General features: G+C 46.4%; 56 protein-coding genes, 6 tRNA genes and 2 riboswitches (2 of these 64 cut by a window edge). Of the genes, 41 read left to right on the forward strand and 21 right to left on the reverse strand.

The window, feature by feature from the left end:
- Positions 1-1,207 carry the 3' portion of a prolyl oligopeptidase family serine peptidase gene (locus AOU00_RS19055; RefSeq protein ID WP_069291356.1) on the forward strand. 122 nt of this gene lie to the left of the window's left edge, so only the last 1,207 of its 1,329 coding nucleotides appear in the window; its start codon lies beyond the left edge, outside the window; the stop codon is at positions 1,205-1,207.
- Between the two features lie 203 nt (positions 1,208-1,410).
- Here the strand turns inward: AOU00_RS19055 and AOU00_RS19060 are convergent, their stop codons facing one another.
- Positions 1,411-2,199, reverse strand: a complete 789-nt coding sequence (locus tag AOU00_RS19060) for a polysaccharide deacetylase family protein (protein WP_069291357.1) — start codon at positions 2,197-2,199, stop codon at positions 1,411-1,413.
- Between the two features lie 371 nt (positions 2,200-2,570).
- Between AOU00_RS19060 and AOU00_RS19065 the strand changes: the two genes are divergently transcribed.
- A complete protein-coding gene (locus AOU00_RS19065) occupies positions 2,571-2,945 on the forward strand; it encodes a PH domain-containing protein (protein WP_069291358.1) in 375 nt (124 codons plus the stop codon).
- A gap of 111 nt (positions 2,946-3,056) precedes the next feature.
- Here the strand turns inward: AOU00_RS19065 and AOU00_RS19070 are convergent, their stop codons facing one another.
- Complete coding sequence (locus AOU00_RS19070; RefSeq protein ID WP_069291359.1) at positions 3,057-3,377, reverse strand: hypothetical protein; 321 nt, start codon at positions 3,375-3,377, stop codon at positions 3,057-3,059.
- Between the two features lie 192 nt (positions 3,378-3,569).
- Between AOU00_RS19070 and AOU00_RS19075 the strand changes: the two genes are divergently transcribed.
- The 6 genes from AOU00_RS19075 to AOU00_RS19100 all read left to right on the forward strand — a co-directional run bounded on the left by AOU00_RS19075 (position 3,570) and on the right by AOU00_RS19100 (position 10,297).
- Positions 3,570-4,535, forward strand: a complete 966-nt coding sequence (locus tag AOU00_RS19075; RefSeq protein WP_069291360.1) for a carbohydrate ABC transporter permease — start codon at positions 3,570-3,572, stop codon at positions 4,533-4,535.
- Complete coding sequence (locus AOU00_RS19080) at positions 4,532-5,353, forward strand: carbohydrate ABC transporter permease (protein ID WP_061829595.1); 822 nt, start codon at positions 4,532-4,534, stop codon at positions 5,351-5,353. Before AOU00_RS19075 ends, AOU00_RS19080 begins: the two co-directional genes overlap by 4 nt.
- A gap of 124 nt (positions 5,354-5,477) precedes the next feature.
- Positions 5,478-6,842, forward strand: a complete 1,365-nt coding sequence (locus AOU00_RS19085) for an ABC transporter substrate-binding protein (protein WP_069291361.1) — start codon at positions 5,478-5,480, stop codon at positions 6,840-6,842.
- A 257-nt stretch (positions 6,843-7,099) separates the two neighbouring features.
- Positions 7,100-7,684 carry a TetR/AcrR family transcriptional regulator gene (locus AOU00_RS19090; RefSeq protein WP_025721531.1) on the forward strand — a complete coding sequence of 195 codons (585 nt, stop codon included), beginning with the start codon at positions 7,100-7,102 and terminating at the stop codon, positions 7,682-7,684.
- Between the two features lie 23 nt (positions 7,685-7,707).
- Positions 7,708-9,072: an HlyD family secretion protein gene (locus AOU00_RS19095; protein WP_061829593.1), complete on the forward strand. Its 1,365-nt coding sequence runs from the start codon at positions 7,708-7,710 to the stop codon at positions 9,070-9,072.
- Between the two features lies 1 nt (position 9,073).
- The gene (locus AOU00_RS19100; protein WP_069291362.1) at positions 9,074-10,297 is read left to right on the forward strand and encodes an ABC transporter permease; all 1,224 of its coding nucleotides are present in this window, start codon (positions 9,074-9,076) and stop codon (positions 10,295-10,297) included.
- A 96-nt stretch (positions 10,298-10,393) separates the two neighbouring features.
- Here AOU00_RS19100 and AOU00_RS19105 read toward each other — a convergent pair whose 3' ends face one another.
- Positions 10,394-12,991, reverse strand: a complete 2,598-nt coding sequence (locus tag AOU00_RS19105; RefSeq protein ID WP_069291363.1) for a glycine betaine ABC transporter substrate-binding protein — start codon at positions 12,989-12,991, stop codon at positions 10,394-10,396.
- On the reverse strand, positions 12,966-14,189 hold the full coding sequence (locus AOU00_RS19110) for a quaternary amine ABC transporter ATP-binding protein (protein WP_029516322.1): 1,224 nt from the start codon (positions 14,187-14,189) through the stop codon (positions 12,966-12,968). Before AOU00_RS19110 ends, AOU00_RS19105 begins: the two co-directional genes overlap by 26 nt.
- 516 nt (positions 14,190-14,705) lie before the next feature.
- On the opposite strand from AOU00_RS19110, the gene AOU00_RS19115 reads away from it, so the two are divergent.
- A complete protein-coding gene (locus AOU00_RS19115; protein WP_028543060.1) occupies positions 14,706-15,269 on the forward strand; it encodes a GbsR/MarR family transcriptional regulator in 564 nt (187 codons plus the stop codon).
- Positions 15,270-15,422: 153 nt separating this feature from the next.
- A complete protein-coding gene (locus AOU00_RS19120; protein ID WP_069291364.1) occupies positions 15,423-16,904 on the forward strand; it encodes a carboxylesterase/lipase family protein in 1,482 nt (493 codons plus the stop codon).
- Positions 16,905-17,049: 145 nt separating this feature from the next.
- Here the strand turns inward: AOU00_RS19120 and AOU00_RS19125 are convergent, their stop codons facing one another.
- The 6 genes from AOU00_RS19125 to AOU00_RS19150 all read right to left on the reverse strand — a co-directional run bounded on the left by AOU00_RS19125 (position 17,050) and on the right by AOU00_RS19150 (position 24,097).
- Positions 17,050-19,080, reverse strand: a complete 2,031-nt coding sequence (locus AOU00_RS19125) for a methyl-accepting chemotaxis protein (RefSeq protein WP_069291365.1) — start codon at positions 19,078-19,080, stop codon at positions 17,050-17,052.
- 241 nt (positions 19,081-19,321) lie between these two features.
- A complete protein-coding gene (locus AOU00_RS19130; RefSeq protein WP_061829587.1) occupies positions 19,322-20,269 on the reverse strand; it encodes a DMT family transporter in 948 nt (315 codons plus the stop codon).
- Between the two features lie 169 nt (positions 20,270-20,438).
- A riboswitch (FMN riboswitch) is annotated at positions 20,439-20,583 on the reverse strand.
- A 121-nt stretch (positions 20,584-20,704) separates the two neighbouring features.
- The gene (locus AOU00_RS19135) at positions 20,705-21,400 is read right to left on the reverse strand and encodes a hypothetical protein (protein ID WP_069291366.1); all 696 of its coding nucleotides are present in this window, start codon (positions 21,398-21,400) and stop codon (positions 20,705-20,707) included.
- Positions 21,393-22,316 (reverse strand): ABC transporter ATP-binding protein, encoded by a 924-nt coding sequence (locus AOU00_RS19140; RefSeq protein WP_069291367.1) that lies wholly within the window; start codon positions 22,314-22,316, stop codon positions 21,393-21,395. Before AOU00_RS19140 ends, AOU00_RS19135 begins: the two co-directional genes overlap by 8 nt.
- A 127-nt stretch (positions 22,317-22,443) precedes the next feature.
- On the reverse strand, positions 22,444-23,388 hold the full coding sequence (locus AOU00_RS19145; RefSeq protein WP_069291368.1) for a sensor histidine kinase: 945 nt from the start codon (positions 23,386-23,388) through the stop codon (positions 22,444-22,446).
- A 1-nt stretch (position 23,389) separates the two neighbouring features.
- On the reverse strand, positions 23,390-24,097 hold the full coding sequence (locus AOU00_RS19150; RefSeq protein WP_069291369.1) for a response regulator transcription factor: 708 nt from the start codon (positions 24,095-24,097) through the stop codon (positions 23,390-23,392).
- 268 nt (positions 24,098-24,365) lie between these two features.
- Between AOU00_RS19150 and AOU00_RS19155 the strand changes: the two genes are divergently transcribed.
- The 3 genes from AOU00_RS19155 (at position 24,366) to AOU00_RS19165 (ending at position 27,121) form a co-directional block, all read left to right on the forward strand.
- Entirely contained in the window at positions 24,366-24,869 is a 504-nt protein-coding gene (locus tag AOU00_RS19155; RefSeq protein WP_069291370.1) for a DUF6933 domain-containing protein, read from the forward strand.
- A 98-nt stretch (positions 24,870-24,967) separates the two neighbouring features.
- Positions 24,968-25,276, forward strand: a complete 309-nt coding sequence (locus AOU00_RS19160; RefSeq protein WP_025722058.1) for a hypothetical protein — start codon at positions 24,968-24,970, stop codon at positions 25,274-25,276.
- Positions 25,277-25,489: 213 nt separating this feature from the next.
- Positions 25,490-27,121, forward strand: coding sequence for a formate--tetrahydrofolate ligase (locus AOU00_RS19165; protein ID WP_069291371.1), 1,632 nt, complete (start codon positions 25,490-25,492; stop codon positions 27,119-27,121).
- A gap of 23 nt (positions 27,122-27,144) precedes the next feature.
- Here the strand turns inward: AOU00_RS19165 and AOU00_RS27165 are convergent, their stop codons facing one another.
- Entirely contained in the window at positions 27,145-27,474 is a 330-nt protein-coding gene (locus tag AOU00_RS27165; RefSeq protein ID WP_235307724.1) for an ABC transporter substrate-binding protein, read from the reverse strand.
- Complete coding sequence (locus AOU00_RS19170) at positions 27,452-28,423, reverse strand: AraC family transcriptional regulator (protein ID WP_237166209.1); 972 nt, start codon at positions 28,421-28,423, stop codon at positions 27,452-27,454. Before AOU00_RS19170 ends, AOU00_RS27165 begins: the two co-directional genes overlap by 23 nt.
- Positions 28,424-28,711: 288 nt before the next feature.
- Between AOU00_RS19170 and AOU00_RS19175 the strand changes: the two genes are divergently transcribed.
- From AOU00_RS19175 to AOU00_RS19195, 5 genes are all read left to right on the forward strand, one after another.
- Entirely contained in the window at positions 28,712-29,989 is a 1,278-nt protein-coding gene (locus AOU00_RS19175; protein ID WP_069291372.1) for an outer membrane lipoprotein-sorting protein, read from the forward strand.
- 257 nt (positions 29,990-30,246) lie between these two features.
- Positions 30,247-31,443 carry an alanine racemase gene (gene alr / locus AOU00_RS19180; RefSeq protein ID WP_069291373.1) on the forward strand — a complete coding sequence of 399 codons (1,197 nt, stop codon included), beginning with the start codon at positions 30,247-30,249 and terminating at the stop codon, positions 31,441-31,443.
- A gap of 293 nt (positions 31,444-31,736) precedes the next feature.
- Positions 31,737-32,018, forward strand: coding sequence for a CopG family ribbon-helix-helix protein (locus AOU00_RS19185; RefSeq protein ID WP_007429334.1), 282 nt, complete (start codon positions 31,737-31,739; stop codon positions 32,016-32,018).
- A 6-nt stretch (positions 32,019-32,024) separates the two neighbouring features.
- Positions 32,025-32,375 (forward strand): type II toxin-antitoxin system PemK/MazF family toxin, encoded by a 351-nt coding sequence (locus AOU00_RS19190; RefSeq protein WP_007429335.1) that lies wholly within the window; start codon positions 32,025-32,027, stop codon positions 32,373-32,375.
- A gap of 179 nt (positions 32,376-32,554) precedes the next feature.
- On the forward strand, positions 32,555-34,777 hold the full coding sequence (locus AOU00_RS19195) for a Tex family protein (protein ID WP_069291374.1): 2,223 nt from the start codon (positions 32,555-32,557) through the stop codon (positions 34,775-34,777).
- Between the two features lie 105 nt (positions 34,778-34,882).
- Here the strand turns inward: AOU00_RS19195 and cmpA are convergent, their stop codons facing one another.
- Positions 34,883-35,017 (reverse strand): cortex morphogenetic protein CmpA, encoded by a 135-nt coding sequence (cmpA, locus tag AOU00_RS26350; protein ID WP_007429337.1) that lies wholly within the window; start codon positions 35,015-35,017, stop codon positions 34,883-34,885.
- A gap of 144 nt (positions 35,018-35,161) precedes the next feature.
- On the opposite strand from cmpA, the gene AOU00_RS19200 reads away from it, so the two are divergent.
- From AOU00_RS19200 to AOU00_RS19210, 3 genes are all read left to right on the forward strand, one after another.
- Positions 35,162-35,686: a SprT family protein gene (locus AOU00_RS19200; protein ID WP_069291375.1), complete on the forward strand. Its 525-nt coding sequence runs from the start codon at positions 35,162-35,164 to the stop codon at positions 35,684-35,686.
- Positions 35,687-35,730: 44 nt separating this feature from the next.
- Positions 35,731-35,806, forward strand: a tRNA-Asn gene (locus AOU00_RS19205).
- A 1-nt stretch (position 35,807) separates the two neighbouring features.
- Positions 35,808-35,896: transfer RNA gene (locus AOU00_RS19210), tRNA-Ser, on the forward strand.
- Positions 35,897-36,073: 177 nt separating this feature from the next.
- Here AOU00_RS19210 and AOU00_RS19215 read toward each other — a convergent pair.
- Together AOU00_RS19215 and AOU00_RS19220 are read right to left on the reverse strand one after the other, a co-directional pair.
- The gene (locus AOU00_RS19215; protein WP_069291376.1) at positions 36,074-36,949 is read right to left on the reverse strand and encodes a Cof-type HAD-IIB family hydrolase; all 876 of its coding nucleotides are present in this window, start codon (positions 36,947-36,949) and stop codon (positions 36,074-36,076) included.
- Between the two features lie 69 nt (positions 36,950-37,018).
- Complete coding sequence (locus AOU00_RS19220; protein WP_069291377.1) at positions 37,019-37,780, reverse strand: DeoR/GlpR family DNA-binding transcription regulator; 762 nt, start codon at positions 37,778-37,780, stop codon at positions 37,019-37,021.
- Between the two features lie 244 nt (positions 37,781-38,024).
- On the opposite strand from AOU00_RS19220, the gene AOU00_RS19225 reads away from it, so the two are divergent.
- From AOU00_RS19225 to AOU00_RS19250, 6 genes are all read left to right on the forward strand, one after another.
- A tRNA-Glu gene (locus tag AOU00_RS19225) sits at positions 38,025-38,096 on the forward strand.
- An 85-nt stretch (positions 38,097-38,181) separates the two neighbouring features.
- A tRNA-Lys gene (locus AOU00_RS19230) sits at positions 38,182-38,257 on the forward strand.
- Between the two features lie 15 nt (positions 38,258-38,272).
- A tRNA-Leu gene (locus AOU00_RS19235) sits at positions 38,273-38,355 on the forward strand.
- Between the two features lie 163 nt (positions 38,356-38,518).
- A complete protein-coding gene (locus tag AOU00_RS19240) occupies positions 38,519-38,974 on the forward strand; it encodes a MarR family winged helix-turn-helix transcriptional regulator (protein WP_061829577.1) in 456 nt (151 codons plus the stop codon).
- 185 nt (positions 38,975-39,159) lie between these two features.
- On the forward strand, positions 39,160-39,534 hold the full coding sequence (locus AOU00_RS19245) for a helix-turn-helix domain-containing protein (RefSeq protein WP_069291378.1): 375 nt from the start codon (positions 39,160-39,162) through the stop codon (positions 39,532-39,534).
- Between the two features lie 93 nt (positions 39,535-39,627).
- Positions 39,628-40,011, forward strand: coding sequence for a helix-turn-helix domain-containing protein (locus tag AOU00_RS19250; protein ID WP_069291379.1), 384 nt, complete (start codon positions 39,628-39,630; stop codon positions 40,009-40,011).
- Between the two features lie 124 nt (positions 40,012-40,135).
- Here AOU00_RS19250 and AOU00_RS19255 read toward each other — a convergent pair whose 3' ends face one another.
- Together AOU00_RS19255 and AOU00_RS19260 are read right to left on the reverse strand one after the other, a co-directional pair.
- Positions 40,136-40,357: a Rha family transcriptional regulator gene (locus AOU00_RS19255; protein ID WP_069291380.1), complete on the reverse strand. Its 222-nt coding sequence runs from the start codon at positions 40,355-40,357 to the stop codon at positions 40,136-40,138.
- Positions 40,358-40,653: 296 nt separating this feature from the next.
- Positions 40,654-41,391: an urease accessory protein UreF gene (locus AOU00_RS19260; RefSeq protein WP_069291381.1), complete on the reverse strand. Its 738-nt coding sequence runs from the start codon at positions 41,389-41,391 to the stop codon at positions 40,654-40,656.
- A gap of 262 nt (positions 41,392-41,653) precedes the next feature.
- Between AOU00_RS19260 and AOU00_RS19265 the strand changes: the two genes are divergently transcribed.
- Positions 41,654-41,736 (forward strand) — tRNA-Leu (locus AOU00_RS19265).
- Positions 41,737-41,827: 91 nt separating this feature from the next.
- Here the strand turns inward: AOU00_RS19265 and AOU00_RS19270 are convergent.
- On the reverse strand, positions 41,828-42,313 hold the full coding sequence (locus AOU00_RS19270) for a glutathione peroxidase (protein WP_069291382.1): 486 nt from the start codon (positions 42,311-42,313) through the stop codon (positions 41,828-41,830).
- A 466-nt stretch (positions 42,314-42,779) separates the two neighbouring features.
- Positions 42,780-42,948: riboswitch (cyclic di-AMP (ydaO/yuaA leader) on the forward strand.
- A 115-nt stretch (positions 42,949-43,063) separates the two neighbouring features.
- Here AOU00_RS19270 and AOU00_RS19275 point away from each other — a divergent pair.
- From AOU00_RS19275 to kdpC, 5 genes are all read left to right on the forward strand, one after another.
- A complete protein-coding gene (locus AOU00_RS19275; RefSeq protein ID WP_023987603.1) occupies positions 43,064-43,459 on the forward strand; it encodes a hypothetical protein in 396 nt (131 codons plus the stop codon).
- A gap of 183 nt (positions 43,460-43,642) precedes the next feature.
- On the forward strand, positions 43,643-43,720 hold the full coding sequence (locus tag AOU00_RS27720; RefSeq protein ID WP_071559652.1) for a potassium-transporting ATPase subunit F: 78 nt from the start codon (positions 43,643-43,645) through the stop codon (positions 43,718-43,720).
- Between the two features lie 151 nt (positions 43,721-43,871).
- Positions 43,872-45,548: a potassium-transporting ATPase subunit KdpA gene (gene kdpA, locus AOU00_RS19280; protein ID WP_069291383.1), complete on the forward strand. Its 1,677-nt coding sequence runs from the start codon at positions 43,872-43,874 to the stop codon at positions 45,546-45,548.
- 37 nt (positions 45,549-45,585) lie between these two features.
- Positions 45,586-47,616 carry a potassium-transporting ATPase subunit KdpB gene (kdpB, locus tag AOU00_RS19285; protein ID WP_069291384.1) on the forward strand — a complete coding sequence of 677 codons (2,031 nt, stop codon included), beginning with the start codon at positions 45,586-45,588 and terminating at the stop codon, positions 47,614-47,616.
- 19 nt (positions 47,617-47,635) lie between these two features.
- Positions 47,636-48,364, forward strand: coding sequence for a potassium-transporting ATPase subunit KdpC (gene kdpC / locus AOU00_RS19290; protein ID WP_061829573.1), 729 nt, complete (start codon positions 47,636-47,638; stop codon positions 48,362-48,364).
- 110 nt (positions 48,365-48,474) lie between these two features.
- Here kdpC and AOU00_RS19295 read toward each other — a convergent pair whose 3' ends face one another.
- Both AOU00_RS19295 and AOU00_RS27725 read right to left on the reverse strand, forming a co-directional pair.
- Positions 48,475-49,794 carry an Nramp family divalent metal transporter gene (locus tag AOU00_RS19295; RefSeq protein ID WP_069291385.1) on the reverse strand — a complete coding sequence of 440 codons (1,320 nt, stop codon included), beginning with the start codon at positions 49,792-49,794 and terminating at the stop codon, positions 48,475-48,477.
- 118 nt (positions 49,795-49,912) lie between these two features.
- Entirely contained in the window at positions 49,913-50,227 is a 315-nt protein-coding gene (locus AOU00_RS27725; protein WP_069291386.1) for a hypothetical protein, read from the reverse strand.
- A 328-nt stretch (positions 50,228-50,555) separates the two neighbouring features.
- On the opposite strand from AOU00_RS27725, the gene AOU00_RS19305 reads away from it, so the two are divergent.
- From AOU00_RS19305 to AOU00_RS19315, 3 genes are all read left to right on the forward strand, one after another.
- Positions 50,556-50,975 carry an organic hydroperoxide resistance protein gene (locus AOU00_RS19305; protein WP_013309264.1) on the forward strand — a complete coding sequence of 140 codons (420 nt, stop codon included), beginning with the start codon at positions 50,556-50,558 and terminating at the stop codon, positions 50,973-50,975.
- A 123-nt stretch (positions 50,976-51,098) separates the two neighbouring features.
- Positions 51,099-51,425, forward strand: coding sequence for a hypothetical protein (locus AOU00_RS19310; RefSeq protein ID WP_025722703.1), 327 nt, complete (start codon positions 51,099-51,101; stop codon positions 51,423-51,425).
- A gap of 130 nt (positions 51,426-51,555) precedes the next feature.
- Complete coding sequence (locus AOU00_RS19315; RefSeq protein ID WP_061829569.1) at positions 51,556-51,981, forward strand: thiol-disulfide oxidoreductase DCC family protein; 426 nt, start codon at positions 51,556-51,558, stop codon at positions 51,979-51,981.
- Positions 51,982-51,989: 8 nt separating this feature from the next.
- Here AOU00_RS19315 and AOU00_RS19320 read toward each other — a convergent pair whose 3' ends face one another.
- The gene (locus AOU00_RS19320; protein ID WP_069291387.1) at positions 51,990-52,766 is read right to left on the reverse strand and encodes a DUF3153 domain-containing protein; all 777 of its coding nucleotides are present in this window, start codon (positions 52,764-52,766) and stop codon (positions 51,990-51,992) included.
- A 236-nt stretch (positions 52,767-53,002) separates the two neighbouring features.
- Between AOU00_RS19320 and AOU00_RS19325 the strand changes: the two genes are divergently transcribed.
- The 5 genes from AOU00_RS19325 to AOU00_RS19345 all read left to right on the forward strand — a co-directional run.
- Complete coding sequence (locus AOU00_RS19325; protein ID WP_069291388.1) at positions 53,003-53,974, forward strand: metal ABC transporter solute-binding protein, Zn/Mn family; 972 nt, start codon at positions 53,003-53,005, stop codon at positions 53,972-53,974.
- A 14-nt stretch (positions 53,975-53,988) separates the two neighbouring features.
- Entirely contained in the window at positions 53,989-54,753 is a 765-nt protein-coding gene (locus AOU00_RS19330; protein WP_061829566.1) for a metal ABC transporter ATP-binding protein, read from the forward strand.
- Positions 54,754-54,758: 5 nt separating this feature from the next.
- Entirely contained in the window at positions 54,759-55,688 is a 930-nt protein-coding gene (locus AOU00_RS19335) for a metal ABC transporter permease (RefSeq protein WP_069291389.1), read from the forward strand.
- A complete protein-coding gene (locus AOU00_RS19340; protein ID WP_061829564.1) occupies positions 55,685-56,572 on the forward strand; it encodes a metal ABC transporter permease in 888 nt (295 codons plus the stop codon). The genes AOU00_RS19335 and AOU00_RS19340 overlap by 4 nt, the downstream gene beginning before the upstream one ends.
- 220 nt (positions 56,573-56,792) lie before the next feature.
- Positions 56,793-57,671: the beginning of a histidine kinase gene (locus tag AOU00_RS19345; RefSeq protein ID WP_069291390.1), read on the forward strand. Its footprint extends 1,449 nt past the window's final position; only the first 879 of its 2,328 coding nucleotides appear in the window; the start codon lies at positions 56,793-56,795; the stop codon falls past the right edge of the window.

The raw sequence follows: 57,671 nt of genomic DNA on the forward strand, positions 1-57,671 counted from the left end.
CCGGACGGTTGCGGAGGTTAAGGATTGGGGAGCAGCCATTACGAAGATCATTGTTAACCTGGGTAAGCCAGTACCTAAAGATGCGATAACAAAGGATACATTTAAGGTGCATGTGGGAAGAAGCGACAATAGACTGGTAAATCCCTTTATTGAGAGTGGCAACCGGAAAGTCACCAAGGCCTATGTATCGGACAAAAGTGGCAACCCTGTAAATAAAACCGGAAGCTACGTTGTATTAGAAATGGAAGTCGGCCCAGCCTTAACACTAAGCTCAGCTATTCATTATGATGCGGCAGGTTCCGGGTTTAACGCATGGAATGATAACAAATACACAATCACGCAGCAAAAAGCCATTAAAACCACATCCGGAACGATTTCCGACTTGAAAATTGATACTTCCGCAGGTCAGATACGGAAGCTAGTTGATCAATTTGCAACCGGCAAAGCTACTTTTGACGGGATTACTTTAACCTATGCGGACTATGCACCGCCAAAAGACAAAGTGAAAAACCCCTTGGTGATCTGGCTGCATGGTATGGGTGAGGGAGGTACAGATCCGACGATTCCGATTTCCGGAAATAATGCAGCGAATTTTGCATCTAAAGATATTCAATCCTATTTTGAAGGGGCTTATGTGCTGGCACCTCAGACTCCAACCTACTGGATGGATGGTTTTACAGGCTTCGGAGACGGCACCTCCAAATACGAGCAAGCATTGATGTCCTTAATTAAGGAGTACGTGGCCAAGAACAAAGACATTGATACAAATCGAATTTACATTGGCGGAGACTCCAACGGCGGTTACATGACTATGCTGATGATCCGTGATTATAAAGACTATTTTGCAGCCGCTGTGGTGGCCTGTGAAGCCTTGAAGGACAGCCTTATAACCGATGAACAGATTAACGAAATGAAGGACCTGCCGATCTGGTTTGTGGCTGCCAAAACCGACACCGTGGTTCCGCCCAACGATTATACGGTTCCGACCTACAACCGTTTAGTGAATGCTGGAGCAAAGGATGTTCATATGTCGTTATTTGATAACGTAGTAGATACCTCTGGTTTGTACAAAAAGAGCGACCAAACACCGTATGAATACAATGGCCACTGGTCTTGGATTTACATTTATAACAACGAAGTATCGAAGGTGATTAACGGAAAGAAAATAACGATGATGCAATGGCTAGCCTCCAAAACATTGGACTGAAAGGTACAGCTAGCAAATGAAAATAGCAATATGATGTAATAGGCTTCTTTAAAGTTCAAGCCAGCTATACCGTACATTCTCTGAGCCATTCGTTAATAACACATTATCGCTCGGAGAATTATCAGTTCCTTATTGGGTTTTCGCAAAACCCTTATGTATAAAACTCCGTCAACAAATAATTGACGGAGTTTTATTGCTCTCTTTTACTTATTCACTTCAATGAGCCCATCCGGTTTTTCCCGATTAGAGAGCAATTCGGATACCGTAACGAAGGTAAACCCTTTCTTCTTGAGCTCTGGTAAAATGATTTTCAGGGCTTCGACGGTTTGCGTACTTTGATGTACATAATCGTGCATCAGGACAATGTCCCCATTACGGGCGTTGCGAAGCACCCTATTAGCGATACGGTGTACACCTGGTTTTCGCCAATCCAGGGTGTCCTGATGCCAGGACCATAAAATAATTTTCAACCCCTTTTCCTTGGAAAGCTTGACGAGCGAATCAGTGTAGGAGCCGCCGGGGGGTCTAAAAAGATGGGTTCCTGCACCAGTTGCTTGAACGATGCTCGCTTGGCCTTGATCCAATTCTGACAGAGCTTTGTTACGGGAAATATACTGAAAAGATGAATGATAAAAGGTATGATTGCCCACTTCATGCCCTTCTGCTCGTTCTCGTTTCACAATATCAGGAAGCTTTTCTACACGGCTGCCGACGACAAAAAAGGTTGCTTTAGCATTGTACTCTTTAAGCAAATCCAAAATGGCAGGCGTATTGCTTTCGTCCGGTCCGTCATCGAATGTGAGAGCGATAAGCTTACGATGGGTAGGAACTTCCCACACAATGTCGCCCCGTTCTTCGTAATAGGCCCTTCCCTTTGTAGGAGTGGGGGAGGCGTATGATGAGGCTTGTGCATTGGTAGATGGAGTGGGACAAGAGCTGATACACAGTAAAGAAACAGCAATTCCAGCGCACAGCAAACGGTTATATTTCATAAGGCTTCTTCTCCGTTCTAACGTATTCTCACATTAGCTTGCCAAGAAGAAGCGTATACCATTCCTCGTTTCTGAAATTCATCCATTCCAATCACTTAAAATTAGATATAATTGCTTCTTCAGCAATGCGCAGATTGCGGAGTTATACTGAAAAAGAGTGATAGCTTGCTTGTTGATAACATCCCGTACCCATGTTAAGTTGTACATATCCATCCTTGGTTTCAATGTGCAGTTGAGGTAGGTCATTGTCCAGTTCGTGAGAGTCTTAATCTGACGAAAAATGAAGAGGTCGGCGGGACAAGCCGCAAAAGCTGGTCTGAAGTCAAGGAGCTGCGACTCGTTCCTGAACTTCGAACAGGAGATGAGACGGGATGCAAACAAATGAAAAAGAGTTGCAAGCTATTAGTCTAACGTTAGAAGCGGGCGAACACATCCGATCATGTATGGGGTGTACGTATGATTTGCAACAGAGCTCCCAGAAGATATCGCATCATGGAATGCTGGCAGTGACATCCCAACGAATCATCTTTTATTCCTGCACTATGGGTACTCCTTGGGTCAAGTTCATCAATTATCACCATATTTCACTGGCTAAGCTGGATAAGGGTTTGTCGGATTCTAGGGGGAACATCACGCTGATCAATCAGGGTGTGAACGAGGTGTTCACCCACCTGTCGAGTGGAGATTGTATAGAAAGGTTTATAGCTGTACTAGAGCAAGAAGCAGGTATCTCTTGTGAGAACTAATGATTATGAAAAACAAATAACTAAAACCTCCAACTTCGTAATGTGCCAAGAAGGCCCCTTACAGAATTTGGAGGTTTTTTGTCTTTTAATTAGAGAGATGTGGATCGAGCGTCAGCTCAACAGAGTTATAACCAATAAATTATATAACACCAACGGCAGAATGACATTGTTGTAGGCATAGGAGCGATCAGGCGTGGTGGTGCCCGGCAAGGGGGAGTGATATTGCTGAGGGACTCTTAAATACAAATGATCCGCATCGATGTGTATAATCGTTCCTTCATATACTTGATGATCCATCGTTTGCACCCTAACCGTGTGATTCATGTAGGGGCTTAATTGATAATGCAAATGATCGCGGATATTTTTGAGTTCCGCCTGTAATTCCGGTCTAGCTTGATATAATGTTTGCGGACTGACGGTGTTGTATGGCATTCGCCTCTAACCTCCATACCCTGTAATGATGCATTATATGCAGGAGTCTATGTCCTTGTGCTTATACCTATAGAGAGTTGCTTTTACAAAATGAAAAAACATTAACATTTTACTCCAGTCCACTTGACGTTCCCTTTACATCAAAACGATACACTTACTGAGGTTGGTTTGAAAAGAAAGGGGCGCTCCGTTTTGGGTGAGCTTAACAAATCTATGGGACTGGGGACGAGGAGTCAGCAACAGATTTCGTCTAAAGCCCGCATACGCACGGGTTCGCTAAAAATTCAAAGATTGCGCGAAAACGCGCTGGCGTATACCTTTTTGGCTCCATCGCTTATTTTGTTTGCTGTATTTATGTTTTACCCGATGATCAAGTCCGTATATCTCAGCTTGCATTCTACAGATCCCGCAGGAAACGTTGCAGCTTATGTGGGGTTAGATAATTTTACTACACTTTTCAGCTCGGGACTGTTTCTACAAGGAATTAAGGTCACACTCCTGTTTGCACTGTTAACAGTACCAGTAGGTATTTTATTGGCGCTGGTACTGGCTGCACTTACACACAGTAAATTGCGGGGAATGCGTATCTTCCAGTTTGCCTTTTCGCTGCCGATGGTGTTGTCGGTCGGTTCATCTGCGGTCATTTGGAAATTTCTTTTTCATCCGACACTGGGGATGTTCAACTATGTGCTTTCCCTCCTACATATTAATCCGGTTCCGTGGCTGACCAGCCCGGATTGGGCGCTGTTCTCAGTAGCCATGATGACCATCTGGATGAATCTTGGCTTCAATTACATTATCTTATCGAGCGGACTTCAAGGGATTCCAGATGACATGTATGAAAGTGCCAAAATGGATGGAGCTGGCCCGCTCGTCACGTTCTGGCGTATCTCCCTGCCACTGTTATCACCGACGATCTTTTTTGTAACAGTAGTTTCCATCATTGGAGCCTTCCAGTCTTTTGCTCAAATTAACATTTTGACCAAAGGCGGTCCGGTGAACAGTACGAATGTATTCGTGTATTCCATCTATCAGGAAGCTTTCGTTAATTTCCGGTTTGGAACGGGGAGCGCGCAGGCCATTGTCTTGTTTGCCGTCATTCTGCTGCTCACGATGATTCAGTTCAAATGGGTGGAAAGAAAGGTGCATTACCAATGAAACGACACCTGAATTCAACATTGCTGTATGTACTGCTTACGATTGCAGCTGCTCTCATTTTGTATCCGGTTATATATACGTTTTTTATGGCAGTCATGTCGCCGGAGGAAGCAAGCGCTTATCCACCAAGCTTTCTTCCGCATTCCTTTCATATGGAGAATTTCACTGAAGTGTTTGAAATTGTTCCGATTGCAGCCTTTATTGGAAATACATTTCTCATTTCGGGTCTGACGATGATTGGGCAGTTGATTACAGCGAGCTTGGCGGCCTACGCCTTTGCCAAAATGGACTTCAAGGGAAAAAACTTCATTTTCAGCATGTTTGTAGCGACGATGATGATCCCTTGGGAAGTGACCATTATTCCAAACTACCTGACGGTACGAAGCTGGAACTGGCTTGATACGTATCAAGGGTTGACGGTTCCTTTTCTGGCGACGGCATTCGGAACATTCCTGTTAAGGCAATTTTTTCTCCAGCTTCCCAAGGAACTGTTTGAGGCGGCTCGTATGGATGGGTGCGGACATATCCGTTACTTTGTGTTCCATGTGCTTCCATTATCGCGCCCTGCGCTTGGAACATTGGCTGTGTATTCGTTCCTGAATATGTACAATTCGTACCTCTGGCCTTTACTGATCACCAATAGTGAGAATATGCGTACGGTACAGATCGGAATATCCATGCTCGAATTTCAGGAATCGACTTCATGGAATTTGGTATTTGCGGGTACGGCCCTTGTCATTTTACCGTCTCTGCTCCTGCTGATCTTTGGACTAAAGCAGTTGGTACGTGGAATGGCAGCGGGTGCGCTTAAAGGCTGATCACATATTTCAAATGAAAAGCAACACCTGCGCAAGCAGCCCATATACAGAGCTTCAACACACAAGAATATCGCAAGAGAATGCCAATTCAAGATCATTTAATCAAAGGGAGAGAAGAGAGATTATGAGATTTTTTCGTCTGAAAAGTACATTGACCCTGCTTATTCTGACTGCCATGGTGGTTGCAGCAGGTTGTAGCAATAATACTGCTGCAGAGAAGCCGAGTAATGGTAGTGATGGGGCAGCAGCGACTTCTCCAGTGAAGCTGACTTGGTGGCATTCGATGTCCGGTAACGGTGAAAAAGCAATCAAGCAGATCGCTGCTGACTTTAACGCCAGTCATAAGGACATTCAGGTAGAGCCAGTATATCAAGGCAAATATGATGACAGCTTGAACAAGCTGAAGGCATCACTTGGTTCCAACAGCGGCCCGGACATCATTCAAGTATACGAAATCGGTAGTAAATTCATGATCGACTCCAAAATGATCACACCTGTACAACAATTTATTGATGCAGACAAGTTCGATCTGTCGCAGTTAGAGCCAAATATTACACGTTACTACACGATTGATGGTAAATTAAACGCTATGCCGTTCAATACGTCAAACCCGATACTATACTATAACAAGGATGCATTCAAAGCCGCAGGACTTGACCCAGCTAATCCTCCGAAAACGTATGATGAGTTCGAAAAGGCTGCAAAAGCCTTGAGCAAGGATGGTAAATCCGGTGCTTCCATTGCCATCTACGGCTGGTTTATGGAGCAACTGTTTGCCAATCAGAACGCGGATTATGTGAATAATGGCAATGGTCGTGACCAAGCGGCAACGGAATCCATGCTGAATTCGGATGCCGGTGTAAAAACGCTGACGTGGTGGAAGAAAATGATCGATGAAAAGGTTGTATCCAATCTGGGACGTAACTCAGACGATACGGCAAAGGCTTTTTCCGCAGGACAAATTGCGATGACGCTGGATTCCACCGCTTCGCTGCGTAATATTGTGGAGCAGGTTGGCGATAAATTTGAAGTAGGCACAGGATTCCTGCCAAGAGCCAATGAAGCTAAAGAAGGCGGCGTGGTTGTAGGCGGCGCGAGTTTGTACATTATGAACAACAAGCCTGAAGCCCAACAGAAGGCAGCATGGGAGTTCATTAAATTCGTCGCTTCCCCAGCTGTACAGGCACAATGGAGTGTAAATACCGGGTACTTCCCGATCACGAAAGCAGCCTATGACGAGAAGGTACTCAAAGACAATATGGTAAAATATCCGCAATTCCAGACGGCGGTTGACCAATTGCACGCATCGGCACAATCCACCGCTACACAGGGCGCAGTGATGGGCGTATTCCCAGAAGCGCGCCAAATCGTCGAGGGTGCAATCGAGGCCGTTCTGAGTAGCCAGCAACAGCCAAAACAGGCATTGGATCAAGCTGCACAAGAAATTACAGGTAAAATTGCGCAATACAATCAAACGGTGAAAAAATAGTCGGCCTTCCCTTAAAATCGGTTGATAATCTGTAGAATGGCCCCCTTATCATCCGATTTTATGACATAGCGGATCGAATGAGTGACCCCCTCACTTATTCGATCCGTTTTTGCATTTTTATTTTTTTAGAATAAGCGTTTAGACGAAATGTCTAAAATGAATTATTTTCATTTTTCCTATTGCTGGGTAACTAAAGATGGGCTTATAATAAATACATAATTTTTGTACTGGACGGTCAGTTCAAAAAAGGAGGAAGCATGAAACAGCAAACGAAGGAAATTATTTTTAACGGCGCACTTAAAGCTTTTTCCGAACGAGGATTTAACGAAACAAACATGGAAGAAATTGCTAAGGTTTGTGGCATAGCCAAAGGAACCCTGTACTACAATTTTAAAAACAAGCAAGAATTGTACATTTACATTTTGAAGATGGGAATGGAGCGATTTGTGCAGGATATCCATGAAGCGATGGCTCAGGTTCCTATGGATCAGGTAGAATTGAGGGTTCGCAAGCTGATCCAAGTACATATTGAGTTCATTGGGAGAGAGCCGGATTTTTGTCGTTTACTGGTTAGCAAGGGATGGGTCTCACAGGAACAGCATTTTAATATTAGGCAGGTGCTGGCAGACTATTTTGATTTTATGGAGGCGGAGATCGATTCCGGTAAGTTATATGGGAAAATTTCAAGTAAGCTGGATGCCAAAACAACAGCCAATTGCTTATTTGGGATTTACATTTTCGCTCCGATGCGGTCCATGGTTTGGGGCGAAACGATGAATCTGCAAGAGGTTCGAGAAAGTATTGAAGTATTTGTGTGTAATGCATTGGGCATGCAACATTAATAGACAGATGGAGTGATGAAAACATGAAAGCTAAAAAATATACGATTTACGTCGTACTTATTATTTTAATCGCGGTAGGAATTTATGCCTTGACTGCTTTCCCACGGAGTGGGAGCAGCTTGTCTGCGGATCAGTCTTCTTCCATACCTACGGCTTATGTGGAATCGGATACCCTCAATGCCAGCTTTAAAATGGCAGGACGGATTGATCAGATGCTCGTCAAAGAAGGCGATCAGGTTAAAAAGGGGCAGGTGTTAGCCCATCTGGAAAGTCGCGAGTTGGAAGATAAGGTGAAGCAGGCACAGGCGGCGTTGCTGGCAGCTAAGAGTAATGTATCCAAAGCAAAAGCCAGTGTGTTGCAGGCTCAAGCAGGCGTAGGTCAGGCACAGGCTACTGTAAGCGCCGCTCAGGCCAAGAAGAGCCAAGGTACGACATCGGTCAGTGTGACCGCTGAGGCATCCTCCAGCCAGATCGAACAGGCCAAAGCGGCTGCGAACGCCGCCAAGGCAAAACTGGATGCGCTCAAGAGCGGGGCAAGACCGCAGGAGCTTGAGCAATTGCAAGTATCTGTGAAGATAGCCAAGGAAACGCTGGATCTGACTGTTAAAAATCTGGAGCGTGCCAAAAAGCTTCAAGAAGCCGGAGCAGCAACCCAGGCATCTTTGGATCAAGCGACATTGGAACATCAACAGGCAGTGGCCAAGTATAATGCAGAGTCGCAAAAATTGGATATGGCACGGGAGGGAAGCCGCAAGGAGGAAATTACGGCGGCTGAAGCTCAATACCGTCAAGCCTTGGCTGCGGTGAAGGAAGCACAGGCAGGAGCGGGCAAAGTTGCTGTGCAACAGGAAGATGTCAAAGCTGCTCAGGCTTCGGTAGAACAAGCGCAATCTGCTGTGAAGGCGGCGCAATCCACAGTTGAGCAGGCTCAATCTGCGGTTGCAGGTGCCAATGCTCAGGTAGCCCAAGCGGAAGCCGCGCTTCAAGAGGCTCAGACCTATTTGAGCTACACGACGCTATATGCGGCCGAAGATGGAATCGTAAAATCCAAGTCGCTTAGCTTAGGTGAAATGGCTAGCGCAGGATTCCCGGTCTATACCATTGAAACTTCGACACAACGTTGGGCTAAATTCTATGTACCTGAAACGTCTCTGAACGGTCTTCAAGCAGGGGATACTGTCCAAATTAAATTGCTGTCTGGCGGTAAGGAGCTGAAGGGTAAAGTCATTCTGTTAGAATCGGCTGCTGACTTTGCCATTCAAAAACCGAGCCAAAGCTCCGGTGACAAGGATGTCCGTTCCTTCGGTGTTAAAGTAGCATTGCCGGACCTTGCTGCTTCGGTTCCAACAGGCTCCACGGTCCTGTTTACAGGCAAAGGGGCGCAGTAATATGCAGGATTCACAGGAAAGACTTCGTATCCGCGATGTGTTTCGCGAGGAATGGCTGAGCATCTTCCGGGACCGCCGCTTTATGGCTATTCTGCTGATTACGCCGATTGTGTATACGATACTATTCGGCTTCCTATATTCACATCAGCGGATTACCGAAATGCCTGTCACAGTGTACGATGGAGATAATTCACAGCTCAGTCGCCAGATCATTCAGGCGTTCGATTCGACCGACTCATTTGCCGTTACACGGCAAGCGACCAATCAGGAAGATGCTGTCCGTCAGGTAGAGACCGGGGAAGCTAAGGTCGGAATTGTCATTCCCGACAACTTTACGACTCGGCTTAAGCATGGGGAGAATCCACCCGTGCTCACGCTGATTGACGGCAGTAATATGATGTATTCCAATAGTGCCAGTCGGATTGCGAATCAGGTCATTAGCAGCGTGAGCGCTGGAGTATCGGTCAATTCCATGAAACAAAAGGGAATGAACGCCGATCAGGCCGCGTCGACGCTGACTACCATCCCGTTCCGATCCAGAGTGCTATTTAACCCGGTATATGATTATAAGCTTTTCATGCCACTAGGGGTTATCTCTGCGGCTCTCCAGCAGTGTTTGCTGCTTGGTATCGCGTTGTCCTGCACGCGTGATAAGGAAGCAGGGACTTGGGGAAGATTTGGTGCATGGAGAAATACCCCTTGGCGTTTGGCTATTGCCAAACTGGCACCGTATTATGCAGCGGGAGCTTTCAATGTGCTGACTGTATTCAGTATCAGTGCTTTATGCTTTGAAATTCCGTTCAGGGGACAGGTACTGCCGTTAATTTTGGTGTCGCTGGTCTTTAACTTTGCCTTGTGCGGATTAGGCTTCCTGTTCAGTCTCTTTTCCAAGACCAGAGTGGATGCGACCCAAACGCTGATGCTGATTGCTGTTCCTTCCTTTATGCTGTCAGGTTATACGTGGCCATTAGAGGCAATGCCCGGCTTCTTGCGGGGGCTTGCTGAAATATTGCCACTGACGTATTACCTGGATGCTGTACGGAACATCACGCTCAAAGGACTGGATATCACCTACATCTTTAAAGATATGATCGCTCTAGGCGTCATTGGTTGTGTGAGTCTGCTGGTGTCCTTTGTGATCTATCCGTTATTCTTTAGACAGCACCAGACGACAGGGCAGCATGCCGATGTGCCCGTTCAAGAAGGATTCACGCTAAAAGGCTGAGAGCAACTTTAAATCTGGATATCATAAAAAGGCAGATCAGGAGTAAACCCTGATCTGCCTTTTGCTTATTCGTATGGTTTAAAAGCGGAAAAAATATTATTGCGGCGCTTTAAGATCCTCGATAGAATCAATCGGTACATAGGATGGAACGACAAGCCCGGACATAACGCCAGTCATGCTGGTTCCGATGTCATCCACCTTATCCTTGTATTGAGCCCAATAATCAGCATGCGTCAATGGAAGCCAAGCGGCAGCAGTAGCATCTACACTTCCGCCGGCCACGCCAGTCCACATCGGGCCGATTTCCACTTGCAGGGCTGTTACTTTATAGCCCAATTTTTGTTCCAATACATATTTCAATACGTTCGTACTGGCAATTTCAGAATCCCAAGCAGCGTAGCTCAGCTTCAAAGGATCACCGTTGACAGGCTGTAGGCCCTTGATCCATGCCTGTACCTTGTCAGGATGTTTATCAGCCCAGTTCTTGGCAGCCTGCTGTGGGGCAATACCGTCCTGAATCGCGATCATCACTTCACCCATATCTTCAGCAGTCCACTTAAAGCGGCTTAGAAATTCATAAGCCACAGGAGCATCCTGCTTCAAACCTTTGCGGGCGATTGTATGAATTTCTTCCTTATCACCGTACGCTTTTTTAGGATCTTTCAAGTATTTCAAATCATATTTGTTAAACATCCAGTGAGGAGTCCAACCTGTTACGACGATAGGCTGCTTGGCTTTGATAGCTTTATCCAGTGTAGCGGTCATAGCAGCTCCAGAGCTTTCAAGCAGCTTCCAGTCGGATAAGCCATAGTCATTAATAGCTTTAGCGGTCAGCTTCATTAGTCCGGCGCCAGGGTCGGTACCGACAATGCGGTAACCGACCTCTTTGCCAAAGTCCTCGGTTGTGGCGGAAGCCGGAGCCGCTTCGGCTCCGTTATCCTGCAAATCAGTAATCGATTTAACATCCATGTAAGCTGGAACGACCAATCCGGTTTTAACACCGCTCATATTAGCCCCAAGATCGTCGAGCTTATCCTTGTATTTAGCCCAGTAATCCGCATGTGTTAACGGCAGCCATGCAGCCGGTGAAGCATCTACATCACCACTAGCGACACCCGTCCACATAGGACCTGCTTCCACTTGAAGTGCGGTTACTTTGTAACCCAGTTTGTTCTCCAAAATATAACTTAGCAAATTCGTACTGGCAATTTCGGAATCCCAAGCGACATAACTCAGCTTGAACGTGTCGCCATTGACAGGTTGCAGTCCTTTAGTCCATTCCTGAACCTTGTCGGCATGTTTCTCCGCCCAATCCTGGGCAGCTTGTTCAGGACTGGTTCCGGCTTGAATGGCAACCATCATTTCACCCATATCTTCCGGTGTCCATTTGAAACGTTTTAGAAACTCATAAGCGATAGGAGCATCCTGCTGCAAGCCTTTACGGGCAATCGTATGAATCCCCTCGGCTTCACCATAAGACTTCTTAGGGTCTTCCAAATATTTGAGATCATACTTGTTGAACATCCAGTGTGGAGTCCAACCTGTAATAATGATCGGTTTTTTCGCTTTAATGGCTTTGTCCAGTGTGGCAGTCATAGCTGCACCGGAACCTTCAACCAGCTTCCAATCAGACAAATTGTAGTCTTGAATTGCTTTGGCAGTCGATTTCATAATGCCTGCCCCGGCATCAATACCGATAATTTTGTAACCGACTTCTTCGCCAACCGGGTTGGCAGCAGCGTTACCTTTGCCAGATGCGGAATGATCTGTACCAACAAAATATTGGGAAGCACCAGCGATCAAAATGACAGCTGTAACTGCAGAAGTAATCCATACTTTTTGCTTGCTGGATACGCGGCTTTTGCCTTTTTGCGTAGGTTTAAACAGGTTTTGCGTAAAACGGTCAAGCACAATAGCCAGAACGACAACAGCTAAGCCGGCTTCAAAACCTTTACCGATTTGCAGCTGTGTCACAGCACGGTACACAACAGCACCGATGCCTTCTGCACCGATCATGGAAGCAATAACAACCATGGACAGTGACAGCATAATCGTCTGGTTAATACCAGCCATTAAGGTAGGCAATGCCAGTGGAAGCTGAACTTTGAACAGCTTTTGCGCAGAGGTTGAACCGAAAGCATCTGAGGCTTCGATCAGCTCACCTGATACTTGCATAATCCCCAAGTTAGTCATGCGAATGGTTGGGGGGATAGCAAAGATAACAGATGCGATAACACCAGGTACAACACCCAGGCTGAAAAAGGTAACCGCTGGGAGCAAGTACACGAACGCAGGCATCGTCTGCATAAAATCAAGTAAAGGCGTGATAATGCGGGATGCGGATTTACTGTATGCACACCAGATCCCGATGGGAATCCCGATAACAATGGATACGAGCGCAGACGTGATGACCAGTCCGAGTGTATTCATTGTTTCACTCCAATAGCCGAGATTATCAATCAGCAGGAAGCCGATGACAGTAAACAGCGTAAGCTGAACCCGCCCGATCATAAAGGCGATAATCCCGATGATCACGATGAACACCAGAGGGTGCGGAAGCATGAACAGGCCTGAGAAAAAGCCTACTACAGCTTCTATAATAGAAGAAATAACATTAAACAATCCAGCCAGATGAATACCCATCCAGTCGACAATGGATTGAATCCACTCAGCGATTGGCAGTTTCGGTATCATGGGCATTCACCTCCTTTGTAGTGGTAACATCTCCACCAAGTGCGCCGAGCAATGCTCCACGGACGATAACGCCCAGCAGCTTTTGCTTGTCATCGACCACAGCCAGCGGCACCTTGGACGAGCTTGTAATTTCAAACAAATCATTAATGACAGTCTCGGCAGCAACCTGCGGTCCGTCAGTAATCAAAATATCTTCAATCTTCAAATTATTGCGCAGTGCATGAACAGCATCCTCAGCGTTAATAACACCTAGTAGCTTTTTAGTACGGTCAATGACGAACAAATTGGAAATCCCACGCTCCCGCATCAATTCCAGAGCCACACGCGGACCACGATCCATGGTGATGGTTTCTGGACGAAGCATGACATGAGCAGCCGTCAATACCTTGGACAGATCCACATCCTCGACGAAGCGGGCTACATAAGAGTTAGCCGGTTGGATCATAATTTCTTCCGGTGTACCGATTTGTACGACCGCACCGTCTCTCATCAATGCAATCCGGTCACCAATCCGCAACGCTTCATCCAGATCATGGGTGATAAACACAATTGTTTTCTTCATTTTATCTTGAAGCTCCAACAGCTCATCCTGCATGTCACGGCGAATGAGCGGGTCCAATGCACTGAACGCTTCATCCATCAGGAGCACTTCAGGGTCATTAGCCAGCGCCCGTGCCAGGCCGACACGCTGCTGCATACCGCCACTCAATTCATCGGGCATTTTATCGCCCCAGTTTTTAAGACCAACCAGTTCCAGCGCTTGTTGCGCCTTTTCCTGACGCTGTGCTTTTTCTACCTTTTGAATTTCAAGACCATATTCTACATTTTCTAATACAGTCCGATGTGGGAACAGGGCGAATTTTTGAAAAACCATGCTGATGGTTTTACGACGAACCTCGCGAAGTTGTTCTTTGTTCATCTTACGGAGATCTTTGCCGTGGACCAGAATTTCACCGGAGGTAGGCTCAATCAAGCGATTTAGCATTCGCACCAAAGTGGACTTGCCACTGCCCGATAGCCCCATAATTACGAAAATTTCACCTTGCTTAATTTCCATGTTGGCCTTATTGACGCCAACAGTAATCTGTTTTTCTTTGGCCAACTTTTCCTTGCCCCAGCCTTGCTCCAGGAGCGGAACACCTTGCTCTGCGTGAGGACCAAAGAGTTTGCTGACATTTTTGACTTCCAAAATCGTCATACATACACCTCTTCTTTCTATACTTTGCTTGGTATTAACCCCTTGTTGCATTAAGGATTGAGTATAAAAATCATAATTCTGAACATCCTGAACGGTTAATGACAAAATTAATTGTAACAGAAGCATAGCTTACATTTCAAACAAAAAAACTGTTCATAAAGTACGTACAGAAAAAACTGTACAAAGTTTCCTCTGATATGCTCCTTCGTTCTTTAGAATGCTCAAACATTCGGAACTTTACAACCGATAGTGCTTTTTTTAAAATAGACAATGAAATATAACCATAAGAAAAAGATTTATGTATATCCATAATTTTAAAAGTTTACTATCATTAGCAATTTTGCGAATTATGATTTTGAACGATCCATGCTGTTGTAATATAGACAGAAGCTTTGTTTTTGAAACATTTCATTTATTAATTGAAAGATTTCATACATTGCGTCAAAGCTAATCTTTTACGGGTAAATCGTTCATACTAGGTTGTGCAAAATGCTCTAAAATTAGGAGGTTGCAAGCATGAGCTTGTACCAGTTAGGTGATGAGCAGCAGGCTTCGCTGCAAAAAATTCGCAAACGTGTTATAGAAGCTATAGGTAAAAACATGGACCTGTATGGGATCACTTTGTCTGCGGGGCATTTATACGGTTTGCTTTTCTTTGCGGATAAACCGATGACGCTGGACGAGATGGGCCGTGAAATGGAAATGAGCAAAACGAGCATGAGTACAGGAGTTCGAACATTATTGGATCTGAAAATGGTAAATAAGGTTTGGAGCAAGGGCTCACGCAAAGACTTGTATGAAGTCGAATATGACTGGCATCAAACCTTCACTGATTTCTTCGCTATTAAATGGAGAAAAGCGGTAGAAACAAATTTACTGGTGTTGCGCAAAGCCATTGATGAGCTGGACAGATTGATGAATCAGGGTGAAGAGTACGAGGAATTTAAGGCGATTCTTCAGCAAGATCGTATGAAAATGAAGCAGGCCGTCGCTTATTACAAGTGGCTAGACCGACTAATTGACTCTATGGAAAGCGAAGAAATTTATAAGCTGATTCCCAAAGAAGAAGTTCGGGATTAATCGCTATTTCTCTATCTTGTTTATAAAAATGCCGGAGCGCAAAAGTGCTTCCGGTATTTTTTGGTTTGGCCGTGTGCAAAGGGTATAATAGAGATATGTAAAGATTGATATTATACCGTTGTGTTGAAGATACGAAATAAAGGAGGCTTCATGATGGAGAGTATTACAGTACATACTCGTTTAGGTCAATTACGTGGGGAAACGGGGAATGGATATCATGTATGGAAAGGTATCCCATATGCACAGCCTCCTGTTGGAAAACTACGTTTTCACGCGCCCCAGCCTTTGGAGTCTTGGGAGGGTGTACGGGCTGCGACGAGTTTTGGGCCAATCTGTCCGCAACCTATGCCATCCGCTGAAAGTATGACTGGAAATCTGGTGGAACCGCCTGAGCAGTCAGAGGATTGCTTATACCTGAACATTTGGACACCTGCTTCGAAGGCTCCTGAGAAGGGACGTCCGGTGATGGTGTGGATTCATGGCGGTGCCTTTGTCACGGGGTCCGGGATTATACCTTTATATGACGGGGCACGGATGGCGAAGAATGGCGATGTTGTGGTTGTTACGATCAATTATCGATTGGGGCCGTTAGGATTTTTGCATCTGACTCCAAAGGGAGATGGCCTGACCTCTAATGCGGGACTGCTGGATCAGATCGCTGCGCTGGAATGGGTTAGGGATCACATCTCTGCCTTTGGCGGTAACCCGGACGAAGTAACGGTGTTCGGTGAATCGGCAGGCGCGATGAGTATTGCCGCTTTATTGGCGATGCCAGCCGCTGAGGGACTGTTCCAGCGTGCGATTTTGCAGAGCGGTGCGTCGCAGGTATTGCCAACTTCACAGGCCGAACAAGTGACGGCTGTGTATCTGCAGCAGCTGGGTGTGGACACTCAGCATCCAGAACGGTTGTTTACGCTGCCGACAGATGCGCTGATGCTAGCTATGGCGAAGACGCATGAAGTCATCGGACCAGGGATGGCGATGATCTATCAACCCGTCGTGGACGGTGTGACCTTGCCAGATGAACCGCTGTCTGCAATCGCGCAAGGTTCAGCAAAGCAGGTATCCGTTTTGATTGGAACGAACTTGCATGAGGGGGCCTATTTCATCCGAAAAGAATCCCATCTAATGAACAAGTCAACAGCGAGTCAGGCATTGGAAATGATGACGGGCATGTCAGACATCGGCGACCTGATAGAACCATTTCCTGTTACGATTGAGGGACAGGCACAAATGTTGACTGATCTATTTTTTTGGCGTCCTGCATTGGCTCTTGCTGTTGCGCAGTCGGCGCATGCGCCTGTATGGATGTATCGTTTTGATTGGACATTGCCGGGGCATCCTACCTTTGGACAAGCGGTTCACGGTGCCGAAATTGCGTTTGTTTTCGATAATCTGGAGCTGCTAGGTAAGCTTGGATTAGAGATTCAACCGTCGATGCAGAAGCTCGCTCAAGCTATGCAGCAGGCATGGGTTGCTTTTGCACGTGATGGGAAGCCTGTGCTGTCCGAGGAGGCTTGGCCGATGTACGACAGGGAAGAGCGGACTACAGCTATTTTCCATCAGGATATTAAAATGGAGCATGACCCCGAAGGAGATAGACGCCGTCAGTTAACCGGTCAGATGACCCTATAAGTAAGCAAGAGAGAAATCACCCCAAGTACTTACATGGAAAAAGCCTTCGCCCGTAATTTGTATACGGACGAAGGCTTTTGTTAGTCATTAGATGTACTGCCGCTCATTCTTACTTGCATGAAATTGCAACGATACGATGTGTAACTTAAATCTTAAATCGCTTAACCAGCTGTTGCAAATCCTGCGCCATGTTGGACAACTCCTGAGACGAAGATGCGATTTCCTCCATGGCCGCCATTTGCTCCTGAGCGGCAGCAGAGGTTGTCTGCGAACTGTCCGCCGAATTGCGAGACAGACTTGCCAAATGGGTGACAGTAGCCGAAACTTCCTCTGTACTGGCTGAGATTTGTTCAGCCGCAGCCGACACACTTTGAATTTGTTCCACAATATGAGAGGTAGAGCGTTCAATATTCGTAAATGCACCTTCTGCATCTTGGCTAATACGTAATCCTTCACCTACCTGGTTACGAACATTACCGTTCATGGTAGCGGTGGAGCGTTGAATCAAATCGAGCATCTGAGTAATGATCTGACTGATGGAATCTGCACTTTCCTTGGATTGCTCAGACAGCTTGCGTACCTCTATAGCGACTACGGCAAATCCACGTCCGGCTTCGCCAGCTCTGGAAGCTTCAATAGACGCGTTCAGAGACAACAAATTGGTTTGCTTGGCAATGGCGGCAATAGCTGTATTCATCTGCTTCGCATCGTCTGAGAGCTGGGATAGCTCATCCATCAGGCTAGCCGTTTGGCTTACAGCTTCCAGAATACGGTCCATTTGTGTCCGCACATGGCTGATCATTTGACTGCCTTGAGCTACATCATGCTCGGTTTGTCCTGCTGAATCTACGATGGAGCTTGCTGATTCGGCAATGGTGCTGACACCCTTGGCCATTTCTTCAACGGCATTAGCGGTTTGCTCGGATGCCTCGGCGCTGGTGGCTGCATTTTCTGCGGATTCCATAACCGTTTCCGCTACGTGTTGTACGGACTCCGTCGTTTGTTCTGTGCTTTCCTTGATCATCAGAGAAGAGGAAGCAAGTCGGGAGGACGTTTGATTGACCTCGGAAACCATCGTATGCAAGGAATGCGTCATCTGGTCAAAATTCTGTGCCAGTTCGCCGAACTCATCCTTGCTGGATAGGTTAACACGTTCGGTCAGATTTCCGTCACGGACGATGCGTGTTCCTGCTTGCAGCTTGCGCAGCGGAATTAAGAACGAGCGGACCATAAGCACAATGATGATCGCAGCGGCAAGTATGGAAATGACAATCACAATCAGGCTTTGCTTCAGAATCGGTTGGGCTGCATCACTGTAATCCTCCAGATCCGACAGTGCGACAATGCTCCATCCGGTGAGAGGGTCCTTAAGTGTAAAGGCCAGCATATCTCGATTCATAAATTGAATTTGCGACATGGAAGGAGTATCATTTTCGACGGTTGTCGCCACTTCGGGAAGTCCCTCTATGGCGTCAGCCGGTTTTTTGCCTGTCTTGTTAAAGGCTGTTCCAGTCCCAGATACAACTTTATATTCAGAATCAACAATAATGAGTCCTCCGCGTTCACCAATCTTAACAGACTGCAGACTTTCACCCATCTTGTCCAGATTCAAAGCCAATGCAACAGCTCCTTCACCGTCCTCCAGCGTTCCCGATATATTAACGACTAAATTCCCTGTCGTGACGCTGGCAACTGGAACACCGACGAATACTTTGCCCTTTTCCAGCATCGCATTTTTGTACCATTTTCTCTCCCGGGGGTCATAATCGGCCTCCTGTTTTTTCGGCGAACGTATGTATTGCCCTTTCGCATTACCGAGAAGCGCGGCATCTAGCTCGGGATGAGCCTTGACGATGACATCCAACTTCTTCTGAAGGGCCTCTTGGTTGGTACCAATGGAATCAGAATTGATTTCAGTGGTAAGCACGTCCAGGTCTTTCATAATAGGTGCTACATACTGATTGACATTGCTCCGGATCAAATACAGATTCGTGTATACGGAACCGCCCATTTGCTGACTGAGTTGTGTTGTAGCCCCCTGATAGGAAAAGTACCCGATAAGTGCGCTCGGAATCAATAACACAGCCAAAAAAGATATTATTAATCTTGTCCTCATTAAATAAAACTGTTTGAGAAACCTGTTCCACCACGGAACTGTTTGTTTTGTTTTAGTCATAGCTCTTGCTCCTCTGTGTCTGATGATCACTACATTGTTTTATTCGACAGAAACCGACTAATTTTATAGATGTAATCTTTGAGAAACGAAGAATAATTACATGTTTTAGACACTTTTTCTGAAAGATAGGTCTAAAGAACTGTATTTTATATAAATACGAATATATAAAAAAGCCAAATCGGAGATGCAAAAGCATCTTCACGATTTGGCTTGGGTGAGTCATGAAAGGGACGTTGAACTGTTAATTTTTTTGCTGACGTGAAATCATAAAGAGCGTAATCCAGATGAGCATAAAACCAGTCAATTGCGCTACAGTGACAATTTGCTGAAATGCGATCCAGTTAATCACGACACCAACCATGGGAAAGCTCAGTTCTGCCATCGTAGCATAAGACGCTTTGGTCGTACTTAAGCCTTTGTAATACAGCAGCAAGCTGAGAAGGCCCGGAAGCAATGCCTGCAATAGCAGATTGATAATCACAGCTGCGCCCGCCCATGTACCGGCAGGCATATTCCATGGCGCATGCTCTACAGAGGTGAGGACAATCAGCAGAGGGAGCGCCACCATGAAGCGGAGGGAGGTTACTGTTTCATATTTCATTGAACGAAGCAAGTAACTTCCCATGACTGTCGAACCGCCCCACAGCACTGCTGCACCGAGTGCAAGCAGACTACCAACCTGAACAAAATCACGAACATGTCCGAAGGGGAGCGACCAACCGAAGGTCAGAAGATACGTCCCGAACAGAGCGACTACAATTAATACTCCAAAATGACGCGGCAACATTTCCTTTAAAATAATACGGGCTAGAACAATAGCGACCAAGGGTTGAAGCTTCTGGAGTAAGAGTACAGCATTCAAATCACCATTGCTGAGTGCCATAGTGAAAATCACGCTGGCCAGAGCCGAGCCGCCCCACGAGACGAATAAAATAGCGAAAACTTGACGAAGCCGTACCGCTTTGAGTTCCTCACGATGCTTCCACAGCATCGGTGTCAGAGCGAGGAAGAGCAGCACATGCTCCATAAGTACAATTTGTGTTGAAGTAAATGACTTTAGCAAAATAATACGAAAAAGCGGGTCTGCGCCCCACAAGGCTGCTCCAATTGCGACCAGCCAAAAACCGCTTTTCATGTGGGAGCTACGATCAAAACCTTTGGATGTTAGTACAGTAGAAGATTGACTCATACTCAATTAGCTCCTTGCGAATACAGGACCGGTGGCACAAAAACCCCCGTCCATGGCGAGCCATGCAAGACGGGGGTTGATCAAATAAACTTGCCGCTTTATGCAAGTTAAATGAAGTTGCTGCAAAACTAATAACGCAGTATTCATCCACTTCGCGGCATGTTGATATTTCGATCTTCTTCCATCCGGACTTTACCGTCGGCTTTGGCATCTCACCAAATCAGTCCGTATCCTGTTGCCAGATACAGAGTCGCGGGCTTAGCTCCATGAGCCATACCGCCGGTTGGGAATCTCACCCTACCCCGAAGATCCTTATTCCGTTTTTAATTTCTCCTATAGGATATACCTGTTTTAGAATGAAGTCCAGTGAAAAATGTGTGTATATCTAACAATGATTTTCATCTTTTTTTTGAAGGCGCTCTAGGAGATTACATATTACGAGGTAATATCCTTATACTCAATACGTCGAATCGCCGCATAAGCCACAAGCATTCCTAGTAGAGAGAAGCCAATTTGCACGGGGGCTATGGAACTAAGTGGAGCGCCGTTATTATTGGAGAAAAGCAATGCTACAATCAGGATTGAGGTCACAATGGTGGTGGGTACAGAGTATCTTCGCATCCCCATATACAGCGGAACCAATCCCATAAAGCTGGCAGCAACGGCATTGATCAGCGTTCGTGCTGATTGTTGGCCCAGTATGGATAGAGTAAGGTTATCCGGTACAATCAAGACAAACTGGTTGAGCAGATGAATAGCAGCCGTAATGATTATTTCCGAAATAATAATAGACAAGAACGTAAACAGCAGCACAACCAAGAGCTTGGCGATCATCAGCTTTTGACGGTGAATCGGGTACATGAACAAGATCGTAATCGATTTGGATTTAAATTCTCCGACGATAAAGCGGCATAGCAAAACGGAGGAAAATACAATAAATGTTGCTCTCACAAAATTGTCTATTAGATCCAAGAGTTGAGTGTACTGTGTGAATTCGGGTATTCCTTCACTTTGACTGTCCAGCGCGATAATACAGAGCAGCCCAAGAATGCATGCATTGGCAATCAGTGCTGATCGGATATAACCCGCGAGATGAAATTTTTTCAGCTCCAACTGCATCAATTTAAGCATGGAGATCACCTCCGTTTAACAGGCGCAAAAAGTAGTCTTCCAGCGTGCTGCTTTTCTGATGAATGGAATCCACCTCTATATCATTTAAAATGAGCGTTTTCGTAATTTGTTTCTGCGGTACATTTGAATCGTAAATACGTATACTCTGTTCATTTAGTACCCTTATATTATTCAGATTCAGATGATGGGAGAGGACGTAGGTCGCTTTTTTACAATCGTTGGTCGTAAATTCGATATATTCCGTATTGGTTTCCCGCACCTGCTCCATCGATACTTCCTCAATCAGTCGTCCGTGATTAATCACGCCTACCGTATCCGCAATCTGCTCTATTTCCGCTAAAATATGACTGGACACGAGCAGAGTCATCCCATATTCCTTGCATAGCATGTGGAATAGTTGGCGGATTTCCTTGATACCCACGGGGTCCAGACCATTAATGGGTTCATCCAAAATGAGTAGCTCTGGCTTAGTTGCAATAGCGCGGGCAATCCCAAGACGTTGCTTCATTCCCAGCGAAAAATCCTTTACTGGCTTGTCATCCGCATTTCGCAAATTCACTAATTCTAGGGCATCCCGAACCGCCTGCTTATTATAGTAGCCCATGTATTCACAATGAAGTTCGAGATTTTGCTGTGCCGTCAGCCTGTCATAAAAAATCGGGTATTCAATAATCGAACCCATCCGTCCGAGCAGATGATACGATTTTGGCGTTAATTTCTCACCGAATAATTCAATTTCACCCGAAGTCGGCTTGAGTAAATTCGTAATCATTTTCATCATCGTTGTCTTGCCTGCCCCGTTAGGGCCGAGAAAGCCATAGGTTTCTCCCTTGCGCACATTCATACTGACTCCCGCTACAATTTCATTGCCCTTCAGGGCCTTGGTCAACTGATGTGTACGTATTACGTAAGTCATGGGTGTTCTCCCTTCGTATACTGCTGATAATTCAAGGATAAAGGGCGAAATGTTCATTTTTCTTTCGAGATTCTTACAAATTTATTAAGTTGAGCACAAATCGAATTATGCAAAATGCTGAGTTCGATTAATAGTTGATTTTCTTCAATGTAAAAGAGAAGACTGTCCGCTCATAAGGTCTACTAGTCAATTGAATTTCTCCGTTCATCGTTTCAACCAGGCGTTTGGCAATCGTAAGGCCCAGTCCGCTGCCTTGTACCGCCTTATTACGGGAGTCCTCCAGTGTGTACATGCGTTCAAAAACTTTATCTTGCTCAGATTCCTGTATGCCTTTGCCACGATCCCATACCTCTATACGCACTGTATCCTGCTGTTCCAATAGAGCCAGACCCAGCGTCCGTCCATCTGCCCCATAACGAATGGCATTCGAGATCAGATTGTTCAGCACCCGCCCAATCGCTCCTTCGTTCCCCAAGGCATGAATGGGGTGCTCCGGGATCTCAATATGCACGGTAAATCCCTGTGCGGTCAGCAGGTCATAAAACTCCAAAATGCTGCGTCTGCACAGTTCTCCCACTTCCAGTCGAGTCAACGGAATATCCGTATCATTAGCCTCCAGCTTCGCCAAGCTAAAAAAGCTGCCGATCAGCTCAATCGCTTCACTTGTCTTTTGATGAATTTTGGATAGCAGTTTTATACGTTCTTCTGGCAAAATAGTTGGATCGCCATCCAGCATCTCGGCATATCCAAGCACAACCGTAAGCGGGGTCTTGAGATCGTGGGAAATGTTCGAAATCATTTTGCGCATGGCGATTTGGCTACGGTTGTAATCTGCAGACACTCTGAGATTCAAGTCCAGCAGTCGGTTAATTTCCGTCATGAGTCGTTGCAGTTCAACGTCACCTGTGACATATAGCAGCTTTTCCGCATGATTCACCGTCACAATCCGTTCTAGTAGGGTTCGGATATCCTTTATTTTGCGCTTATAGGCCATACGCTCCCGCCAAAGCCATACTATAACGACTGACAGGATGAGGCCGACAATCCATTCAGAAATGTTCTCGATGTTCATATCAGCCATTCTCCCATTTGTAGCCAATGCCCCATAGCGTTTTAATGTGGACAGGATGAGAGGGATCTTCTTCGATTTTCTCACGCAGACGGCGAATATGGACGTTAATCACGTTCTCGTCGCCCATATAATCGTCTTTCCAAATAAATCCGTATAATTGTGCTTTTGTAAATACCCGGTTCGGATTGGCTACAAATAGCTTCAAAATATCGGACTCTTTGGCTGTTAGCTGAATTTCATTTTCATTGCGTATGACTGTAAAATGATCAAAATCAATGCGCAGACTGCCGTAGGTCAAAACTTGTGCTTGCGGCTGTTCCTCCTGTTGTTGCTGACGGGCATATGTAGTAGATCTGCGGATCGCGGACTGAATACGAGCTGTCATTTCCAGCATTGAAAAAGGTTTGGCAACATAATCGTCTGCCCCAAAGCCCAGTCCAAGCGCTTTATCCACGTCGCTGTCCTTGGCTGACATAATCAGAATCGGGACAGCGCTGTGGGTACGGATCCGGCGGATCACCTCCATACCGTCCACCTTCGGCATCATCAAATCCACCAGTACCAGATCATAGGTATGACGTTCAAAGGCGAGAAGCCCTTCTTCCCCGTCATAGGCGGTAGTTAAATTGTAGCCTTCCTTGCTGAGTGCTTTGAGTAGCATTTCGGCAATGGATAGATCGTCTTCAATTAGTAAAATATGTTGTGACATAGGTGTGGAACACCCCTAATTTTTAGATTAAGCTCGCGTGACGAACTGTACCTGAATTATATAGAGCAGTGGAGGGTATTTCCATAAAAATTATCCAAAGAGAAAATTAATGTGTCTGGTAATCTATGATTCCGCTATATTATACTGAAAGAGTTTATAATCCGATGTTTGGAATACGGTGTTATGATATCCGGGACATGCCTCATATGAGATATTAGGTATGTCGAATCACGCTGCGGTACAGGACCGTCAATAAAGGAGAGCAATGATGTTTGTCATACGAGGAACACAAAAACTGCTGAAGGAATGGGAGACTGAACCACTTCAAGTTGATATTTATCCGCTTTTGAATAGTTGGCATGCCAGCTTGTTTTTACTGAATCGAAGAAAAAATATAGTATTTATGCATGATATATCCCGCTTAAGCATCACGCTTTTTGGGATTAAAAAATCGCAGTACAAAAACTTGCCAGCTCTTTTTATGCAAGCCTTGAAGGAATTTATGATCAGCGAAGGCTTTGATGAACAGATCGTAAAGGCCTACACACAGGAAGGCGAGCAGATGCTGGCTACTACGACGAATAGTCATAGTGTAATGGGAACCTTGGAGGAGATTATTTTTATCATGAAGGAACTGGATATGGAGCATGGGTGCGAGCTGGAAAAAAACCAGTGGAATAACCGGATTGTTTTCAAAACAGTCGAATACAAGTACCCTGTTGATGTTTTTAAAGAAATGCTAGAAAAGCATTATAAACTAGAGAGTATTTGAGAATTTTATGATTTTACGAAATGAGTTCCATTTATTCCCTCTGTCCTATATAATCTAATATAGTTCTAAAAGACTATATAAAGAGAGGTAAGGGGTAAATGAAGATTAAATTGAGAAATAAAACTGGAATGATCAAGGAACGCAAAGTAGGTTTTTCATGGACTACGCTCTTTTTCGGTTTTTTCCCTGCGTTGTTTAGAGGGGATTGGAAGTGGGCTGTTATTATTTTTCTGGTATCGATCCTTACGAGTGGGGCGTCCAACTTTGTATTTTGCTTCATATATAACCGCTTACATATTAATGACCTGCTGACCCAAGGCTATGGTCCTGCTACTAAGAAATCCCAAGCTATCCTGATTTCTAAGGGATTTATTGCTGAAAATTACGCTGCTAACTTTGCAGGTTAATTTGAGAGCTGCTTGTTAAAACGAGAAGTGTCAAAAGAGCATTCACCGAAGTCCATGCGGCCGGGGAATGCTCTTTTTTTATAACTCACATGATAGCAACGCTTGCGATGAAATGAATCATAGCGCAATAAGCGGCACACTTTGGTAAAATAAAACGATACAGGGTTTGACACCATCGGTCAGACTTATAAAACGGGGGGTACATAACGAAAGATGAAGAAGATTATTGATATAGCCAAGGAAGCAGGAATTGAAGAAGAACATCTGGAGACGTATGGAAAATATAAAGCGAAGCTGAATCCGTCCCTGTGGGAGCAGTTAAGGGATCGCCCGAATGGAAAGCTGGTGCTGGTTACGGCGATGAATCCCACGCCGGCGGGAGAAGGAAAAACGCTGACAACCATCGGGCTCTCACAGGCGCTGAATGCGCTGGGACATAAAACCGTTGCTGCATTGCGTGAGCCGTCCCTCGGCCCTTGCTTCGGCATGAAAGGAGGAGCAACCGGGGGAGGACAAGCCCAGATTGTTCCGGCAGAAGACATTAACCTGCATTTTACAGGTGATATTCACGCGATTTCGGCAGCGCATAATTTGCTGGCAGCGATGATCGATAACCATTTATTTCATGGAAATGCTTTGCGGTTGAAACCGGAGCGGATCGTGTGGAAACGCGCTGTTGATATGAACGACCGGAGTTTACGAAATATTGTGACCGGATTGGGGTCAGGTAATGGAGCAGTGAGAGAAGGTGGCTTCCTCATTACCTCGGCTTCAGAAGTGATGGCGGTATTATGTTTAAGTGAAGATATGGACGATCTTAAAGTGCGATTGGGTCGGATGGTGATTGGTTATAACGAAGATGGCGAAACGGTAACAGCTGAGGAACTACATGCGGTGGAAGGTATGGCTGTGCTGCTTCGGGAAGCATTGAAACCCAATCTGGTGCAAACGTTGGAGGGAACTCCAGTTATTGTGCATGGCGGACCTTTTGCGAATATTGCGCATGGATGCAGTAGTTTGATCGGTACGAAGCTGGCCCTGAAGCTGGGAGAGGTGGTCGTCACGGAGGCTGGATTCGGGGCCGAGCTGGGAGCGGAAAAGTTTTTTGACATCAAGTGCCGTCAATCCGGTTTGCAGCCAGATGCGGCCCTGTTGGTCGTAACCGCCAAAGCGCTGAAATATAACGGCGGTGTAGCTAAAAATGAGCTGGACGCAGAAAATCTGGAGCAATTGCAACTTGGATTAGTCAACATGAATCGGCATGTACGGAATTTGCAAAAGTTTGGCGTGCCAGTACTAGTAGCAGTCAACCATTTTGTAACAGATAGCGATGCCGAGCTGGAACTGATTTTCTCGGAATGCCGCAAGCTGGGTGTACCCGTAGAACTGTCACAGGTGTGGGCACAGGGAAGCCAAGGTGGAGAGAAGCTGGCCCAAAGCCTGCTCAACCTGCTTCAGGAGAACAAAGCCCATTTTGCACCATTGTATGAGCATACACTTGATTTGCAAGCGAAAATTAGTGTTATTGCGAAGGAGCTTTACGGTGCGGCAGAGGTAGCTTACACTCCTGCGGCCAAACGGGCGTTGGCCGGTATGGAGCAGCTTGGTTTTGGACAACTGCCTGTATGCATGGCCAAAACACCGTATTCTTTCTCAGATCAACCTTCTCAGCTAGGTGCACCGGAAGGCTTTACCATTCACGTAGCCAGCGTTTCTTTGTCCGCAGGGGCAGGCTTTGTGGTCGTGGAAACAGGCAATACCATGACGATGCCAGGATTGCCCAAATCCCCAGCAGCTGAGCATATGTCGCTGGAGGCAGATGGGAGTATTCAAGGTCTAATGTAGTATCTTTAGAAAATGGCAGCTTATCAGGATGAAGTGACGAGCAGTTTGGGCAGTGCAGTAAGCAGTTTTTGCCGGGTCATGGCATCGCTCCAGTTGAAGACGGAGGCCGTTTCTCCGGCTGTAATTTGCGTACCGAGCTGCTGCCACATTGCCAGATTACGGGCTGTGAAGGTAGACAACCAGCGTTCGGCCTCCCGCTCCTTACCGAGCCAGGTGCCAAGTGTACGCATCCGTTCCTCCAGCGTGGCGAAGGAGTTGAAGGTGACGGTGGGAGCGATACTGGCAATGCGCTCATATTCCTGTTCATCTGAATTAGCGATGATAATTAGATCAGGATCGAGAGCACTGGTCAAGCGGGTATCCAGTGGAAGGCCCACATCGGCGACATTTCACAAGACGATGTTTATAGACGCTGTATTCACTGAGTCGCAGACTTCCGCCGCTGGCTTTGGCCCCTAATGCCAATAGATCGCCCATCGTTTCTCCATGATAGATGATGCGGCTTGCTCGGCGCGGAATATGAATATGGTGACCCGTCCAATCCTTGACGCGCACAGAACCGGAGACAGAAAGCGCGTACTTGCCCGGGGGAATCCCGGTCAATTGCCTAAACCGCCGATTAAAATAATATTCGTCAGAGAAACCAACCTGACGGGCAATTTCACGTAAAGGCCGTTTGCAATCCAGCAGCAGCCGCTTGGCATGATTCAAGCGCAGCTCAGTGAGGTAATGCAGCGGCTTTTTGCCTGTCATTTTACGAAACAATTGTGAGTATTGCCATATGGAAACGTTCGCCTGCTCGGCAAGCTGCTTGACGGTAATGGGCTTTTCATAGTTGCTTTCCATATATGAGAGAGTGCCTTCTACCGATGCTGGCAATGCCGGATTAGAGGTAGCATTTTGATCAATATGGGTGTGGTCTTCCTGCCACAGCAAGAGCAACTCTTGAAACATGATTTGCTGCCGTAATACAGATATCTGGTTATGCGGCTGTATCGTTTGTTGGGTACTATGAAATAGCTCTTCAGTCAACTGAATAAGTTTGGAGGAAGAAGAGGAGACGATGCATTCGCGCGGTCTCGGCAGGACAGGTCCATGATATAGGGATGGCATACGCGATGCGTGTTCACCTAAGGCCATGTCCGCTTGTGGTTCTGACGGCAAAGCGATGACCTCAAACGTGATTTTGTAGTATTCGGGCACAGTTCCATTCAGGGGAGCGATTTGATAGGATTCACCTGGAGCTAGCCAATATCCATGACCTGTATGGAATAGATACTGCTCTGAGCCAATGTCTACCATACCTGTCCCACCGATGAACATAAGCAGACAGTGGTATGAATTGGGACGTGATAATAATTCATCGGTAGGCTCACCAATCAACGCAATTTCTTTAAAATGAAAAAGCAGTGAACTGAACGGGGGAGGTTCTTTTTATTTCCTGTATGAATTTATTATCAGTCTTCAAAAGATTCTATAGTATTACACAAGGATACGTTCAAGCTTGTCATGCCAGTCTGCATAAATCGAACAAGTCCTTCATAGACATGTACTAATTCATTTAAAACATGTGCTGAAGGGGTTGATGACATGCGCCGGATTTCATGGATGCTTGCCATGGTCATGTGTGTAACGCTACTGCTGGCCGGGTGCGGCAAGAAGAGCGCGGACGATGTGGTTAAAGATTTGAGTGACGTGGTGAGCGACCTGAACAGCTACCACGGTACAGCTTTGATGACGCTGCATACCGGCGACACGCCGCAGGAATACAAGGTGGATATTTCCTACCGCAAGCCGTCCTATTACCGAATTGCCATGACGAACGAGAAAAAGGATGTTACGCAAATCGTGCTTCGTAATGATGAGGGTGTATTTGTACTGACACCCAGCCTGAACAAAAGCTTCCGTTTCAAAAGCGACTGGCCAAACAATCAGGGTCAAGTATATTTATATGAAACGTTGGTTCGCAGCATTATAGGCGATGCCTCCCGTCAGTTGGCTACCGACGATAAATCCTATGTGTTTGATGTGGCAGCGAATTACAACAGCCATGCGCTGGTGAGACAAAAGATATGGCTGTCCAAAAATGACTATGCACCCACTCAGGTACAGGTGTCTGATGCGAATGCCAAGGTAGTTGTTGATCTGAAATTCGATCAATTTGCTTTTGATACGAAGTTTGACAAAGACTCTTTTGATATGGAGCGGAACATGGCTTCAGGTAAGACGAGTACGGGTAGCGAAGGGGCGCCATCTTCTGGAGCAGTGGAGCCCAGCGGTCAGCTTGATCCTTCCGGTGCGATGGATGGGACGACTGGCGTGACGTCTGGCGAACCCGGACAAGAACAGGGAACAGCAGGGGATGCAGTCCAGCAGCCGTCAGGGGAAGCGAAGGTGGACGGTACTGCCACAAACGATACGTCCAAACCGGATGCAGCAGCCAACGCAGAGGCACAGCAACAAACCCCGGGCACATCGGATCCCGCAAACGGAACGTCAGCGGGAACAGATGCGGCAGAAGCTGTGATGGGTGAATTCGGCTTGATCGAACCGTCCTACACGCCAGCCGGAGTACAGATCAAGGATACGCCGGAGCTGGAGGATAATGATACACATGCCGTGATGCTGCGGTATAGTGGAACGTATAATTATACCATTGTGGAGGCGCGTCCAAAAGATCGGGCGGTTGCACTGGCCGCAGGTGAACTGGTTGATATTGGAGGAAGCTTCGCCGTTCTGACCGGAAGCGAACAGCAGACGATGACCTGGATGAATGACGGAATCGAGTTCAGAATCACCAGTGCTGACCTGCCTGTGAGCGAAATGATACAAATTGCCGCTTCTATACAGGATCAATCGGGTAAATAAAACTTTATAGACGGATGCAGACGGTCTAGAGTGTAAATTACTCTGCTGCCGCCCGTATCCGTCTTTTGTTCATTCGCGGTCTAGGATGTGCATCGCTTGTAAGTCGTGTTCATTGTAGAGGATGCTGGCAAACGCCCCCCGCCATTGACAGCCACGTTTCTGAACATTACCATTAACCTTTGGAAGTAAGGTATGTGCCACACTCCGAATGGTAAAGGTTATGTTACAGGCTAACAATTGAAGAAGGTGACTGGATTTTGCAAGCACAATACAGATCGACCCGGGCCGAAATAAACCTGGATCTCCTTGGCGCCAACTATGAAGCTTTTCGCAAGGCATTGCCAGCGGATAAGCTGATGCTGGTCTGTGTCAAGGCAAATGCCTACGGACACGGTGCCGTGGAAATTTCAAAGGAATTGGAACGCCTTGGTGCGGATTATTTGAGCGTCGCTTTTCTGGATGAAGCGTTGGAGCTTCGTCATGCGGGGGTTCAGCTACCAATTCTAGTACTCGGTTATACCTCACCGGAAGCTGTACAAACGGCTTGGGAGCATGATATCTCATTGACAGTGTTCAGTGAGGAAGTGCTGGAGGGTATCCGCAGACTGGACCGCCAAGGAAACGAACGCAAGCTGAAGGTGCACATCAAAATAGACAGCGGCATGGGAAGACTGGGTTTGTTGCCTGGAGAAGAGGCTATGGCTTTTGTCCGGCAGGCTAACGAATTAGAGCAAGTGCTGCTGGAAGGCATGTACACCCATTTTGCCCGCGCGGATGAAGAAGACAAAAGCTATACACTGCTACAATATGATCGGTTTCGGGGCGTGGCGGAAGCGCTAAGGGAACAAGGTATCACCATTCCCATTATACATACGGGCAACAGCGCCGCCACCATTGATACCCCTTCTCTTTCCCCCAATATGGTGCGGATTGGTATCAGTATATACGGTCTGTACCCGTCTGATGAGGTTAACCGGCAAGCCATTGAACTGTTGCCTGTGTTGTCATTAAAGACGGCAGTGGTTTATACCAAGACGCTTCCTCCCGGCTGGGGAGTTAGCTATGGCACCCGGTACGTGACCTCCAGTGAAGAACGGATCGGTACACTGCCAATCGGCTATGCGGATGGATACTCCCGCATGCTGAGTGGGAAGATCGAAGTGTTGATACGCGGTCGCCGCGTCCCGGTACTCGGTACGATTTGCATGGACCAGTGTATGGTATCCTTACAATCTTTCGCAGAAGATGCGGAAGAAATCCAAACCGGCGAAGAGGTTGTTCTCATCGGCCAGCAGTCCGGCGAAACTATCGCGGCGGATGAGCTGGCATCCAAGCTTGGTACGATCCACTATGAGGTAATCTGCATGATCGCAGACAGGGTACCGCGTGTATACACACGAGGTCATGTTCCTGTTGTTCGAGTGAACTCGCTTCTTCCAACCCGCTGGAATTAATTTCATAACGCAAATTACCGAATAAAAGCAGGAGTTTTCGCAGAACGTCCCGAAATATGTACAAAGGAAAGAAAAGAGCGCTATAACTGTCAAAAGACGCATTAGGCTCCGCTGACACTTGTATTTCGGGGATCAAACGCCTGTACGAAAACGAACTGCGTAGTTTATAATGGAATGCAGCATAGATGATATACGAATGTCATATACATTCTCTTGTATTCCGTTTGAATAAATTACCGGGAATAACGTTATAATGGTACAATGGCGACAAGGTTTTGGGGGTGGAAGAGAAGTTGGCCAATTTGCAGAACACCAAAAGAATAATGATCAGTTTGCCAGATCATCTCTTGCAGGAAGTGGACGGGATCGTAGCTATGGAAAATTCCAACCGCAGTGAATTTATCAGGCAGGCCATGAAGCTGTATGTAGGTGAACGAAAAAAACGTTACATTCGTGAAGCTATGCAGCGTGGATACATGGAAATGGCTAAAATTAACTTAACCATGGCATCCGAAGCCTTTCACGCGGAGGAAGATGCAAACAGCACCTTGGGCCGTACAGTTAGCGGGGTGTAATCCATATTGATCGTAAAGCGCGGCGACGTTTTTTTTGCAGACCTTTCACCCGTAGTCGGTTCCGAGCAAGGTGGCGTCAGACCTGTGCTGATCATTCAAAATGATATCGGCAACCGGTTTAGTCCTACTGTGATCGTAGCAGCCATCACCGCCCAGATTCAGAAGGCAAAGCTGCCTACACACGTGGAAATCGACGCGGCGACGCATGGCTTTGATCGTGATTCCGTTGTTCTTCTGGAGCAAATTCGGACGATCGACAAGCAGAGGCTTACCGACAAAATCACCCATTTAGACGAAGAAACCATGCGCAAAGTGAGCGATTCGCTACAAATCAGTCTCGGTTTGATTGATTTTTAGCGTGATGGAACGACGAGTGAAACGGGAAAAGGGCAGCGCTTGGGCGCTGTCCTTTTGCGTGTCCAATGAAAAATGCAGGTAGGGCTTGCTTTAACGTCACCTGCTGGCGCTTTGAATCATTTTTTGTGATAATGAAAGACATGGTGTAAGACAAGAGCTGTGAGGAAGAAGGGATAGGTTTGTCTAACGAGGAAACGAAGACGGAAATCCGGCAGGAGCCGAACGAAGCAGAACGCCAAGAGCGGATTGTCAAACAAGTGGCGAGAGAGCTGTCGCTGGCACTCAAGCAAATCCGGACAACGATCAGTTTGTTGGATGAAGGGAATACAATTCCTTTTATCGCGCGTTATCGTAAGGAAATGACAGGAGAGCTGGATGAAAATCAGCTACGTGAAATTGAAGATCGTGTGGTGTATTTGCGTAATCTGGAGGATCGTAAGGTAGAGGTCATCCGCATTATTGATGAGCAGGGCAAGCTGACGGAAGACCTGCAGGCTGCTATCACCTCTGCGGTTAAACTTCAGGAAGTGGAGGATCTGTACCGTCCGTATCGGCAAAAGCGCAAAACCCGCGCCAGTGTAGCAAAGGAACGGGGACTGGAGCCGCTCTCCATCTGGATCTGGAGCCAGCCGAAGCAGGGCGATGCTTTGAAAGAAGCGGAATCCTATGTGAATGCTGAGCTGGGAGTTGAAAATCCCGAGGCGGCCATCCAAGGAGCCTTAGATATTTTAGCTGAAAATATAGCGGATGATGCGGCTATTCGCCAATGGGTACGCCGATATACGCTGGACCATGGTATGTTGACCTCCGAAGCGAAGGATGCGGAGCAAGAATCCGTGTATGAGAACTACTATAGCTATCGTGAACTTGCTAAGAAAATGCCACCTCACCGTATTCTGGCGATTAATCGCGGAGAGCGGGAAGGCATTCTTAAGGTTGGTTTGGAGGTAGTGCCAGATTCCATTTACAATTACGTGGCAGGTCAAGTGATTAAAGGATCATCAGTCGTGGAGGAACTGCTGCGCAGTGTCATTGAGGATGCGTATAAAAGACTTATCGCGCCATCTATCGAGCGTGAAGTACGCGCTGAAATGACAGAGAAGGGCGAGCAGCAGGCCATCTCCATCTTTGCAGGCAACTTGCGCAGTCTGTTGCTACAGGCTCCGATCAAGGGCCGACGTGTGCTCGGTGTCGATCCGGCCTATCGGACAGGCTGTAAGCTGGCGGTTGTCGATGACACAGGCAAGCTGCTGGAAGTGGCAGTGACGTATCCGACACCGCCGAACAACAAGAAGCGCGAGGCTGCTGAAAAGTTCAAGCAGTTGATTGCCCAATACGGGATCGAATTGATTGTCATTGGTAACGGAACCGCTTCGCGCGAGACAGAGCAATTCGTAGCGGAAGTCATCGCGGACATTGGTGACAGCAGTCTAGCGTATCTGATCGTCAATGAGGCGGGCGCGAGCGTATACTCTGCCTCCAAGCTGGCACAGGAGGAATTTCCCGATTTGGACGTGGCTGAGCGCAGTGCGGCTTCCATCGCACGTCGTGTGCAGGACCCTCTGGCTGAGCTGGTCAAAATTGAGCCGAAGGCTATTGGTGTAGGCCAATACCAGCATGATGTGTCGCAGAAACATCTGGATGAAAGCTTAAAGGACGTTGTCGAATCAGCCGTTAACCATGTCGGTGTGGATGTGAACACGGCTTCCTCTGCGCTGTTATCCTATGTAGCAGGGATCAACGCGACGATTGCCAAAAACATCGTTAAGTACCGTGAGGAAAACGGAAAATTCAGCAACCGTCGTCAATTGCAGAAGGTGCCGCGTCTTGGTGCAAAAACCTACGAGCAATCTGTAGGCTTTATCCGTATACCGGGTGGAGAAAATCCGCTGGACCGTACACCGATTCACCCTGAATCGTATGCTGTCGTAGACCGCCTGTTGGCGGAACTGAACATCAGCGCTCACGATCTGGGTACTAAGACTGCAATGGAAGCACTGAGGGTGTCCAACATTGACGAACTGGCCGCCAAGCTGGAAGTCGGCGTGCCGACACTGAAGGATATTCTGGACAGCCTCCAGCGTCCGGGCCGTGACCCACGTGACGAGCTGCCGTTGCCGGTATTCCGCAAGGATGTGCTGAAGATCGAGGATTTGGCACCGGGTATGGAACTTCAGGGAACCGTCCGCAATGTCATTGATTTCGGCGCGTTTGTCGATATCGGTATTAAAAGTGACGGGTTGGTTCATATTTCACAGCTGCGCAGTGGCTTTGTAAAGCATCCGATGGATGTCGTATCTGTCGGTGATAACGTAACGGTGTGGGTGTTGAATGTTGATTTGAAAAAAGGCAGGGTTGGTCTGACGATGAAACCTCCTGCAGAGGCGCAATCGCAGGCATAATACTTTAAATAAAGCTGTACAACCTTCTTGTGAAGGTATAACAAAAGCCGGAATCTCCGAACTGTATCGGAGATTCCGGCTTTCATTTTTGGATGCCTTTAGCTTTTACCCGTTGTTGGCATCGAACTCCACGCCAGGTGCTTTATGATAAAAAAACCAACAATCGTTCAACAGTTTAATTTGACGCCGGTCCTTTTTGTAAAAGGCCCGCATGAGCTGGTTGCTGAGCCATTGAGGCAAGCCGATCTCCTCCTCTGCGTTACATCTGTATGTTTAGCATATGGGGTGGGTACCTAAAGTGTGCTTATGAATTGGGGGTTAGACTTCGGTCGTTATTTTATAATATGCTTGTCAGTAAGGAACAAAGGAGGAGAGACCGTTAGGATGGAGTCCAAGTCCCTGAGCGATTCAATGAACCATTCAATGAGCCGTTCTATGAGTAATGAAGAGCTTCAAGAATGGGTAGAGCGCATTTCGCTGGAGAGCTTCGGCGTGCCGTTTCGACATCAAGCCACCTTTAATGCGCGCTTGTCTTCCACAGGTGGTAGGTATTTTATGAAAAGTCATCATATTGAAATTAATCCACATCAACTCGCAGCTTACGGACGTTCTGAGGTGGAGAAAATTATTAAACATGAGCTGTGCCATTATCATTTGCATTTGCGCGGGATGGGCTATCAGCATCGAGATGCTGACTTCAAAGCATGGCTGGCCCGTGTAGGAGGAAGCAGGCATTGTCAGACTCTGCCGGGAAGAACGGAACGTAAGCCTCAGCCTTATCGTTACAAGCTAGTATGCGTTTCCTGTAAACAGGAGTATATGCGCAAGCGTAAGATGAATCCTCAGCGGTATCGCTGTGGGAAATGTGGAGGGAAGCTTCGCCTGTTGGCACTTGACGGCACCCCCTGAATCATGGTAAATTAACCATACTGTAAGATAATTTACAATAATGTTCCCTGATAGCTCAGTTGGTAGAGCACTCGACTGTTAATCGAGTTGTCACAGGTTCGAGTCCTGTTCGGGGAGCCATGGAGAGGTACCCAAGTGGCTATAAGGGGACCCTCTGCTAAGGGGTTAGGCTGCGAAAGCGGTGCGAGGGTTCGAATCCCTCTCTCTCCGTTGGTATTTTAAGTAGAAAAAGGACGCTCGTATGCATTGTAATGATGCTGGCGAGCGTCCTTTTCGTCTATATCTGCTTTGAGAATAACGGTGGACTGAAATCGTTTAAATGGAGAGGGGACGTGCTGCGTACAGCTTGAAGCGGCGTTAGCCTGTCTTGTACGCAGCCAATGACTTCTATTTCACGGTGTCAGCCTCGACTGTCTTGAGTATGTTCAACAGAGCATGAGCGACGCCATCTTCCGCATTAGTCAGAGTCACTTGGGAGCAGACGGCCTTGATGTCGTCTTTTGCATTGCCCATGGCAATGCCTGTTCCTGCCATTGTCAGCATGGAGATATCATTGTAGCTGTCCCCAATCGCTACGGCTTCCTGCATGGGAATGCTCAGATGATTCGCCAGATAACGCAATGCATTACCTTTAGACGCATCCCTATGCTCGACTTCAAAGTTACGGTCTGAAGAGATGACCATGTTTAGGCCCTGAAAACCTCGATAACGCTCACGACCCCGCTCTAATTTGGCTTGATCAAAGGAGAAACAGAGCACGTTATAAATCTCTACATCCAGTGGAATGTCCTCATATGAAGCGATCCGGGTATGTCCGGTCTGTTCATATTGTTTTTCAGCTGCATGTAATAAAGTATCCAGCGAAATATCCGGGTTGGCACTCAGCAAGCGGTCCATTTCAACAGCAAGCAGCTGATGTCCGTTTTGTGGAGAATAAATAGCGCGGTCTGTCATGACCTCATAGTAAAAGTCGTTGTCATGCAGCCAGCTCAGCACTTCAAACGTTTCACTGCGGCCCATAGGAGTAGAGGTCAACTGACGACGATGCACATCGTGTACGGTTGCGCCGTTTGCTCCAATGACGGGAGTTACAAGCTCTGCTTCCTCTAGCTTCGTCCAGGCGTCATAAGCGGCTCTACCAGTGGCAATTGTCACCTGAACGCCTTGCTGCTGTGCTTGGCGTATAGCCTCCGCGTTCACTTTGCTTATTTTTCCTTCCTCGTTCAGCAGTGTTCCATCCATATCAATCGCAAACAGTTTCATTTCTCTCCAACTCCTGTCTTTCGATATCTCTGTGATAAATCTTGAGTTCTAGCTAAGCAGTTTCATATTTTATGAGGGTATAACAACTTCAACATCATAATGTTGCAAAATTTCCAGCATCGCTGGTTCTGGCAATCTGTCGGTAATCACGATATTAACTTCAGACAGATCGGCAAAACGATATGGAAAATTGATTCCGAATTTCGAATGGTCCGCAAGGATGATCACCTGATCTGCCTGCTTCATCATCTGATGCTTCAGCATACCGTCTTCTTCATGAATTAGGCTTAGTCCGTGGGCAGATATACCACCAATCCCGATAAAGGCTTTGTCTACAAAATAGTGAGACAAAGTGGCGATCACGGAGGAGCCATATACATATCGGTGTTCTTTTTGCAGGCGGCCTCCCAACAGATGTATGGAGACACCGTCTTTACCAGATAGCACGTCAGCCTGATTGATTGAATTGGTGATGACCGAACATTCCTGCACATTCAGTCTTTCTGCACACGCCTGTACGGTGGTAGAGGAATCCAATATAATACGATCCTTATCTCGTACCATGCTGGCAGCCAGCTGTCCGATCACTTGTTTCTCCTCGGATACAGTAAGCAGTCTTTCGTTATAATTTCCAATTGGATCGTGATGAAGTGTAGGGAGAAGAGCGCCGCCGCGGGTGCGAATAATTTTTTGATGTTCTTCAAGTTTTACGAGGTCTCGACGCGCCGTATCTCGTGAAACATTAAAAAATTCACAAATATCATCCACCGAAATACGTTTATGAAGCTGTAAGTAATCAACGATTTTTAACATTCGTTCTTCCTGATACATAGAAAGCTCCTCTGATATATAATTATTTCGGTATCTTGTAAGTGATTATAAGTAAATACAAGTGATATTGCAATCGTTTATCGCTGTTTTCAGGATTTTAGTGATTTAAGATAAGGGATTGTAAGTTAATATGCATTTTGTACTTATAAAAACTGCTTTTTTAAAAATTTTAGAAATAAGTATTGCCATTCGCTATTCTATTTGATATACTCTTTCTTGTCGCCAAGTTGGCGCATAATAATAAGGCCCGTTGGTCAAGGGGTTAAGACACCTCCCTTTCACGGAGGTAACAGGGGTTCGAATCCCCTACGGGTCATTGTTGTCTTTATAGACTACATGTTGCATGCTTAAGGGAATTCCTGAGGTCTGGTCTAATGGCGGACAGCTTGGATGAACAGCATGAGCCATTAGCTCAGTTGGTAGAGCACCTGACTTTTAATCAGGGTGTCGAAGGTTCGAGTCCTTCATGGCTCACCATTTATATTTTGTTATGCGGTCGTGGTGGAATGGCAGACACGCTATCTTGAGGGGGTAGTGAGCGTACGCTCGTGGAGGTTCGAGTCCTCTCGACCGCATCAATGGAATAAACGGAAAAGTCTCTCGCGGTAGAGGCTTTTTTTATTTGTGTAGTGATGTAATAAAGTAATGATTATGATGAAATAATGATTCCATAGTATAATATAATGCCATAATGTTATAGAATGATAAGTATAAACTTATGAAGTGACGGTGAAAAATATGGACACTCAACTGTTAGGAAATATATCAGAAAATATTTTGGGCTTGTTTCCGATTGTGAAGAAGAAATTTTTCACCTACGGTCCGCTCGATTTCCCATTACACTTGTCGCCTAATAACTTTCAGGTATTACTGCTTCTGCGTGAGGTGCGCTTGTCTACGGTATCTGATTTATCCAAACAGCTCAATGTCTCACGTCCGAACATGACTCCTCTTCTGGACAAACTGGTGGAGCATGGGTTGGCTGACCGCCAGTCGTGTGATTCGGATCGCAGAGTCGTGAATGTGGCGATTACACAGGAAGGCGATGCTTTTTGTGAACAGGTATTTCATACCTTCTCCAATAAAATTCAAGAAAGACTGGTGTATCTGCCAGAAGAAGATTTATTGCATCTGAGCGAAACTTTGAATGAATTGAAGCATATCTTACTTAAAATCGACAACGCTGCTACGTGATTAGCGTAAGTGAACTGGCTTAAAGACCGCCCTTTCTTCGGAAAACAGGCGGTTTTTGTTGCGTGTTGTGGTATAATGGAAACCAACATACATAATTCGGTAATTTTAGCATACGTGATCTTTGAAATGGGAACAGAGAACATGATATCGTTATTTGAGAGCCTGCTAGGGAGGAAGGAACTTCTATGCAATCTATTTACCATCGCATTGAGGAACTCATCAAGGAACGGGGAATGACGAAAAAGGCGTTCTGCCAGCAGTTAGGCATTAGTACAGGGAACTTCGGGGATTGGAAAAGAGGAAAAACGACGCCGGGCACGAATAAACTCATTGAAATCGCTTCTTTTTTTGATGCCAGTCTGGATTGGATTATGCTGGGTCGAGATGTACAGGGTGAGGTGCTGAAGGAGTCGCAAGACCCTTATTTTTTTGACGCTTCAGGGCAACTGAATTGCCAGGGGGAAACGCTTAGTGAAGCGGAAAGAAATTTTATACTTGAGTATATTGAATTTACCCGCTTTCGTAAAGAGAAAAACCAGCGCAATTCTACTATGGGGTAATGGTTGCTTAGGATTTGATGAGGATTACTAATGAGTAAGGCTGAAAAATGAAAATTATTTCAGAAAAAGTTACTGTGTCGGAGGGGAAACATTTTGGGAGATCAAACTATTTATCAGCGGATTGAAGCTTTGATTAAGGATCGCGGAATGACCAAGAAGGCATTTTGTGAAAAACTTAAAATCAGTTCAGGGAATCTCGGTGATTGGAGAAGAGGTAAAACAACGCCGGGTACCGCCCATTTGATTCAGATTTCGGACTTTTTTAATGTATCGCTTGATTGGTTAATGAAAGGGATTAAGCCAGGGGAAGGCGTACTTCAGGAGCAGAAGGCTGCTTATTTTTTTGGAGTGATGGGGCCACTGAATTGCCAGGCAGAAGATCTTGAGACGGAAGAACAGAATTTTATTTTAGAATATGTTGAATTTGCGAAATACCGTAAGCAAAAAAGTGAGAAGGATAAAACAAAGCCGGAATAATTTTTTGGCTAAAGATCGTCTGGGTTGAAAACCCGTAAACGAACTGGAGGGGTTCGCTTTACGGGTTTATTTGGTTTCTTGGTGATATGGAATGACCTATATGTAACTGGAATGCTTGTTGGGTTTAGAGTGGCGGTGCCTCCTTATAATCGTTATCGTCGATGTTCAGAATTGCAGCAACTTGTTTTCTGTACCTTTGTGCTTTGCGGGTGCCGTGAATCAGATTGGACAAGCGTGAAGGCGGAATATTGTGTGTCTCACAAAATGTTTTCTGATCCAGTCGAAGTTCGACAAGCCGTTGTTTGATGGCCCACCCGAAGGAGGTGACAGGCATTTTGTTGTTCAAGAGAAATCGCCCCTTACGGATTCTTGCGGAATAATTGGTGTGTTATAATAATCATCAGTAAACATGTTAGAATTAACCATCTGAAACTATGATACACTTTTATACGTGTTTTTACAATCGCAAATACGTTATTTTGTTGAATTAATTACTTAATTAAGTGCTAGGTGGTTCTGATAATCGGTCTAGAGTCTACTAATGGTGTGAATTTCGATTATATGTGGATAAAAAACACTCTGCCACCTGAGGAAAGGGACAGAGTGTTTTTGGTGTTGCTGCCACATTAGCGAAACGACGCATCAGGGGGATGCTGGAAGACGTTTGAATAGGCCTGGGGAGGAAAGAAGTCTAAATTCATTCAACTGGCCATTATGGCTCATAAAAGGCGGTAGAGTGATGTAGGAGCTGGACCAATGTCTGTGAAGAAAGCGACGCTGAAATGCGGTTGGCTCAGGTTCGTTAAGCTTCTTCCATGCGGAGAGCAGCTCGCTGGTCATACGCTCCATAAAAGGGTTCTTTTCCTCATAGGGAGGATTGAGTAGTTTGAAGGCATCTTCCACACAGAAGGACACCGCTGCGCCAAGATAGCCGTGAACGGTCTGTTCTACATCGTTTCCGAGAAGGAAGTTAATCCAGGTGTGAACGGTAGCGAGTGTGCCAATTGCATTGTATTGAATGAGTATGGATTCCAACTGGTCAAATTCAAGCCAAGGATAAAGAGCCTTAGCGAGCTTGAGTAGACGCTGACCGGATAGACGCAACTCCTTCACGTGCTGCAAGGAGGGACGTTGGGTATGCAGCATCTTATCAATGAGAGCGATCCGCCAACCGTCATTCTGTTGGATTGCGACATACAGACTTTTGATAGCCATGCCGTCAACGGTTGTAAATTGAGGATACAAATCATCCAGCATGTAATGTTTCAGGTCTTGTAAACTGTTCAAATGTCCGTTGCGGAATAGTTTCTCCAGTCCGTTAAAACGGGTGAAGCCACCAACAGGTAGGGAAGGGTCCAACAATAATGCATAGTTCAGCAAACGGTTGCCTTTATGCAGGGTGGTTCGCCTCCTCGAAGTGAATCATTATGTTATATTATTTTACTTTTTACTTAGGGGTAACGAAAAAATTCGAAATATATGTAATATATATTTACATTCTATCAGCATTTGTGTCAAATTAAATATTATTATCGCTCATATATGTTAGATAAAATAACATATAAAATAATTATTATATTTGTGTTTACAAATAGTTGATGAGAGAGTATAATAAATCTGTTGCCTCAATACATTATGATTTGCGGTCGTGGTGGAATGGCAGACACGCTATCTTGAGGGGGTAGTGGGCGTACGCCCGTGGAGGTTCGAGTCCTCTCGACCGCATTATATGCAAGACCTAGTTAAAAAAGCATCCTGACACGGTTTACGTGAAGGGATGCTTTTTTTGTTTTAATAACTGTGATAAAGAAGAATATCAGTTTTGCTGCAAAAGCTTCTCTATATCTCCCGCCAACTTATCTGGAGTGGTTTGCGGTGCATAGCGCTTAAATACGTTACCTTCTCGTGTAATTAAGAATTTAGTAAAATTCCATTTGATCGCTTTGGACCCTAATACCCCCGGAGCTGTTTGGGTCAGGTAGCGAAATAAGGGGTGCGCTTGATCGCCATTGACATCTGTCTTGGCGAACATCGGAAAGGTAACACCATAATTGATCTGGCAAAACTCGGAAATCTCCTCGCTGGAACCTGGCTCTTGTTTGGCGAATTGGTTGCTGGGAAATCCCAAAATTTCGAGCCCCTGTTCGTGGTACTGGTCATATAGCTCTTGTAACGCTTTGTATTGGGGGGTTAACCCGCATTTGCTGGCTGTGTTCACAATAAGCAGAACATTCCCTTTATATGTGGATAACGGAATTGGTTTCCCTTGCAGGGTTTGCGCATCATATTCATAAACGGTCATAGTATCTCTCCTTATTCAATATTCAGCAATTAAATTGTAAGCAATTAAAAGTAAGGTTGCAAGTCTGGAAAAGCTGTATTAAGCCTTTAGCCGCTGTAAAATCGTATTTTGTTCAAAACAGTAAATCGCACTGCAAATGGAGCGAATCAAGGTGTTTCTTCTTATAAAAGCGGGTTCAATCGGTGTTTAGCTGGTACATATAGCGTATTTTCTTCTCTTTTTACAAAAAAAGGCCAAAAACGCTCTACCCTACGCCAATATTGACATGCTTGTCATTTTTAAAAAGGGTTGAAAAACAGAGATTGAAGGAGCTGTGAGAAGCATAGTTGCATTGTAAGCGTTATTATTAATCTTCTATGCTCTAAAGGCCGATTTATAACCCCGCAGTTGAGCTTTACAGTCTTCCATGCGCGGGTGTATGATTCAAGACGTAATTTCAAATTAACTTGAATGAAGCAACAACGAAATGTCTATAGCGCTGAATTTTGCAGTTGCAAAAGCGGGGGAACCAATCGAGACTGTACGGCTTGCCGTGTGTCTCATGGGGGTGAATTTTCCGGTCAAGTGCCAGAAATAGGGCGACTCTCACGTCCGAATCCGACAGCTAACCTCGTAAGCGTACAGGGAGAGGCAACAAACCGCCGTGTGCAGCCATGGTTTATTTTATCATGGATATGTAAGAAGCCGGAGGAAAGCCTTTTTCCTTCGGCTTCTTTTTGTTGTCTTTTTATACCGGGAGAGGAGCTACTGATGGAAGGTCGGTTAATTATTGTCACTGCACCGAATGAAGCGGGCAGAAGTTTTGTGAAATTGCTTATTTTCAAAAAATTGGCGTTTGCAGTTCTGACGAATAGCGCCCAGGAGGAACGACAGCTCAAGAAAATGGGTGTGGAGCACATTGTCCGCATCAATACCATGCAAGCGGGAAAATGGAATTTTCCAAAAAAAGAAATTGGTAGTGTGTATTTGTTCGAGAACAGCTTGAATCTGACTTGCCGTTTCCTGCAAATATGTCGGCCGCTAACATCGGAATCGATCTATGTTATTACGCACGGCTGTAATCCACAAGGAATTTATCGAGGATTGGGAGCGGACCATGTGATCTACACATTGAACGGAGAGGTGGGTTTTCTGCTGAACGGATAAGCACTTATAACATAGTTGTTTTATGATTTTATGATGAAATAAGAATGGCGATCTGAGGACCGATACGGAGGGTATAAACATGATGGATATATATATGCTGCTCGTCATGGCTGTGAGTTATGGAGTGATACTGCTGTTTGTACGCTGGTGTGATGCGCAGACCTCTAAAGGAGGACGAAGAGGATGATCGTTATACTTGGGCTTACGGCTATTGTGTTTATGTATTTAATCTACGCACTCCTGAACCCTGAAAAGTTCTAGTCAGCTATAGGGGATAGAGCGGGCGGGAACAACAGATCATGAATATTAAGCATCATAGGTAGCAGGTTTTCGCAAACGTGTGCACACGTTTGGTGCTCTGAAGCAGGTCTGTTGTTCCAAACGCAGGAGCATTTTGGAGGAGGAATAGAGGATGGAGCTGCTTCAAATTGGAATTGTGATCGTCATATTGTTGCTCTTGGTAAAGCCAGTGGGCACCTATATGTATCATGTATTCTCGAATGAACCCAATCGGACGGATCGGATTTTTGGCGGAACAGAAAAGCTGATTTATAAGATAGTAGGATTGAAGAAGCTGGAGAGCATGCGTTGGACTACGTATGTTATGAGTTTCATTGCAACGAATGCCGTGCTTGTGGCGATCAGCTACTTGCTGTTGCGTTTACAGGGAATGCTTCCCGGTAATCCGGCGGGAAACAGTAATATGGAAGCATCACTAGCTTTTAATACGGTAATCAGCTTTATGACGAATACGAATCTCCAACATTATAGCGGAGAAAGCGGGCTTACGTATCTGACACAGATGGCGTTCGTCACGATGATGATGTTCACTTCGGCTGCTTCCGGTTTTGCGGTTGCTGCGGCTTTTATGAGAGGATTGACGCGGCGCGGTGAAGGAATGGGCAATTTCTTTCAAGATTTTATTAAAGCCATTATAAGAATTTTCCTGCCGCTGGCCTTTGTGCTTACGCTGGTGCTGGTTGGATTGAAGGTACCCCAGACGCTACAACCTACGGCGGATCTTACGACGCTGAGCGGAACACAGCAGCAGATTTCTATGGGACCCATTGCTTCTCTGGAGTCCATCAAGCATTTGGGGACAAACGGGGGTGGTTATGCGGGAGCTAACTCTGCGCATCCTTTTGAAAATCCAAGTCCTTGGACGAACGTGCTGGAAATTTTGGCAATGTGGGTAATGCCGGCTTCGTTGCCGTATACCTTTGGATTGTTTGCCCGTAATCGTAAGCAGGGCTGGATTATTTTTAGCTCCATGATGGTATTGTTTCTTATTTTTCTATCCATTACGTACGTGTCTGAAAAGACAGGTAATCCGTTAATCCAGACACTGGGTGTGGATGCTTCTCAGGGAAGCATGGAAGGGAAAGAGGTTCGTTTCGGCATTGGACAATCGGCTTTATTCACTGCGGTCACAACAGCGGCAACGACAGGTTCGGTCAATAATATGCATGATACACTAACCCCACTGGGTGGCATGGCTGCTTTGGGAGAAATGATGCTAAACGTCATTTTTGGCGGCAAGGGTGTCGGACTGATGAATATGCTGATGTATGCGATTCTGGGTGTGTTTATATGCGGACTGATGGTCGGGAGAACTCCGGAATTTATGGGAAGGAAAATTGAAGGCAAGGAAATGAAGCTGATCGCGATTGCCATTTTGGTACATCCGTTTCTCATTCTCGCCCCAACTGCACTTGCATTTATGAGTCATTGGGGATACGATGCGGTCACGAACCCTGGCTATCACGGGTTGACTCAGGTGCTCTATGAATATGCGTCATCTGCCGCAAATAACGGTTCGGGATTTGAAGGTCTTTCGGATAACAATGTATTCTGGAACATGACGACGGGGATGGTTATGTTCTTCGGACGATATGTATCTATGATTGCATTGTTGGCTGTGGCGGCTTCGTTGAATGCCAAAGCACCGACTCCGGTGACGACGGGGATACTGCGCACGGACAACAAGTTATTTGGAGCCATTCTGATCGGGGTCGTGCTGCTGATTGGTGCGTTGACCTTTTTACCCGTCATCGTATTGGGACCTGTTGCTGAATTTTTGACTATGTGAAGAAGAAAATGAGAATGGATGAACGGGGTGTTTGATCATGAAGGAACAACGCAAACACATGCTGGACAGAAGCATCTTGAAGCATGCGATCAAGGATAGCTTTATAAAATTAAATCCGATGATTATGATGAAAAATCCTGTCATGTTCGTCGTGGAGATCGGTACATTGGTCGTGCTGCTCATGTTACTGTTTCCCGGTTATTTTGGAACTGGCAAGGAAATGGGCTTTAACCTGGCCGTGTTTGTTATTCTGTTGTTTACGTTGCTTTTTGCTAATTTTGCCGAAGCGCTCGCAGAGGGGCGGGGTAAGGCACAAGCTGCCTCTTTAAAAAAATCCAAGCAGGATACACAAGCTAACAAGCTCATCGGAAATGACATTCAGGTGGTTAGCTCAACCGAATTGCGTAAGGGGGACGTGGTTATTGTCTCCCAAGGCGAGATGATTCCAAGCGATGGTGAGGTCATTGAAGGTCTGGCTTCGGTGGATGAATCTGCAATTACGGGAGAATCGGCTCCGGTCATCAAGGAATCGGGTGGTGATTTTTGCTCGGTAACCGGCGGGACGCGGGTAGTCAGTGACCGGATTAAGGTGCGAATTACGACAGAGCCGGGCGAGACATTTATTGATAAAATGATTTCGCTCGTGGAAGGCGCACAGCGGCAAAAAACGCCGAATGAGATTGCACTGAACACTTTGTTGATTAGCTTGACGATTATTTTTCTAATTGTGGTGGTTACGCTAGCGCCGATTGCCCGTCATTTTAACATTGATTTGCCTGTTCCTGTGCTGATTTCGTTGCTAGTCTGTCTGATTCCGACTACGATTGGAGGACTGCTGTCAGCTATCGGGATTGCCGGTATGGACCGGGTCACCCAGTTTAACGTACTGGCCATGTCAGGCAAGGCGGTAGAAGCTTCTGGGGATATCAACACGATGATTCTGGATAAAACAGGTACAATCACCTTCGGGAACCGAATGGCGAGCGAATTCGTGCCTGTGGAGGGCGTGGAGAAGGCAGAGTTAGTGAAGTGGGCAGCGATTAGCTCTATGAAGGATGAGACGCCAGAGGGCCGCTCGGTTCTCGAATTGATGCGCAAACAGGAGCATACGTTGGATGCATCCTTGGCAGCAGGTGGAACCTTTATCGAATTCAAGGCGGAGACCCGGATGAGTGGTCTGGATCTGGCCGATGGACGAAAGGTACGCAAGGGCGCGGTGGATTCTGTTCGGCAATGGATCGTATCGCAAAACGGCAGTGTTCCAGCCGATCTGGAGGAAAAAGCGAATCAGGTAGCCTCTGAAGGAGGTACACCGCTGGCAGTCGCGCTGGATGATCAGATATACGGCATTATTTATTTGAAAGATACAGTGAAGCCAGGCATGAAGGAACGGTTTGATCAGCTCCGGGAAATGGGTATCCGTACGATCATGTGTACCGGAGATAATCCGCTAACAGCAGCTACAATTGCACGAGAAGCGGGTGTGGACGACTTTGTAGCTGAGAGCAAGCCGGAGGACAAAATCGCGGTTATCCGACGTGAGCAGGAACAGGGAAAGCTGGTTGCCATGACCGGAGACGGCACCAATGATGCACCTGCGCTGGCGCAAGCGGATGTCGGTCTGGCCATGAATAGCGGCACAGTCGCGGCCAAAGAAGCAGCTAATATGGTGGACCTGGATTCCGATCCGTCCAAAATTATTGAGGTGGTCGCGATCGGCAAGCAGCTGCTTATGACGCGCGGAGCATTGACAACGTTCAGCATTGCGAACGATGTTGCCAAATATTTTGCCATCATCCCGGCGATGTTCATGCTGGCCATTCCACAAATGGGCGCTTTGAACGTCATGGGGCTTGGCTCCCCGCTGTCCGCTATTTTGTCGGCGCTGATCTTTAACGCGGTTATTATTCCGCTTCTGATTCCGCTGGCCATGAAGGGCGTGAAGTATAAGCCGATGAGCTCGGATCGCCTGCTGGGACGGAATTTGCTGATTTACGGTCTGGGCGGTATGGTCGTACCGTTTGTCGGCATTAAGGCTATTGATTTGCTGGTGCATTTGTGGATTTAGCGCAGAAAGGGTGAACGACATGAGTGGTTTTTATCGGATGATGTCTGGACGCAGATTTGCAGCGCACGAAAAAGCCGAATCTGGCGGGCAAGGTCATAACAAACGTACAGGGACCGGGACAGTGTCGGAAGGACAACCGGAGAGACAAGAGATGCGAGGAAGTACAGTTATTGGAGTGGCTTTGCGAACATCGGTGCTGATGATTCTCTTGTGTGGTTTGGCATATCCGCTAGTCAGTACAGGAGTAGCGCAGGTTCTGTTTCCGCAGCAAGCAAACGGCAGTATGCTCCGTGACGCAGAGGGACGGGTGGTCGGCTCCGAACTGATTGGGCAGTCCTTTGCCGATTCGGCGTTTTTCCAAGGTCGGGTATCGAGCGTTGATTACAATGGGGCTGGTTCAGGCTCAAGCAACTACGCGCCGTCGAATCCGGCCTTGATACAGCGAGTCAAGGACTCTATTGCGGATTGGCAGAAGCATAACCCGGATGTACCCGTCAGTCAGGTTCCGGTGGACCTGATTACGAACTCCGGCTCCGGTCTGGACCCGCACATCTCGCCACAGGCGGCACGGGTGCAAATTCCGCGCATTAGCGGCTTGACGGGTATCCCGCAGGATCAACTGAGAGCACTGGTGCAGGAGCAGACAGAAGGCCGCAGCGCCGGGGTATTCGGCGAGCCGCGTGTGAACGTGCTCAAGCTGAATCTCGCGCTTGAGGCGCAAATAAAGGTAGAGCCTGCCAAGCGTTGAGTATTCTTTATGTATACAGGATAAATAAAATAGGATGAACAAAAAAAGGTATCTCGCTGCCATTGGGGCTAGTGAGATACCTTTTTAATATATTCATATTTGGCTACCGATTAACCTGAAATCGTTTGGATGATGAGCACTACATTCAAGATGATAATGACAGCGGTCACGATCCAGGTTAATACTTTTTGCCACATTTTATTTGCGAATTCACCCATAATCTTTTTGTCGCTGGTAAAGAGAAGTAATGGAATGATGGCAAAGGGAAGCTGGATGGACAGGATGACCTGGCTCAGCACAAGGAGTTCCTCCGCACCTTTTTCACCTGCGATAGCAGTGACGATAACCGCTGGAATGATCGCGATGAGGCGGGTCACCAGACGACGCAACCAAGGTGAAAGACGAAGATTCAAAAAGCCCTCCATCACGATTTGTCCGGCTAAAGTGCCTGTAACGGTTGAATTTTGACCTGAGGCGAGTAACGCCACCCCAAATAGTATGCTTGCCAGCGTGGTTCCCAGTAGTGGCGAAAGCAGATAATAGGCATCACTAATTTCGGCTACATCTGTTCTTCCTGCCGTATGGAATACAGCAGCTGCCACGATCAAGATGGCGGCATTAATAAATAAAGCGAACATCAGCGCTATACTGGAATCCCAAGTTGCAAATGTAATAGCTTCCCGTTTACCTGCTGAAGTCTGCTCAAATTTGCGAGTTTGTACAATAGAAGAATGCAGATACAGGTTATGCGGCATTACAGTAGCGCCCATAATACCGATGGCAATATACAGCATGCTTGGATTCGTCAAAATTTGCGAGTCTGGTACAAAGCCGCCCAATACGCCGCCCCATTCCGGTTGTGCCAAAATGAGATTAATCCCAAAACAGCCGGCAATCGTCGCCATCAGCACAATGACAAGTGTTTCCAATGCCCGAAAACCTTTGTTTTGCAGCAGTAAAATAAGCATGACGTCAAATGCGGTAATGATGACTCCGTATAGTAACGGTAGACCAAACAGCAACTTCAGCGCAATGGCTGAACCGATGACCTCGGCCAAATCCATGGCTGCAATAGCAATTTCGCACAAGAGCCATAAGCCGACGGCGACAGGACGACTGTAGGCATCACGGCACATTTGAGCCAAATCTTTACCTGTGGCAATGCCAAGCTTGCCGGATAAGGCTTGCAGCAGGATGGCCATCAGGTTGGAGATTAGAATGACACTAAGCAGCGTGTAGCCGAATTTTGATCCGCCAGCGATGTCTGTGGCCCAGTTGCCGGGGTCCATATAGCCGACTGCGACCATATAGCCGGGTCCAGCAAAGGCAAGAAACTTCCGAAACCAGGTTCCGTCTTTCGGGACGCTCAAGGAACGATTCACTTCCGACAGTGAAGCGATTTCCGCGAAGTTACCCTTTGTATTTTTCATACGCTTCACCTTCTTTATTGATGTTGAAATATATTATTAGTGACATAACGATTGTGTTATCCCTATTGTACACTTACAATAGTTTTTGTCTAGTGCAACTTTTGTGTGGTCAAGCAAGTTAATCGTATTTTTGAAGCAATATGGGCATCGTATAAAGCCGAACACTAGAAAAAACCAAGCTATATCGCTCTGAGGGGAGCAGCTTGGTCGTTTTGGATTTTTTTAAATTGTTGTCCATCTTCCGGGTGAACGCTGCTCCATATTTATCAATTTCCTTGTAGTTATTCGGACTGAAATGATAAATAGTCCGGTGCAATCCTTTTTCTTCGAATTTACGCGTTTCAGAAAAGGCTTCATTCTCCAAGTTCGGAATCGGAAGCATTTTGGTCATTTCTACGCCTGTAAGCTTTTCCAACGCTTTGGTATAGGGCATCACATGGACTCCCACCCCGCACCAACAAGTAGCCTACGATCTCGCGTACGACTGGGTTGTCAGTCATGGAAGTCTGAGCAGATACAATAAAATGATGCGAGTGAGCCTTCAAGACATATGTTGACGGCCCATCAAGCTAGGGGCTTATAACATATAGTGTAAACAAGGTGAGGTGGAACTAAACGATAAATGTACGGGTTAACAACCCTATTTCAAATGATTCATTTTATGTAGTTCGTTTAAAGTACATACGAGAAGGAAATCATGTATTAACATGACGATAGATTCCTGCGGAAAACAAATGATATAGAGAAGGAGAGATGAAATCATGGAAGCATTATACACAGCATCAGCAACGGTACATGGTGGAAGAGACGGTTCAGTCGCTTCATCCGATGGAGTTTTGAAGCATAAGCTCAGCACGCCGAAGGAACTGGGTGGCGCAGGTGGAGAAGCTACGAATCCGGAGCAATTGTTTGCGGCAGGCTATGGTGCCTGCTATGAGAGCGCATTGGCTAATGTGGCCCGGAAGGCTAAGGTGAAGGTAGACAATGTTGAGGTCACCAGCCACGTATCTATCGGCAAGGACCCAAGCGATGGCGGCTTCCAGCTGGCGGTACGTCTGGATGTGAAAATACCCGGTATTGAACGCGCCCAGGCCGAAGATCTGGCACGCCAAGCGCATGATTTTTGTCCGTATTCCAAAGCAACACGCGGTAACATTGATGTCGAGCTTAATGTCATTTGACTGCATTTCTATAACTTTTACACTCTGGCCGCCGATTTATCGGTGGCTTTTGCACATAGATCTTGATTCGCTGAGATTTGCGACCATTTGACATCATCGCCAAAATTCATTAAGATGGCTTAGGTGATTCTGGTCATCAGGTACGAAACAAATTTGAAAAATACGGGTGATATGATGTCTTACAGACCGAATATTGTTAATTTCACGCTGGCTGGCAGCAACGAAAAAGAAGGGCTTTATGAGTTTAAAATGAGTTTGGCCGATGGAACGGAGTGCCGCGTTTTTTCTCAACGTAATCCGGAGTGGACCTTGACGAATATTAGTCGACTGCTAACGACGCCTTGCCCGGTATGCCATAAGGATTTTATCTGCAAGTGTATGGATAAGTTCCATGAGGAGTTTTTAGAGCAAATTAATACGAAACAGCTGTTTGAGAAAGCATTGAGCTAGTTTTTCGAACAGGTAAAGACTATACATTTCTAAACAAGCGTCGGATACTTTCGGCGTTTTTTTGTTTATCTTCATATGGTTGCGTTGCTGGTATTCATGCCGTTGATTTTCTTGGAGGTGAAATGCATTTATGAACCAGACTGATCATGCTCATTCAGATCATTCCATTGTGTTGGTAGATGGGGTATGCCACTTTTGTCAGGGAGCTGCCCGCTTTATTATCAAGCGTGACCCTAAGGGAACATTTCATTTTGGTTCCCTGCAATCCGAGGCAGGACAAGAACTATTACGTGCAGGAGGACTATCTACAGATCAGCTGGATACGTTCGTGCTGATTGAAGACGGAACGTATTATACAAGGTCCACCGCGGCTTTGCGAATTGCCAAACGTCTTCGTTTTCCATACCCGCTGGCCTATGTGTTCATCCTGGTTCCCCGCTTTGTGCGCAACGCTGTCTATAACTGGGTGGCGCGTAACCGATATCGTTGGTTTGGCAAGGATGAAGAGGATCAATGTCAGATCCCCCCACCAGAAATCAGACAACGATTTTTTTAGTTGCTTTTTTAAGTTTCTTTTTTGGAGCGATGTCTACGAATTAGTAAGATCACAGCGATCACGATTAGTATCAGGCTCGTAACAGCTACATACACGATATGTCGTACATTGGGTACGTTAACAGACAATTTTAGCTCGTTAGATTCCAAAGGAGCAATGTCCCAATACAGTGTTTTTCCGTCTTCCGACACACGGTCCGCATTATTGGTAGCAGGTTGGATGGGTAAGGATAGGCTGAAGTTAAGATCCAGCTGCCGCTCCAGTAATTTGCGCGCAAACACATTCATTTGCTCAAATTTGTCACTCATTCCTTGAGCTTCTTCAGGAAGCATCCGTGGTAGATCGAGCTTCATGGTAAGATCAATATTCGTTGTGAAAAAATGTTGGCTCACAGCGCGCTTTATTTCTAATCCCTCAGGTAGATTTAATCCCTGACTGGGATTTTTTTTGTTTGTGCTCCAATCTCCTTGATAATGCCCCTTGATTTGATATCCCTTTCTTCCCTGTTCAGCTAGCGGCTGTACATCTACATTGTTGCTTTGAATACGCTTGACTAATCGATCTAGCAGCCCGGGATTGTCCAACATCATCAGTGTCTGGTTGTTTACACTGAACGTTGCATCCAGATCTACACTTTGATCGAGATGAACATCTACATGGATGTCACCTCGAGCACAGGAAGTTAGGGCAAGCAGACAGCACACCAGCATAAAAATAAGCAGTATTTTTCGTATCCGAACTTGCCGACGTTTGTTCCGATAAGGGCTGTATCCTGTTGGCTCCATGACCTGCACCTCTTTATATGTATTCTTTGGTTTAACGATTGGATATCTTCTATATATTACACATTGGGAGAACGAAAATCGAACGGTATAACGAAATACATAAGAATTATATTTTTTAAAAATGTTTCCCTAGGTAAAAACTTTAGTGTATACTCTAAAATATAGTATTGATAAAAAATAATTGAATCAAGGAAATAGTTTGTCCCAAAACGAAGTTCAAAGGAGGATTTTAAAACATGAACAAGCAGTTTAAGAAGGCTTTGCCGCGATGGGTAACGACAGTTGGAGTATTGTCTCTAGCTCTGGTTTTAGCGACTGCATGTACCGATGCTAAGAAGAAGGAGCAGGGAACTGCGAGAGAAACAGGACAAAAAATAAAGGCTACGGCTACCATCGGTATGATCTCTGACATTGTCGGCAAGGTCGGCGGTAATCATGTGGAGGTCACGGGAATTATGAAGTCAGGCGTTGACCCGCATTTGTACAAGGCTTCTCAGGGAGATATGCGCAAGCTGGATCAGGCCGATGTTATTTTTTATAACGGGTTGCATCTGGAAGGAAAAATGCAGGACATTCTGGAGAAGATCAGCAAGCAAAAACCCGTCATACCCGTGTCCAAAAACATCGCACAGGATCAGTTGCGTGCAGGTAGCCCGGAAATGGGATCTGAGCATGATCCGCATATCTGGTTTAACGTACAGAATTGGATGTCTGCGGTAGAAACCGTCAGAGATGAATTGTCGGCGCTAGACGCTGTTCATGCGGAGGAATATAAGGCCAACGCAGAAGCCTATCTTACTGAGCTGCGAGAGCTGGATGATTATACGAGAAAGCAGATTGCCAGTATACCGGAAGCCCAGCGCGTGCTTGTCACGGCACATGATGCTTTCGGCTATTTCGGAGATGCCTACCACATTCAAGTGAGAGGACTTCAAGGTATGAGCACAGAATCAGAAGCGGGTTCTCAAGATGTGACCAAGCTGCGAGATTATCTGGTCGAACATAAAATCAAGGCTATATTCGTAGAATCTAGTGTTCCGAGAAAGGCCATAGATGCGGTTATTCAGGGGGCCGCTCAGCAAGGTCATACAATTAAGGTTGGTGGCGAGCTGTATTCGGATGCCATGGGTGAAGAAGGCACAGAAGATGGCACATATATTGGAATGGTCAAGCATAACGTCAATACGATAGTTAAAGCTCTTAAATAAGGAGGCAAAGATACATGGGGCATTCACCACTTGTTGTTCGTGATTTATCGGTAGCTTATCAAAAAAAGCCCGTTTTGTTCGATGTTTCCTTTGAGGTGCCGGAAGGCAAGCTGATTGGTATTATCGGCCCGAACGGGGCTGGGAAATCTACGTTGATCAAGGCAGCGCTTGGACTGATTCCAAAGCTTAGGGGCGAGGTGCTGGTCTACGGCAAGCCCTATAAGCAACAGCTGCTCAAGGTTGGCTATGTACCACAGCGGGAGTCGGTGGATTGGGATTTTCCGACGAATGCGCTGGATGTGGTTATGATGGGACGGTATGGCAGATTGGGCTGGTTTAAGCGTCCGGGTGCAGCAGATCGTCAGGCTGCGATGGAGAGTTTGGACAAGGTTGGAATGAGCAAATATGCAGACAGGCAGATTAGTCAATTGTCTGGCGGTCAGCAACAACGTGTTTTTTTAGCCAGAGCACTCGCGCAGGATGCTCAGCTTTATTTTATGGATGAACCGTTTGTCGGTGTGGACGCTGCAACAGAAAAAGCCATTATTTCATTGCTCAACGATCTGAAACAGCAGGGTAAAACCGTACTTGTCGTTCATCATGATTTATCTACAGTCACGGATTATTTTGATCAGGTTATGCTGTTGAACGGGCATCTTATGGCGTTTGGAGAGACGACAGATATTTTTACCGAGGAAAATCTGCAGCGTACGTATGGCGGGCGTCTGAGTATACTCAAAACAAGCCCGGATTCCGGTACGATACTCGGAGTGAGGTGAGCAGTATGACAAGCTTGGCAACGCTTTTGACCGACCCGAATATGCAGTGGATTTTGCTGGGCTGTATTTTGCTCGGTTTAAGCAGCGGAGTGATTGGCAGTTTTATGTATTTGCGCAAGCAGTCGCTCATGGGAGATGCTTTGGCACATGCGGCTTTGCCGGGGGTATGTGTGGCTTTTATGATCACAGGTACAAAATCGGTGTTTGGATTTATGATTGGGGCCGCCATTGCAGGGATTGTTGCGACCTTTGCCATCAGTGCGTTAACCCGGTATTCACGAATTAAAAGCGATTCCGCGATTGCAGCGGTGCTGTCGGTATTTTTTGGCTTCGGCATTATGTTGTTGACCGAAATTCAGCATAGTGGCGCAGGTAACCAAAGCGGATTGGATAAATTTCTATTTGGTCAAGCTGCGGCAATGGTATTGTCTGATGTCTATACGATGGCGGTAATTTCGGTGGTACTCATCGGAATATGTATATTATTTTTCAAGGAATTTAAGTTGCTCAGCTTTGATCCCGGCTTTGCCCGCGGACTTGGTTATCCGGCAGGTTTGCTGGATAAGTTGTTGATGCTATTGATTGTCATTGCGGTGGTTGCTGGCATTCAGGCCGTGGGAGTCATTATGATGGCTGCCCTGCTGATTACCCCGGCCGTGTCGGCAAGATACTGGACAGAGAAGCTGGGTGTCATGGTGTGCCTATCAGGCTTGTTTGGTGCTATAGCAGGCCTTGGTGGGACGCTCATTAGCTCTCTGGGGCAAAATCTGCCTACAGGACCGTTATGTGTGTTGTGTGCGACTGTGGTGTTTGGAATGAGCTTGATTTTTGCGCCGCAGCGCGGGATGATCTCCAAGGCTATCGTTCGATTGAACGCCAGAAAAAATCTGGAGCAGACAGTCGGAACACAGCCAAGGGAGGAGCGTGCCCTATGAGTTCATTTTATGTAATTTTGACGGGAATGTTAGTGGCAGGGGGATGTAGTATCGTTGGGTGCTTTCTCGTGCTTCGAAAAATGGCTATGATCGGTGATGCAATCAGTCATGCGGTATTGCCGGGGATTGTCATTGCCTTTCTCATCAGCGGATCGAGGGATTCGGTGTGGATGATGTTTGGTGCGGCTGTGCTGGGTCTTCTAACGGTGTACCTAATTCAGCTATTCCAACAAAGCGGTCTGCAAAGTGATGCTGCCATTGGCGTGGTGTTTACGACATTGTTTGCTATCGGTGTTTTGCTGATCAGTGTGTTTGCTTCCAATGCCCATCTGGATATGGATCACGTTTTGTATGGGGAAATTGCTTATGTGCCATGGAATACGTTCGAGATTGCCGGTTTCGATGTCGGTCCGAGGGCTGTGTGGATTACGGGCGCGATGTTTTTGATCAATTTGCTCGTGATAGGGGGCTTTTTCAAGCAATTTAAAATCACTTCCTTCGACCCCGCCCTGGCAGCTTCATTAGGCATTCCAGTTGTTTTTTTTCATTATCTGCTGATGAGTCTCGTCTCGTTAACGACGGTGGCGTCATTTGAGAGCGTGGGTGCAATTCTGGTGGTTGGCATGCTCGTTGTACCGCCTCTTACCGCTTATCTGCTGACGGAGAAGTTGTCCCGTATGATTGTATACAGCGTCGGATTTGGAGCCATCAGTTCGGTCGTAGGCTTTTACACAGCAAGTGTATTGGATGCTTCTATTGCGGCATGTATGCTATGTGTATCGGGTGTGTTGCTGCTTTTGGCTTTTCTCTTTTCCCCGTCTCACGGTGTGATATGGCAAAAGTTATTTCAACAACGGGGGATCGTTGGCGAAGATAGCAAGTGATTGTAGGAAGTGATCCCATATGAGTTACCCAAAATAGCGTGTATTCAGGCATAAGAGACCTGAATGCACGTTTTTTTGCGCTTATACTGCCCTGCGCGGCTTTTTTTGGAGCAAGCTTGATTGATCATCTTGAATTGATTGGGACACGGGAGTACATTCAATTCATTACAACCATATAAGAATGAACGGAATGAGCGGTTACGCTGGGGGAGGAACGAAAGTGGAGAGCTTCAAACGTAAATCACCAGAGGAAATACTGGATTCGATTAACAAACTGCATCGAGGCAGACTCAAAATATACATGGGTGCGGTCAGTGGCTCAGGCAAGACGTATCATATGCTGCAGGAGGGACAATCGTTGCAGCATGAAGGTATTGATGTTGTAATTTGCGCGGTCTCAACCATGCAGCGGCCTGTGACTGTGGAACAGGTAGGCACGCTGGAGCGCGTGCCTAGTATTCATTGGATAAAAGATGGTGAGGAGCAAAAGGATCTGAATGTGGAAGCTTTGGTGGCACGAAATCCCGAGGTGGTACTGGTAGATCATTTGGCACATCATAACCGGAAAGACGCCCCATTTCCAACACGGCTGGAGGATATTCGGTATTTGCTGGAGCAGGGAATTAGCGTCATTACGACGGTTAATGTTTATGAACTCGAAGGAATTACGGAGTGGGTATATCAGCTAACAGGCTTTGAAGCGGAATATACGGTTCCAGTTGATACACTGGAGCTGGCGGATGAAATTCGTCTGATTGATGCCACCCCGGAGATGATTTTGGAACGGCTGGCGAAAGGCTACATGCATACGCCCAATCCTGAGATGTTTCACCGGGGAAATCTCGGTAAATTGCGTGAGCTTGCTCTGCGATTGGTAGCAGAGGATGTGAATGATTCGCTGGAACGACACCGGGAGGAGTTAGGCTTGCACGGGGCGTCAGGAGCGGCAGAGCGTATTTTGGTACCTGTTCAATATCATTGGAATGGGTCTATTTATGTACGTAGGGGAGAACAGGTCGCCAAGCGGTTGGGTGGAGATATGCTAGTGGTCTCCTTTGTCAGCTCGAAGCGCAGGCTGTCCAAGGAATCAGCAGCCTTC

The sequence above is a fragment of the Paenibacillus polymyxa genome, from assembly GCF_001719045.1.
GTDB lineage: Bacteria > Bacillota > Bacilli > Paenibacillales > Paenibacillaceae > Paenibacillus > Paenibacillus polymyxa_B.

Coding starts and splice junctions, on each gene's coding strand:
- AOU00_RS19135 (WP_069291366.1), bottom strand. CDS start 21,400: ATGCTTAAATTGATGCAGTTGGAGCTGAAAAAATTTCATCTCGCGGGT.
- AOU00_RS19065 (WP_069291358.1), top strand. CDS start 2,571: ATGCAAACAAATGAAAAAGAGTTGCAAGCTATTAGTCTAACGTTAGAA.
- AOU00_RS19220 (WP_069291377.1), bottom strand. CDS start 37,780: ATGTATCAGGAAGAACGAATGTTAAAAATCGTTGATTACTTACAGCTT.
- AOU00_RS19295 (WP_069291385.1), bottom strand. CDS start 49,794: ATGAAAAATACAAAGGGTAACTTCGCGGAAATCGCTTCACTGTCGGAA.
- AOU00_RS19060 (WP_069291357.1), bottom strand. CDS start 2,199: ATGAAATATAACCGTTTGCTGTGCGCTGGAATTGCTGTTTCTTTACTG.
- AOU00_RS19115 (WP_028543060.1), top strand. CDS start 14,706: ATGAGCTTGTACCAGTTAGGTGATGAGCAGCAGGCTTCGCTGCAAAAA.
- AOU00_RS19275 (WP_023987603.1), top strand. CDS start 43,064: ATGGAAGGTCGGTTAATTATTGTCACTGCACCGAATGAAGCGGGCAGA.
- AOU00_RS19080 (WP_061829595.1), top strand. CDS start 4,532: ATGAAACGACACCTGAATTCAACATTGCTGTATGTACTGCTTACGATT.
- AOU00_RS19160 (WP_025722058.1), top strand. CDS start 24,968: ATGAAGATTAAATTGAGAAATAAAACTGGAATGATCAAGGAACGCAAA.
- AOU00_RS19070 (WP_069291359.1), bottom strand. CDS start 3,377: ATGCCATACAACACCGTCAGTCCGCAAACATTATATCAAGCTAGACCG.
- AOU00_RS19340 (WP_061829564.1), top strand. CDS start 55,685: ATGAGTTCATTTTATGTAATTTTGACGGGAATGTTAGTGGCAGGGGGA.
- AOU00_RS19130 (WP_061829587.1), bottom strand. CDS start 20,269: ATGAGTCAATCTTCTACTGTACTAACATCCAAAGGTTTTGATCGTAGC.
- AOU00_RS19215 (WP_069291376.1), bottom strand. CDS start 36,949: ATGAAACTGTTTGCGATTGATATGGATGGAACACTGCTGAACGAGGAA.
- AOU00_RS19200 (WP_069291375.1), top strand. CDS start 35,162: ATGGAGTCCAAGTCCCTGAGCGATTCAATGAACCATTCAATGAGCCGT.
- AOU00_RS19095 (WP_061829593.1), top strand. CDS start 7,708: ATGAAAGCTAAAAAATATACGATTTACGTCGTACTTATTATTTTAATC.
- AOU00_RS19175 (WP_069291372.1), top strand. CDS start 28,712: ATGCGCCGGATTTCATGGATGCTTGCCATGGTCATGTGTGTAACGCTA.
- AOU00_RS19245 (WP_069291378.1), top strand. CDS start 39,160: ATGCAATCTATTTACCATCGCATTGAGGAACTCATCAAGGAACGGGGA.
- AOU00_RS19090 (WP_025721531.1), top strand. CDS start 7,100: ATGAAACAGCAAACGAAGGAAATTATTTTTAACGGCGCACTTAAAGCT.
- kdpC (WP_061829573.1), top strand. CDS start 47,636: ATGAGTGGTTTTTATCGGATGATGTCTGGACGCAGATTTGCAGCGCAC.
- AOU00_RS19325 (WP_069291388.1), top strand. CDS start 53,003: ATGAACAAGCAGTTTAAGAAGGCTTTGCCGCGATGGGTAACGACAGTT.
- AOU00_RS19110 (WP_029516322.1), bottom strand. CDS start 14,189: ATGACGATTTTGGAAGTCAAAAATGTCAGCAAACTCTTTGGTCCTCAC.
- AOU00_RS19085 (WP_069291361.1), top strand. CDS start 5,478: ATGAGATTTTTTCGTCTGAAAAGTACATTGACCCTGCTTATTCTGACT.
- AOU00_RS19120 (WP_069291364.1), top strand. CDS start 15,423: ATGGAGAGTATTACAGTACATACTCGTTTAGGTCAATTACGTGGGGAA.
- AOU00_RS19140 (WP_069291367.1), bottom strand. CDS start 22,316: ATGACTTACGTAATACGTACACATCAGTTGACCAAGGCCCTGAAGGGC.
- kdpB (WP_069291384.1), top strand. CDS start 45,586: ATGAAGGAACAACGCAAACACATGCTGGACAGAAGCATCTTGAAGCAT.
- AOU00_RS19145 (WP_069291368.1), bottom strand. CDS start 23,388: ATGAACATCGAGAACATTTCTGAATGGATTGTCGGCCTCATCCTGTCA.
- AOU00_RS19240 (WP_061829577.1), top strand. CDS start 38,519: ATGGACACTCAACTGTTAGGAAATATATCAGAAAATATTTTGGGCTTG.
- AOU00_RS19320 (WP_069291387.1), bottom strand. CDS start 52,766: ATGGAGCCAACAGGATACAGCCCTTATCGGAACAAACGTCGGCAAGTT.
- AOU00_RS27725 (WP_069291386.1), bottom strand. CDS start 50,227: ATGCCCTATACCAAAGCGTTGGAAAAGCTTACAGGCGTAGAAATGACC.
- AOU00_RS27720 (WP_071559652.1), top strand. CDS start 43,643: ATGATCGTTATACTTGGGCTTACGGCTATTGTGTTTATGTATTTAATC.
- AOU00_RS19330 (WP_061829566.1), top strand. CDS start 53,989: ATGGGGCATTCACCACTTGTTGTTCGTGATTTATCGGTAGCTTATCAA.
- AOU00_RS19165 (WP_069291371.1), top strand. CDS start 25,490: ATGAAGAAGATTATTGATATAGCCAAGGAAGCAGGAATTGAAGAAGAA.
- AOU00_RS19105 (WP_069291363.1), bottom strand. CDS start 12,991: ATGATACCGAAACTGCCAATCGCTGAGTGGATTCAATCCATTGTCGAC.
- AOU00_RS19305 (WP_013309264.1), top strand. CDS start 50,556: ATGGAAGCATTATACACAGCATCAGCAACGGTACATGGTGGAAGAGAC.
- AOU00_RS19150 (WP_069291369.1), bottom strand. CDS start 24,097: ATGTCACAACATATTTTACTAATTGAAGACGATCTATCCATTGCCGAA.
- AOU00_RS19155 (WP_069291370.1), top strand. CDS start 24,366: ATGTTTGTCATACGAGGAACACAAAAACTGCTGAAGGAATGGGAGACT.
- AOU00_RS19315 (WP_061829569.1), top strand. CDS start 51,556: ATGAACCAGACTGATCATGCTCATTCAGATCATTCCATTGTGTTGGTA.
- AOU00_RS19100 (WP_069291362.1), top strand. CDS start 9,074: ATGCAGGATTCACAGGAAAGACTTCGTATCCGCGATGTGTTTCGCGAG.
- AOU00_RS19335 (WP_069291389.1), top strand. CDS start 54,759: ATGACAAGCTTGGCAACGCTTTTGACCGACCCGAATATGCAGTGGATT.
- AOU00_RS19125 (WP_069291365.1), bottom strand. CDS start 19,080: ATGACTAAAACAAAACAAACAGTTCCGTGGTGGAACAGGTTTCTCAAA.
- AOU00_RS19270 (WP_069291382.1), bottom strand. CDS start 42,313: ATGACCGTTTATGAATATGATGCGCAAACCCTGCAAGGGAAACCAATT.
- AOU00_RS19170 (WP_237166209.1), bottom strand. CDS start 28,423: ATGGTAGACATTGGCTCAGAGCAGTATCTATTCCATACAGGTCATGGA.
- kdpA (WP_069291383.1), top strand. CDS start 43,872: ATGGAGCTGCTTCAAATTGGAATTGTGATCGTCATATTGTTGCTCTTG.